Genomic DNA, 57,671 nt, shown 5'->3' with positions numbered 1-57,671 from the left:
CAAATTGCTCAATCCGGACGCGAATCGCATCAAGGATTTGACGTTTGAAGGGAAACCGATCGCCAAAGACAAGAAGTTTCTGATCGTCACCAATAATTACCGCGCGAGCGGCGGGGGCAATTTCCCGGGCATTGACGGGACGAATATTGCAATCGAATCCCCGGACGAAAACCGGCAAATCATCATCGATTATATTCGCGAGAACGGCACGATCAATCCGGCGGCTGACGGAAACTGGTCGCTGGCTCCGATCGAAGGGGACGCGTTGGTTACATTTGAAACATCGCCCAAAGCGAAGGATATTGCCGAGCAATACCATCTGAAGTATGTGAGCGAGGACAAAGAAACGGGATTCGCCAAATTTGCCTTGGATTTTGCCGGCATGGCGGCATCGGGCGGCTTGAACGAAACCGAGGAGAAGCCCGCCGATCCGGCCCAGCCTGCGGAGGAACCGGCGCAGGAGCATGGCGGCGAAGCGGCGGAACCGGAAGTAACGGTCGAACCGGCTAAGCCTGCGGAAGGAAACGGACAGGCGAAAACCGAGCAGATTTATATCGTGAAGAAGGGCGACGTATTATCGAGAATCGCCTTGAAATACGGGTTGGACTGGCGGGAATTGGCGAAATACAACGGATTGAAAAACCCGCATCTCATATTGATCGGACAGCAGATCAAAATTCCGGTTAACTAATTGCAAGTTGAAGTATTACCGTCCGCTTTCCTCTAAGAAGGCGGGCGGTTTCATTTCCACAAACGATTCGATAAGGATGAGCAAAGTTTAACGGACTTTGGAGGCCTTACTTTGTCTAATAACGCTGTCTTGGCGGAATTAGCGGATTTTGAGGTCTCTATTTTTGTCGAAACTCCTAAAACCAAAGATTCTCAGGCCGATTGCGACATGGTAACGGTTCGAAAATCCGTTAATTCCGAAAATTCGGATGAAACGAGAAAAATAAGACCTTGGAAATCCGTTATATTGTCATGGAACCGTATCCCGGCTAGAAGATGTCATGCAGCGCTAGTGGGGTCTAACTGCAAAAATCCGTCTAATGCGCGGCACAACCGCCTTGTGATGCAAAGCAACTGCAAATATCCAACTAAACAAGCTAAATTTTCCTATTTATGTAAATTTGGGCGAGATTAGCTGGAAAAATGCACTTACTAGGGCCGTTTCCGCCCAAATCGGGTAATGTAAATGAAAATTGCAGTTACATAGAGTGAGCTTGACGAAGACCGTCTATGCGGGAAGCGGCGATTTAGCGTATTTCCGTATTGTAAAGTCCATATCTATGCTTCATAATTGGTTATAGTCCCAATATATTGAAACGATCGGGATTTAACAGCGTATTACTTCATATAAGGAAGTAACGGGTGAACAGGAGGGGGAGCGCATGATTACGCTATTTTGGGCTTGTTTGGCGGGAGGCGCTTTGTTCGCCGTCGTATCGGTAGTGCTCGGCGATTTAATGAGCAATGCGCTGGACGGTCTGCTCGACTTTTTGTCTGTCGACTTTTTGCAGCCGATGGTGATCGCGAGCGCCGTTACCGCGTTTGGCGGCGCCGGCATCTTGCTTGACAAGTATACGGATCTCGGATGGATTGCCGTTCTGGCGTTGGCCGTTCTCATTGCCGTATTGCTTGGCGCCGCGGTCTATTTCGGATACGTCAAACCGATGGCGAACAGCGAAGTTTCAACCGGGTTTTCGCTTCAGGATTTAGCCGGCAAAGTCGGCCGCGTCACAGTGGCCATCCCCGCCCACGGATACGGGGAAGTGATGGTGCGGATCGGCGCCGGCAATACGAATCAGATCGCATCGAGCTTCGATGCTGCCGATATCCCGGCCGGAGCCGAAATTGTCGTGATCGATGTGAAGGAAAGCGTCCTCCGCGTATCCCAATTCGAAATAGGAAAAGGAGATGAGCAGCATGCCTGATTTTATGTTGGTTCCCGCCATCGTCGTAGGGGTCATCGTCGTGTTGGGGCTCGCGTTTTGGGCGAGATACAAGACGGTCGGACCGGATGCGGCGATGATCGTAACCGGATCTTTTCTCGGAAGCAAAAATATTGCCACCGACGATTCGGGGCGGAAAATCAAAATCGTCCGCGGAGGCGGCGCCTTTATTTGGCCGATTTTTCAACGGTCGCAATTTCTATCGCTATTATCCCATAAGCTTGATGTTTCGACACCGGAAGTTTATACGGAACAAGGCGTTCCGGTTATCGCCGACGGCGTTGCGATTATTAAAGTGGGCGGTTCCGTAGAAGACGTGGCGACGGCCGCGGAACAGTTCATGGGCAAGCCGATCGAATCTTTGAAGAGCGAAGCCCAAGAAGTGCTCGAAGGCCATCTGCGGGCGATTCTAGGTTCGATGACGGTCGAGGAAGTGTACCGCAACCGCGACAAATTCGCGCAAGAAGTGCAGGGCGTGGCGGCCAGAGATTTGAAAAAAATGGGGCTGCAAATCGTTTCCTTCACCATTAAGGACGTACGCGACAAGCAAGGATATTTGGACGCGCTTGGGAAACCGCGGATTGCCGCCGTTAAGCGCGATGCCGAAATTGCGGAAGCGGAGGCTATGCGCGACGCCCGCATCCAGAAAGCGAAGGCCGAGGAAGAAGGTCAGAAGGCCGAATTATTGCGCGATACGAATATCGCGGAGGCGTCGAAAGAAAAAGAATTGAAAGTCGCCTCGTTTAAGAAGGAACAGGATACGGCCAAGGCGGAAGCGGACCAAGCCTACCACATTCAGGAGGCAAGAGCGAAGCAGACGATGGTCGAGGAGCAGATGAAGGTCGAATTGGTTCGCAAAGAGCGGGAAATCGATCTGCAGGAAAAAGAAATTCTCGTGCGCCAAAAACAATACGACGCGGAAGTGAAGAAAAAAGCGGATGCGGACAAATATGCCGTCGAGCAGGCGGCGGAAGCGGAGAAATCGCGGAAAATGCGCGAAGCGGAGGCGCTGCAATATTCCATCGAAGCGCAAGCGAAGGCGAATGCGGAGCAGAAGCGGCTCGACGGTCTGGCCATTGCCGAAGCGGAACGGGCGAAAGGTACCGCGGATGCGGAAGTGATCCGGCTGCGCGGTTTGGCGGAAGCGGAAGCGAAGGAAAAGCTGGCCGAAGCGTTCCAGAAATTCGGCGAAGCGGCGGTGCTCGATATTATCGTCAAAATGCTGCCTGAACTTGCCGAACGGATCGCCGCTCCTTTGCAATCGATCGATAAGCTGACCGTTGTCGATACGGGGAACGGGGAAGGCGCCGCCAGAGTCAGCAATTATGTGACGCAATTGATGGCAACGGCGCCGGAAATGCTCAAGAGCGTGTCCGGGATCGACCTTGAGCGGCTCATTCAAGGCTTGACGCAAAAAACAAGCGCTCCGGCCGCCAAATCCGCGCTGCCTGCAGGCAAAGCGCCCAACGACGGCAACGTCACGGCCGGCAAGCCTGCGAGCGATAAAGAATAACTTGGTTGAAAGCGGGGGAAAATCGGCATCCTATGGCGAGGAGGTGATGTTCCTTGCCGAACAACAAAGCAGAGAAAAAGAACAACCTGCAAAACAAATCGCGTTTGAAGGAAGAAGCGATAACGCTGCAGGCGGATAAAGCCGCGGACTATCCCCCGAGCTTGAACAATATCAATAAACGCGAACAATAAAAGATAAACAATGCCCCCTGCGAAGGCACGGATTCGATCTGTCGTGCCGGCAGGGGGCATTCTTGTCGCCGTCTGCCGGCGTCTATTTCCTCCGGTTTAGTTCGCGGTACCGGCTGGGGGACACGCCCAACTTGGACCGGAACGTCCGGTGGAAATACGAATAACTGCGAAAACCGCATGCTTCCGCGATATGCTCCAACGTATACGAACTGTATTCGATCCGTTCGCAAGCAATGGACAACCGCACTTCGATCGCGTAATCCATGATCGATTGTCCGAACGTTTCTTTAAATAAATGGCCCGCGCGCGACGGGCTAAGCCCGACATGCCTCGCGACTTGCTCCAGCGTAAACTGCTCCGTGGCGCGCTGCTCCACGAAATACTTCATCTGGTCGCATAAAGCGGCATAACGCGATTTGCGCGGCGAAGCGCCGTATTCATCCATCATTCGGTCGAGCATAAGGAAAAACGTCATCGTCAAATATTTGGAAATCTCTTCGATTTGATCGTGAACCCGCCGTTTCTCCTGCGCAATTTGCCGCCACACCGTCAACAGCCGGTCGTCGAGACCGAGGCTTAATTTTTTCGGCCTGTCCGCATCCTTCCACCATTGATCGATCCAGGTTCCCGTTAAGATGAGATAATAATCCATGCTGTTGAATCTTGGCAGCGTTTCGTTCGTGTACGGATTATGGTACCCGATTTTCAACTCGTAATCGTCGCCCGGCTGAAACAGCAGCAAGTCGCCCGACCGAACGGTGACGTACGATTCGTCGATCCATGTATGGGCATATCCTTCCGTCTGCAGCCTGACGAGGTAATGAGCTATTTTTTCTTTCGAGTAGTACGGTTTCAAATGTCTTGCGTTTCCTACGGATAATACGTTTACATCGACCTGTTCCGGTTCATGCTTCATGTTCGATCATCCTCTTCCAGATAGCTAAGTTAGCAAAATAGTTCATGAATAGGTGATATCATTCATTCCCATTATAACGATGATGAGGGTAGAATAGAATAGAGTATTCGGAATCTATAATGAAGGAGAGGCGGGATGCGTCTATGAAAGTCGGATTGCAATTGTATACGCTGCGCGAGGAAACGGCCGGCGATTTCGTCGGAACGTTACAGCGGGTCGCCGAGATCGGATATGCCGGAGTCGAGTTTGCAGGTTACGGGGGGCTGCAGCCCGAGCGGTTGAAACAGGTTTTGGACGAACTCGGTCTTGCCGCCGTAGGAAGCCATGTCGGCTTGGAACGGCTTCGCGAGCATTTGGACGAAGAAATCGCCATGAACGTGGCAATCGGAAGCCGTTATGTGGTATGTCCGTATTTATCGGAAGAGGACCGTTCGGAAGCAGGGCTGCCGGGAACGATCGCCGTTTTTGCGGAAGCGAGCCGCAGATTGGGCGAACACGGTATCCGTTTCGGATACCATAACCATGATTTTGAGTTTACGGAGAAGATCGGGGACAAGCTGTTGTTCGATCAAATCTTTGCCTCGATGACGCCCGAACAATTGCAAATTGAGCTTGACGTATGCTGGGTGCGGCACGGAGGCTATGATCCCGTCGATTATATCGGCAAATATGCCGGAAGAGTTCCGCTTATTCATTTGAAAGATTTACGGACATTGCAAGACGGCCGCGGGCAAACCGTCATTTTGGGACAAGGGGAACTGGACTTGAAAGCGGTTATCGAAGCGGGCGGCAAGGCGGGCGTCGAATGGTTCGTCGTGGAGCAGGACGAATGCCAGGAACCGCCTCTGGCAAGCGTAACAAGCAGTATGGAATGGTTAAAGCAACATTCGGATCTCATATCGTAGGAGGATGACATCATGTCTAACATATATCGCGTCGGAATGATCGGCTGCGGCGGCATCGCAGTCGGCAAACATATGACCAGTCTGAAGAAATTGCCGAACGTGGAGATGGCGGCTTTTTGCGACGTTAGCTTTGAACGCGCTCAGGAAGCGGCCGAGCGATTCGGAAGCGCCGACGCTAAAGTATATCGCGATTATAAAGAATTGATTGACGATCAATCGATCGATATCGTACATGTTTGTACGCCGAACGATACGCATGCGGAAATCTCGATCGCCGCTATGGAAGCGGGAAAGCATGTCATGTGCGAAAAGCCGATGGCGAAGACGGCCGCGGAAGCGAGAATGATGGTGGAAGCGGCCAAGCGGACAGGCAAAAAATTAACGATCGGTTATAACAACCGGTTCCGGGCGGACAGCCGATATTTGCACCGGCTCTGCTCGGACGGCGAACTGGGCGAAATTTATTTTGCGAAAGCCCATGCGATTCGCCGGCGCGCCGTGCCGACATGGGGCGTTTTTCTGGATGAAGAGAAGCAGGGCGGAGGACCGTTGATCGATATTGGTACGCATGCGCTCGATCTGACGTTGTGGATGATGAACAACTACAAGCCGAAAGTAGTGCTCGGCACTTCCTACCATAAGCTATCGGCGAAGGAAAATGCCGCGAACGCTTGGGGACCTTGGGATCCGCAAAAATTTACGGTTGAGGATTCCGCATTCGGCATGATTACGATGGAAAACGGAGCGACAGTGCTGCTTGAGTCGAGCTGGGCGCTGAACACGCTGCAGGTGGGCGAAGCGAAATGCACGCTGTGCGGCACCGAAGGCGGAGCCGATATGTGGGACGGTTTGACGATTAACGGGGAAAAGCATGCAAGATTATACGAACAGAAAATTCAGCTGGATGCGGGCGGGGTCGATTTCTACGACGGCAGCGGGGACAACCCGGCGGATGTAGAGATGCGGCTATGGATCGAAGCGATCGAGAACGATACGGATCCGGTTGTCACGCCGGAGCAAGCTTGCGTCGTCTCGGAAATATTGGAGGCGATCTACGAATCGGCTCGGACGGGAAAAGCGGTTTATTTCAACAACTAATGACGGAAATGAAGGAGAATAACCAATGTCAGCTACGTTAAACGTTACCGTTTGGAATGAATTTCGCCATGAGAAACAGCATGATCGCGTTAAGGAAGTGTATCCCGACGGGATTCATACGGCCATCGCCGCAGGCTTGTCCGGAACGTACGCGGTACGCACCGCTACGCTGGACGAGAACGATCACGGCCTAACCGACGAGGTGCTGCAATCGACGGACGTGTTGATTTGGTGGGGACATATGGCTCATGACGAGGTAAAGGACGAAATCGTGCAAAAAGTGTATGAGCGCGTGCTGCAAGGGATGGGACTGATCGTGCTGCATTCCGGCCACTTCTCGAAAATATTTAAAAAATTAATGGGCACGAGCTGCGACCTGAAATGGCGGGAAGCGGGAGAAAAGGAAAGACTCTGGGTCGTGTCGCCCGGTCACCCGATCGCGGAAGGGATCGGCGAATATATCGAGCTGCCGCAAGAAGAAATGTACGGCGAGCATTTCGATATTCCGCAGCCGGATGAGCTCGTATTCGTCAGCTGGTTCGCAGGCGGAGAAGTATTCCGCAGCGGCTGCTGTTATTCGCGCGGCCAAGGGAAAATCTTTTATTTTCGTCCCGGCCACGAAACGTATCCGACCTATTATAATGAAGAAATTCGGCGCGTGATCGCGAACGCTGCCGCTTGGGCGGCGCCTTCCGGCCGGATTGCGCCGAAATACGGCAACGCGAAGCCGCTTGAAGCGATCGGCGGGGAATGATACACGATAAAATGGATGGAATTATTTCATATTTTTGCTAAACTATAGATGCAATTGAATGTATGCGGAGGTGTCCTTATTGAAACTGGGAGTATTTAGCGTATTGTTTGCGCAAAAACCGTTGGAGGAAGCGTTGGATTACATTGCGTCTAAAGGATTGGATGCCGTCGAAATCGGAACGGGCGGCTATCCGGGCAACAGCCATTGCAATCCGGAGGAGCTTCTTGCCGACGAGAGCAAGCTGAAACAGTTCAAAGCGGCGTTCGAGTCGCGCGGTTTGACGATCAGCGCATTAAGCTGCCACGGCAATCCGCTGCATCCGCAAAAACCGATCGCCCGGAAGTTCCACGACGAATTCATTCGTACGGTGGAGTTGGCCGAGCGGTTGGAAGTTCCTGTCGTCAACGGATTTTCCGGCTGTCCCGGCGACCACGAAGATGCGAAATATCCGAACTGGCCCGTTGCGCCTTGGCCGAACGATTATCAAGAAATTCTCGATTGGCAATGGTCGAATAAGGTCATTCCCTATTGGACCGAAACGGGGAAATTCGCGTCTGACCGCGGCGTCAAAATCGCGCTCGAACTGCATGGCGGCTTCTCCGTTCATACGCCGGCAACGCTGCTGCGCCTGCGCGAGGCGGCGGGCGAGGTGATCGGAGCCAATCTGGATCCGAGCCATATGTGGTGGCAAGGCATCGACCCGGTGCAAGCCATTCATATTCTCGGCCGCGAGAATGCGATCCACCATTTCCATGCGAAAGATACGACGATCGATCCGGTCAACGTCAACAAGCATGGCGTTACCGATATGCAGTCGTATGCGTTGATGCTTGACCGCGCCTGGCAGTTCCGTACCGTCGGCTTCGGCCATGATTTGAAGACATGGGCGGATATTATGAGCGCCCTTCGTTTGGTCGGCTACGATTATGTCGTCAGCATTGAGCATGAGGACGGCTTAATGTCTGTCGACGAAGGCTTTACCAAAGCGGTGCAATGTTTGCAGCAGGTGCTGCTCAGAGAACCGCTCGGCGAAATGTGGTGGGTGTAAAAGGGCTATCCTTCGAGGAGTCCCAAATATCGAACGGGCTTGCCTGCGATTTCTGCAATCAGTACGGGGCCTTGCTTCGCTGTCGGCTCATAGATGATGGTGCCGATCGGCAGTTTGGTTGACATTTCGTTGATAAAATCCGTTCCTTCGCGATAATTCGTTTGAATCTTGCCGATTTCCGCCAGCTCGCCGATCTGCAATTGCTGTACCCAGTCGAGATTGTCGGCATTGACGTATACGATATCGTCAAACATGAAAATATCGGCATCTTTCGATTGTTGCAATATTTCTTCAGCCGTAGGATTGCCGATTACCGCCGCCGTCCGCTCCGTACCGGAAGGCGGCGTTTGTCCGGAACACGCCGTAAGCAATAGCGAGAGAAAAAGGAGCAGCATGACCGTTTGGTTCACGTTTATCACCTGCCAATTCAACGATTCATACTCTTATAACGAAAACAAAGGATACAATGTTGCAGCATTTGCAATCGATGGAATAAATAAGGAGATGCGATGACCATACAAAGGTATGATCATACGCATCTCCTTATCATTAGCGCTCATTGCACTCATTCTTTGCCTTCTTTCCAGTAATCGTAGGCATGAACCGCGAAGCCGCGGAACGAAGCGTGTTGTTTCAATAGCCCCTCCGCGATTTCCAATTGACGGTTCATTTCCGCTTTCCCTTTGTGGAAGAAGGAGACGGATTCGCCTTCATGGCTTTCTTTCATTTCCACAGAGACGATGATTTGTTTGCCGAGTTCATCGGCAAAGCCTAATTCGTCGCGAACGATATCGGCGATGCCGCCGGGACCTTCGGCATAATTGCGGAACGCCATGACGGTGACATGATCCAATTGGCCGATCATCCATTTGCTAAACGGCAGATCGGGCTCGCCCGGCACGGATGTGCCGTCCAGCCAAAAGGCGAGATCCACGCTCGTTTGCAAATCGCCGCTTTGTTTCGCCGCCTCGGCAAACGCTTGAATGTTGTCCATCCATTGCTTCAATATCGAGTCCCGGTTCGATTGCCACAGCGGCATGACGTAAGGCTCGATATCCAAATGGATTCCGCGCATCTTCTCGCCGTCCCCGGCCTCTTCATTGTATTGCCGCACGTAGCGCACAAGCTTCATGATGCGTTCCTTGCTTTTTGCCAGCGCCCATTGCGGATGGCCGCCCATCGCGTGCACTTCGATTCCCGCCGCCGAGGCATCGGCGACAAGCGGACGATAATCGGCAAACGGCCGTTCGAGATCAAGCCTTACGTAGAGCAAATTCACATTGTTGCTTTTGGCAAAGTCGATGATTTCTTTCCTTTCTCGGACAGCGGTATCGGCTTCCCAAACATACGTTGCTTTGATCGGCCCGGCAATCGGTTTCGATGCGGATTCCAACCGGACGCGCCCGCTCCAGCTTGCATAATCATGGACGGCGATTCCGGCAAACGAAGCGTGTTGTCCAAGCAGGCCGGGCAGCCGTTCAAGCTCGCGTTCCATGCTCTTCGCCCCTTTATTGTAGAAGGAAACATGTTTGCCTTCATCGCTTTTATTGATATTTACCGCGATCAATACAGGCTTCTCCAGCCGGTCCGCTTCCGCCAGTTCGTCGGTTACCAGAGAGACGATGCCGTTGTCGCCTTCGGCAGTGTTCCGGTACGCCATATTCGTGACGGTGTCGAATTGCTTCAACATCCAGGAGACGACCGTCTCGTCCTTGGCATCCGGCAATTTCATGCCGTCGTACCATGCGGGAAGATCGGCGCTCGTCTTAAGAAGAGCCGCCTTGGCTTCTGTCGCCGTATAGTCCGCATTTCCGGTCCATTGCCGCAACAAGTCATCCCTGCTGGTCTCCCACTCCGGAAGAAGATACGGCTGAACGTTGACATGGATGCCGGCGAAACGCTCGGCCGGCTGGGCGGATTCGTTATATTCCCGCACCCAATCGACGAAGGCGGAGATTTGCCCTTTGTATTTGCTTAACGCCCACTCGGGTTCTCCTCCCAAAGCGTATACTTCCACTCCCGACTTGCTTGCTTCCGCGGCGAATGTTTTATAATCCTGCGCGGATACTTTCGGATCGATATTCAAATATAGCACTTGAACCGATTGTTCCTGAAGGAACGACAGGACGGACTGGCGTTCGGACACGATCAAGTCCGCTTGCCACAAGTAGGTTGCCCGTTTTCCATGATCCGGCTTGTCGAAGCCGACTAAGCCGATGACGACAAGGAGCAGCAGCCATATTTGCCAGCGGCGCGGCTTCATAATTCGCCCTCCGGCGGTCTGCCGGCCGAAATGTCGTAGATTTTCCAAGCTGAAATGTTCTTCCGCGGCGAAGATGCGCGCTTTTCCGTCCATTCGATCGAAATTTCCTGTTTTCGCAAAAAACCTCTAACTTCTTCCGGCGTAACGCCGATGCGTTGCGCTGTCCAAATTAAGGTTGTCCATTCTTCATCCAGCAGGTTTCTCATATTTTCTCTTGTTGTTGTCTTCATTCGTTTCCCTCCTGTGGAGCCGCAAGCTAAGCATCAAGAATGGCGATCTCCCAATCGGTTTTACGTTTTTTACCACATTATCATAATATTTTCATTGTGAAAATAATCCATAAGTCGTTATTTCGTTCATTCCGATATTCGCCGTTCGTCTATTTTTGCCTTGGCATCTCCTCTCGTTATGAAATGTGGAATTGTTCCGATAAGTTATTATTACTTATGAAATTCCCGTTTTATGGGGGTAGATCGCCATGTTGTCGAAAAATAATCCGAAAGTAGGAAAAAAGATTAATTTCCTCCTTCCAAAAAAAGATTTCAATTGCTATAATTTTGTGTAATACATTAACAATTTTAAAAGGGAGATGCAAATGGTCGGGGAACGTGTACATAAATTGCGTGTGAAAAAAGGTTTTTCCCTGTCCGAACTTGCCGAAAGTGCGGGGGTCGCCAAATCATACTTAAGCGCGATCGAACGAAACATTCAAAGAAACCCTTCCATCCAATTTTTGGAGAAAATAGCCGCTGTATTGGATGTCACGGTGGAGGAGCTGCTCCATGAAGTCATGGATCCGAGCAAGATGAACCTGGACGAAGAATGGTACGATATCGTCAAGGAAGCGATGGCTTCGGGAGTCAGCAAAGAACAGTTTCGCGAGTTTTTGGAATTTTACAAATGGAAAACCGGTCAATCCCTATCGAATCGATAATATCATCTATCCGTTGCTTGTTTGAATCGCGGGTGCCTTTTTTTTTAAAAGGCTCCGCGTTTTTTTTATTTACGGCAAAAAAAGAGAGAAATCACCTAAAAAAGAGAGGATAATACCGAATATATTAAAAAAATGTCATAATTTTAGCTTTTCAATTTTAAGAGATTGAGATATACTTGCGTTAATCGTTCGTTATAAAGAACGATCCAACGAACAACTCGACAAGCATTGCTGAGCATAGAAGTTCAAATCTATTACCGGAGGTATGATTATGTGCGTATTAGCTGTTCGTACGATGGATATTCCGTTCGTACATAGCGGGAATGTTGCAAATGAAAACGATAGAAACTACACGGCAAGGCGGATGAAACCGACATCGTCATGATAGGCAGCGCAAATCGGAAAAAGAGCAGCCTTTGGAAATGGATCGGAATTTGTTTGCTCGGCATCATCGCATTTGTCGGTTTTCAATGGAAAGTGTTGTTTCCGCTGCATGTGGAAAGTTTTGAGAGCGGGGACGGGACGCAATTGAAGTTTCGCACCAACGGAGATCAATTGGAAGTATTTACGGATCAAAAATGGGAGCGATTCTTCGCGCAAGGCGTCAACTTGGGGGCGACTCTGCCCGGGCACGACCCCGGGGAGCTTCCCATTACGAAACAAAACTATTTGGATTGGTTTGCAAAAATGGCGGAAATGGGCAGCAACGTCGTAAGGATATACACGATTTTGCCGCCGGAATTTTACGAAGCGATCGTAGAGTATAACCAAGGCCATCCGGAGAAGCCTCTCTACTTCATTCAAGGCGTATGGTCGCCGGAGGAAGCGCTCATTGAAAAGCGGGATGCGTATTTGCCGGAAATCCGCGATACGTTCAAACAAGAGATTACGTTGGCCGTCCAGGCGGTCTACGGGAAAGCGGACATTCCGGAAACGCCGGGGAAGGCGAGCGGCGCATACCGGGCGAATGCGGGCCCCTACTTGATGGCTTGGCATATCGGCACGGAATGGGATCCGCAAATGGTGGACAATACGGATACGAAGCATGCCGGCATTCCGCGCTTTAACGGTTCGCATATTCGCGCGAAAGAAGAGGCGACTGCGTTCGAAAATTGGTTGGCGGAAATGTTGGACAATGTCGCCGAGCAAGAGCGGAGGTTCGGATGGCAGCATCCGCTGACGTTCACGAACTGGGTAACGACGGATCCGCTGACGCATCCGGGCGAACCGACTTTCGAAGAGGATCTTGCAAGCGTGGACGCGACTCATCTTGAGCCGGCCCATTGGGAAGCGGGATATTTTGCATCGTACCATGTATATCCTTACTATCCGGACTTTTTCCGCCTGGACGAAACGCTCCGGACGGTGACGAACGAGGAAGGCAAGCCCGATTCCTATAAAACGTACTTGCGGAAATTAAAGAAACATCATGCAGGCATGCCGATTATGGTGACCGAATTCGGCGTTCCGTCCTCGATCGGGATCGGCCATGTGGACCGATTGGGCCGGGATCAAGGCGGACATAACGAGCAAGAGCAAGGCGAGATCAACAGTTCGCTGTTCCGCGAAATCGTCAGCGAAGGGTATGCGGGCGCAATATTGTTCGCATGGCAGGACGAATGGTTCAAGAAGACCTGGAATACGATGCCTTTCGAAATACCGGCAGACCGGCGCAAATTATGGTTGAATGTGCTGACGAACGAGGAGATGTTCGGGGTTCTCGGCATGTATCCGGGCAAAGACGGCAAGATCGTCATGGACGGGAAGGATGACGACTGGAACCAGCTTCCGGAAGAAGAGAAGCAGCGGGTGGACGCCGGACAAGCAGGCATCAAGGAAATGTGGGCGACCCATGACGAAGCGTATTTATACGTTCTCGTACGGCTGAACGAAGCGTTCGATCCGGACAAGCAATCGTTCCACCTCGGGTTCGATACGATAGCAGGAGGGAACCGCCATGCGCCGGAGTTGTCCGGGACCGTTCTCGACGAAGGTCTGGAAACGTTGGTTACGCTTGGGAAGGATGAAGAGAGCGACATTAAAATCGCATCCAACTACGATTTCCATACCCGCCTGTACGGATACGGTTATGGGATGATTCCTCTCAGCGAACGGGAAATGAAGGACGATTCGGGCATCTTCAATCCGTGGAAATTGGCGATCGGCTTGGAAATGACGCCTCCGGACACGAAATTTCACCATCCGTTCGAGGATATCGTCGTCGGCAAATTGAAGCGGGGAGTCACCGATCCGCAGAGCCCGGATTACGATTCGCTTGCATTATGGCAGGCTTCGGGCAATGTCATCGAACTGCGCATCCCTTGGATGCTCCTCGGTTTTACCGATCCGAGCTCCTTGCAAGCGATGAGTTACGGCGCTTTGGACAGGAACGGTTTCCAAAGCGAAACGACGAAAGGCATCCGCATGCAGCCTTGGATGACCGATAAAGCGACCGGAAAGGCGATCGGATTGGAGCATCAAGGCGATAAATATCCGGTGAGCAAGCTCCCGGCATACGTGTGGGAACCGTGGGAAACGGTCGAATATCAGGAAAGACCGAAGAAAAGCTATGAAATGATGAAAAAAGCGTATCTCGATCGGCACAGCGCAAGCGAATCGGGAAGGTAACAGGGTAGAGAGCAGATAGGAGGAGGAATATGTTTCAGGGAAGCTTGGAACTGGCTTATCAATTTATTAAAATCGCTTCGATCGTCATCGTCGTCGTTCTCGCTTTCGCCTTGCTGATGAAAGCCAGATTGATTTACATCAAAAAGAAAAAGGACTCGTTTATGGCGAAGCATGAATCGTATTTTCAATATTTGCAATGCGATTCGGACGATGCGTCCGTGCTGAAAAAGCCGCCCGGCCGCCTAAGCAGGCTCGAATTGGAAGTGATTCAAGGGAAGCTCGGCGAATGGATCGATCGGCTGAAAGGCGGCCATCAGGAAAAGCTGATCGCGCTGAGCGAAGAGCTAGGACTCGTCGATGCAAACATGCGGCGGCTGGGCAGCAAGTTCGGCTGGCGGCGCGTGACCGCCGCTTACCATTTGGGCATGCTGCGGGCCAAGGATGCGGCCCCTGTCTTGCTGGAGCTTGCGCGGAACGAGAAAAACACGGTGAATTTTCTCGTATTCGCCCGCGCGGCGGCGCTTTGCATGGACAAGGCGAGCGACTTGAAGCAATTGATGGAACGATTTGCGCATGGGAATAAACCGGCATATTCGTTGGCCGCGGACGTTTATACGAGATCTCCCGCCGCCGATTCGAATTTGCTCGAAGAAATGCTGCGCAGCAAAGATATTCGAATGGTGAAACTGGCGGTTCATTGCTTGAAGGGCCAAGCCTACGCTCATTTGGCCCCGAATTTGCTCAAGCTCATCGATCATCCGGACCGGGAGCTGCGAATGCTTGCGGCGGAAGCGTATCTTCATTCCAGCCCGGAGCTTGCCCAAGGCGTCGTATCGAAGCTGATAAACCATGAGGACGAAGAGATCCGCGCCTTGACGGCCAGAGCGATCGGAGAACTCGGAAACGCCGCGTACATCGAGACGCTGAAGCATGCGATGGCGGATTCCAGTTGGACGGTTCGACGCAACAGCGCCGTCAGCTTGGCGATGTTCGAAGAGAAAGGCTTCGCCGTCCTATGCGAAGTCGCGATTCACGGCAAAGATCCGTTCAGCAAAGATATGGCTTCCGATGTTATTTGGGAGGAACGCATGAAAGAGCGCGTCATGTCCGGCGATGCGTCCGGCGCGGCGACGTTCCGGAACAAGCAAGGGAATGCCGGAATAAACGGATCGGACCGCCTGGATCAAAAACAAGTCATGTAGCAGTCATTGCAATCGTTGGAAAGGAGTCGCATATGAGAGAAGTTTTACTGAACTACGGGATGTTCGCCATGTTTTACATCGCGGTAGTTTACTGTATTTATTTTGTCATCATGGCGCTTTCGTTTAAAAATATATCCCGGGTGATGAAAGGCTCGTTATATTCTCCGTTCAAATCGCTCGCCGGTTCGGAGCATGTACCGCCCGTTTCCATTTTGGTGCCTTCGTACAATGAAGAATTAACCATTATCGAAAACGTACGTTCGTTATTATCGTTAAATTATCCCGAATACGAAGTGATCGTCGTGAACGACGGATCGCAGGACGACACGCTAAAGGTGCTGATCGACGAATTCGATTTGCAGTTTTCGCCGCATCGCGCGAACAAGCGAGTGCTGGAATCGACGCCGATCAACGGGGTCTATCATAATCCCGAGTACCCGCAATTGTATGTTATCGACAAACGAAACGGCGGCAAAGCCGATTCGCTCAATACCGGCATTAATCTTTCGCATTATCCGCTCATTTGTACGATCGACGCGGACTCGTTGCTCGAGAAGGACGCGCTGATCCGGATCGCCCGGGTTTACATGGAAAACCCGGAAGAAACGGTGGCGATCGGCGGCAACGTCCGTATCGCCAACGGTTGTACGATCGAGAACGGGGTCGTCAAAAAAGTTCGCCTGCCCGACAAAATTTTGCCGATGTTTCAAAATATCGAATATTTAAAAGCGTTTCTGGGCGGGAGAATCGGTTGGAGCTCCGTCAACGCGCTTCTGATCGTTTCCGGCGCTTTCGGCGTGTTCCGCAAAGACTATGTTGTGAAAGTTGGCGGGTATCGCGAAGGTTTTCCGGGAGAAGACATGAACATCATTATCAAATTGCATAAGTATATGCTCGAGAATAAGCTCCCGTACCGGGTCGCGTTCTGCCCGGACGCCGTTTGTTGGACGCAGGCGCCCGACACGGTGCGCATATTGGGAAGCCAGCGCAAACGATGGGGGCGCGGAAATATTAAAAATATGTGGGATTACCGCCATATGATTTTTAACCCGAAATACAAGCAAATCGGTTTGCTGGCGATGCCGTACAACGTCCTGTTCGAAACGTTGAACCCTTATTTCAAAATGACCGGATTTGCCGCCTTATTGGGATATTTTTTCTTGGATATGACGGCATGGCCTATCGTGCTTACTTTTCTGTTCATCAATACGCTGATCAATATGATATTAACTTGCGGGGCGCTGCTGCTGGAAGAAATGGCGTTTCGGCGGTATCCGCGGATTATGGACCTTGCCATGATGGTAGGCTGCTCGTTCTTAATGACGCTCGGCTATGACCAAATCAACGCCATTTGGCGCTTTTTCGGACAGATCGATTTTATGCGCAACAAGAGTACATGGGGCGTCATGGTAAGGAAAAGCTGGAAGGAAGAAACCGCCAAGTCGTAACGCCCATAACATGGAAGCTCTGCTCCGCAAAACTTTTCCACAAAACTTTCAGGAGGTCGACCGATGCTTACGATTACGGAAAAAGATACGATTCAGCGAATTGCCGGCCAATTAATGAGCGATATGATCGCGCAATCCGAAATGCCGTGGGGAGCCGTCGCCTTTCAACGCGCTTTGAAAGGGGGGACAATTACGGAAGCGGATATCGCGGCCATCGATCCGCATCTTGCGATCCGGCAGCTGCATGACATGCAATCGGGAATATCGCTGTTAATTTTAGAGGGACAAACGTTAAGCGATACTCACTTTTTTTCCATTTTGTTGAAGGAGCGGCTGGAACAGCTCGGCGTCGTCCATGGGACGATTCTGGCCGCCGGCTCCGGCGATGCGCCGGAGCGAACGGTAACCGGCATGCTGCAGGAGCTGGAGAAGCTGGCGGGCAAAGGCGATGACATATTGATTTACAACAAGCGCGCCGAGACCGCCAGCGCGGTGCTCGTCGTCGATAACGATAAGACGATCGGCGAATATTTATCGACCCGATTAGGAATGAAAGGGTATGAGGTGCATGTTGCGCAAGACGGCCAGACGGGACTGGAAATGTTCGAGGATATTTTGCCGGAGATGGTCATTACCGAACTTGCGCTTCCGGTCATGGACGGGTATCAGCTGATTAGCAATATACGCCGCAAAAACCAAGGAAAGAGCAAGGTGATGATTTTAACGGAGAAAAAATTGGAGCACGATATCCGCAAATGCTTCGATCTGGGCGTTTCCGATTTTTTGGCCAAGCCGTTCTCGCCGATCGAGTTGGAAGCCCGCATTCGGAGACTGTTGGATCAGGCGTTGTAATATTAGTCAAAACTGGAGGGAAATGATGATGAACAGCAGATATCAAACGTTGAAGGATCTTATCGAAACAAAAAACGCCAAAGTGGGCATTATCGGACTCGGCTATGTCGGGCTGCCGCTTGCGATGCAAATGGTGAAAGCCGGGTACTCCGTATACGGAATAGACATCAACGATCAAAAGCTCGCCTCGTTGCAAAACGGGAAATCCTACATCCACGACGTCAGCGACGAAGAACTGCAGGAGGCGAACGACAGCGGGAGATTTTTCCTGACATCGGATTACCAAGCGCTGAAATGGCTGGACGCGGTAACGATCTGCGTTCCTACTCCGCTCAGCAAAAACCAAGATCCGGACACCTCTTACATTCATCTTGTCGTCGAGCAATTGAAACAATATATGCAGAACGGCCCGCTCATTACGCTCGAAAGCACGACTTACCCGGGTACGACGGAGGAATTGATTCAACGCGAATTAGAGAAAATAGGGCTGCGGACGGGAATCGATTACTTCCTGTGCTTCTCTCCGGAACGCGTCGACCCTTCGAACCGGACGTACAATACGTACAATACGCCGAAAGTGATCGGCGGAACGACTGCTGCATGCCTGGAACTCGGTTCGTTATTGTACCAATCCGTCGTCAAGGAGGTTGTGCCGGTATCTTCGCCCAAAGTTGCCGAGATGAGCAAGCTGCTGGAAAATACATTCCGCAGCGTAAATATCGCATTCATCAATGAAATGGCGATGATGTGCGAGAAAATGGGAATCGACATTTGGGAAGTTATTAAAGCCGCTTCTACGAAGCCGTTCGGCTTCATGCCATTCTATCCCGGTCCCGGCATCGGCGGACATTGCATCCCGCTCGATCCGATGTACTTGTCCTGGAAGGCGAAAGGCTTCCGCTTCTACAGCAAATTTATCGATTTGGCGCAGGCGTTCAACACGAATATGCCCGATCACGTCATCCATAAAACGGCTCAAATCTTAAATCTGTATACGAAGTCTATTAAAAATTCCCGCGTGCTGCTCCTCGGCATGGCCTATAAGCCGGGAGTGGACGATGTGCGCGAATCTCCGGGACTCGCGGCCTACGAATTATTCAAAGCAAACGGGGCGTTTGTCGATTATTGCGATCCGTTCGCTACTTCTTTTGCCGATATGGATGGAAATACGGTAAAATCGATTCCTTGCGAGCTTAGCTTGATTCGCAAATATGATTGCATTGTCGTCATTACGAATCATAAAGAGTTCGATTATGAAGAATTGGCCAAGACTGGCGTCCCGATATTGGATACGCGCAACGCCTTCGACGGAATCGAACAACCCCATATCTATAAACTCGGCGCGCCGCTGGACGTTCAGTTTCCGGCACAATTGCAAATGGCGTAAGCCATCGCCGGGCGGTCAAGCCAAGCATCCGGATGCCGGACGCTTGGCTTTTCCGTTGTTCGGGCCGCTATACTTCCCCGCCCGCTTCTTGGATAAGACGCAGCGCTTCCTTGTGATCGTTCTCTTGGACGACAACGGTGAGTAATATGTCTTTGCCGGTCGGCCCCCCTTGTCCGCCGTCGCTCATCCCGCTTGCGCTCGGGTCCGCGGCTGCCATAATGCCGGCGCTTCTGCTCCGGAAATCGGCATCCAGCGTCAATTTTCCAAGCCCTTCGAAGTCGTTGGAGAGCGGATTCAGCGTCTCTTCGATTCCTTCTCCTTGGTATCGGCCGATTCGATCGATCGACATGTCGATCACGCGTAACGATTTCAGCCGAGCAGCGGCTTCCTCCGCCCGCTCCGGCGTGTTGAAATGAGCCAATATATTTTTTTCGCCCATCGAGTTCCCTCCTTATGATCGATTCGTTTCGAGCCTATTATGCCCAATAGCGCAAAAAACCTTCCTATAGTAGAATGAAGAAGATTGCGAGGAAATCGATGGAAAAGAGAATTGGAGGTCGGAGCATGAATAAGAAGTGGGTTTCTTTCATGATGGGCTGCGTTTTACTGACTATTGCGGGTACGGCAAGCGCGCATCCGGGCAGAACGGATGCGAACGGAGGGCATACTTGCAGAACGAACTGCGAAAAATGGGGCTTGAGTTACGGAGAGTATCATTATCACGGCGGGAAGAGCAAGAGCGGCAGTTCCGGCAGCAAAACCAAACCGGCATCGAATAAAAGTGTAGACCAGTCGAAAACGTCTGCTGTTAAAAAGCAAGCGAAGCAAAAGAAAGAATACGAGCCTGCCAATATTTCGGTTTCATTGGGAGAGCAGACATTGCATTTTTCGCACGAACCGATTAAGAAAAACGAAATCATACTCGTTCCGATGCGTGATATTTTTACGGCGCTGGGAGCCGAAGTAGAATGGAACGGTTCGACCCAAACGATAACGGCCGCAAAGGGAGATATATTGATTCAATTAACGATCGGGCAAAAAAAAGCCTATGTGAACGGCGAGAAGATAGAGCTAGAGGAACCGGCTGTTGCTGTGGAAGGCAAAACAATGGTGCCTTTGCGCTTCGTGACGGAAGCTTTAGGCGCGCAAATTCAGTGGAATCAAGATACGAAATCGATTGAGATTACGTTATAGTGCCACATAAGCGGTCATTCCAATCCTTTTGACATCAGGCTGATAACATTCTATCATTAGAAAGTGAATTTAGGTGACGAAAATGAAAGATTGAAGCTATCATTTTGTAAGATTTTTCGATAGGTCGTCCGTTTGCTCCATAGTATATTGAGAACGTTGACAGTGATGATAGGAGGTTTTATTTCTGGAAGATTTTTGGCTGATTTTGAAATATGTTGTGCTCGGTTTGGTGCAAGGCTTTACGGAGCCGATCCCGGTATCGTCAAGCGGACATTTGGTCATCGTCGAGCACTTATTCGGACTGCATATCGAAGGACTAAGTTTTGAGGTATTGGTAAACACCGCTTCGCTGCTCGCGATTTTGCTGATTTACCGCAAGGATTTAATAAGTCTCGCCGCGAACGGCATCGGTTATCTCGTACGGCGCGATCCTGCGCAGAAATCCGATTTTATGTTTATCGTTTATTTGGTCATTGCAACGATACCTGCCGGAGTCATCGGCGTATTGCTCAACGATTTCATCTCGGGATATTTCAAAGGATTGCTTACGATCGGGATTACGCTCCTCGCGACGGGGGTCGCTCTATGGTTGATCCGCAATTTGCGGGGGCGCAAGAACGATCAAGCGTTAACCTTGAAAGACGCGATCATTATCGGGTTGGCGCAAGCGGTTGCCTTAATTCCGGGCATCAGTCGTTCAGGCGCGACGATCGTTGCCGGCATGGGGCGCGGTTTGAAGCAGGAGACGGCGTTGAAATTTTCTTTCTTCCTATACATACCGGTCAGTCTCGGCGGCATCGTACTGGAAGGGAAAGATATGCTGCACGATCCGCAAATGTCGACGCTCTGGCTGCCCTATGCGTTAGCTTTCGTTGCGTCGCTTGTTACTTCGTATTTTTCGTTGAAATGGTTTATGGGCATTATGGCGCGCGGCAATTTGAAATATTTTTCGTTTTATTGTTTTATCGTCGGTACGCTCGTCGTCTTGTTCTCTTTGCTATAAATATAAAGAGCCTCAGCTCATGCGGAGGCTCTTTATTTATCGAAATCCCTCTCTATCCTGTATAAAATACAACATTAGGTGTGTGAAAACTTCAAAATTACCAATGATGTTGTAAAAAATACAGCATACCGGCGCCTAATATGCAGAAACGGCGACGATGACCAGTTTATGTTGTACATTCTACAACAATTCGGTCCGTGAAGCCCATTTCGCTTACATTATGTTGTACCGAATACAACTTACATGTTGCTAACGGATTGGGAAGCGCTCGAGTCGCTCGAGTCGCTCGCATCGCTTGAACCGCTTGAACTGCTCGATCCGCCGCCGAATCCCTTCGAACCGGCACCGGCAAAGGCGATTTCCGCCTCCAGTTTTGCGGAAAGATACGTTTCCGCTTTCGGTTCAACGATGACTTGGGCGTAATTCATATTCGGATCCGGATAATGAAGTTCATAATAGATGACAGCTTTTCCTTGCTCGGAGAAATCGATGCTGCGGATCGTTATTTTATAGCCGGGATTCGGCTTCTCTCCCCAGGACAGCGTCACTTTATTGACTTCGTCGGAAATTTTCCCGACGGATACGGTTACATCTTCATGTTGCGCGGGGGGGAGCTTTGGAATGACATTCCCGGCCTGTTCCTTCACGAATTTTCTCGCGTCATGCAGCATGGCCGCGGCTTCCGCGCGCGTGATTTCATCCAGCGGACGAAAGCGCTGTTTGTCGTCAAGCGAGGCGACTTTAGCGATCAGCAGCCTTTGGATGTTGGTCATATACCGGTTGTCGATCGAATCCTCGTCATCGATTTGAATCCAAATTTCGATAAAGGCGAAATCCCCTTTCGTCCACATCGCTTCCGCGAGCAGATTGGCGAATTGTTCGCGTGTGATCTTCTTGGCCGGATCGATATCCTTCGGAATCGATAACCCGTTGATTTGCGCGATGACGAACGCTTCCGCATACCAGGCGTTGTTCGGAATATTCGTATAATAGTCGGTCGCTTCCGGCTTTTTGACGAATTTCACAGTATCGAGATTCAAATCCAATCCGTTCACAATCATCTGTACGCTTTGCGCATAGGTCATTTTTTCCTTAGGGGCGAATCGGCTGTCGTCCACGCCTTTCACAATACCTTCATTGAGCAAAGCCATAATTTTATCTTTGGCCGGCTCGTCTTTCAAATCTTGAAACGCTAACGCGCTCCCGCCTAACGTAAATGCGAGGGCTAATACGACCAATACGCTCGACAGCACTCTGCTTCTCTTCTTCATTCGGATCACCTTCTATCATTTTGTTTTCATTGGTTCAGACGGAATAAGTTGGATAAATGTTGCAGCAAGCCCGGAACGGGTGAAAATTGTACAAGTTTTGCGCAATAAAGTGAATAGCGCAGTTCGTTTTTTCAGCGGTATAATACGATTAACTTTGCGAATCAGGATGGTGAGCAGGATGAAAGTCACGGTATCTTCATTGACCCTTGAAGGCGCTTTGCCGGAAGGAGAAAATCCCCTTCCTATGTTTCGGAATAGACGGCGGCATAGGCAAGTGGGGGATAACGGAACGTTAACGCCTGAGCTGAAACGGCATTTAGGGGAGCATGCGGGCGAAACGTATTTGCCTTATCGGATGCAAGACCGGTATACGAGGGAGCGAAAGCCGATCTTGTTAAAGACGATCGTACTGGAGAACGATCGATTGGTTGCCGTCTTCTTGCCGGAATATGGAGGAAGGCTCTACTCGCTTAAGGATAAACGGACAAACCGGGACATGCTGTATACGAATCCGGTGTTTCAGCCTGCCAATCTTGCGATTCGAAACGCCTGGTTCTCCGGAGGGATGGAATGGAATATCGGACAGCTCGGCCACACATTTACGACCGCATCTCCCGTTTACGCCGCCAAGTTGCGGGGCGAAGACGGAAACGAGTTTCTACGCATTTACGAATACGAACGTTGTAAAAATATATTTTGGCATGTCGACTTCCATCTTCCGCCGGGAGCGGATAAGCTCTCTATTTATGTACGCATTGTCAATGACAATGACGTTTCCGTCCCGATGTATTGGTGGACGAATATCGCGGCGCCCGAAACGCCCGCGTCCCGAGTCTTCTCTTCGACAAGCAGCGTCATTTATATCGATCACGAAGCGAAAGGGTTCGGAGCGGGCGAATTGCCCGAATTGCAGTCCGTACCAGGCGCGGATGCCTCCTATCCGATGCAAATTCCGTTTTCGAGCGAATATTTCTATTTGACTCCCGAAGATTGCCAATCTCCTTGGGAAGCAGTCGTTTATGAGGACGGCGCATTGTTGTACGAACGGTCTACTTCCTTATTGAGATACCGGAAAATGTTTTGCTGGGGAAATCATGCGGGCGGAAGACGGTGGCGCGACTTCCTGTCGAAGCCCGGCGAAGGAAACTATATTGAAATTCAGGGCGGGCTTACTCCGACGCAGCTGCACGGAATCGAGATGCCGGCGGCCACGGAATGGGAATTTACGCAGCTCATCGGCATGTCGGAAGCGGATCCCGAGCAAGCCTACGACGAACAATGGGAGAACGCGCGCCGATATATTGAAGATCGCGTCGAGCAGCAATTGAGCGCCGATATGGTATACGATATCCATGAAAAGTTACGGGCGTATGCCCGCATTCAGCCTGCCGAGCAATTGCATGCCGGTTCGGGATGGGGGGCGCTCGAGAGGCTGCGCAGACAAAAGCTTGAGCGCAGAACGGTTCCGGACGGATTTGCGTTTGCCGACGGCAGTTTGGAAACGGCCCAATTGCCGTGGCTTTCCTTGTTGCAGGGCGGGCGCCTGCCGGATTGCGACCCGGATTCGATTCCCGTCTCGTGGATGGTGCAGGAAGAGTGGATGAGCATGCTAGCCGACAGCCTTAAGCGGGAAGAAGGCCAATCCTGGAACGCTTATTTGCATTACGGCGTCATGCTGTACGAACATGGGCAAGAAGAGGAGGCGCTGAAAGCGTGGGAACGTTCGCTTGCGCTTCAGCCGTCGGGATGGGCATATCGCAATATTGCGGTGCTGATGCGGGAGCGAGGAGACAACGCCATGGCGCTGTCCTATATGGAACGGGCGTATGGAATGGAGAACGGCTTTCCGGACAGAGCTTTTGCGGAAGAGTATGTGGATTTGTTAATCCGAAGCGAGCAGTACGAGAAGGCTTGGAGCGTGTACGAAGCGCTTCCGGCCTCCTTCAAGCAAAGCGACCGCTTGCGAATTATCGTCGGCAAGGCGGCGCTTGCGCTGCATATAGAAGACTTCTTGGCCGACTTATTCGAGACGGAATTTGCCGTCATCCGCGAAGGCGAAGCGACGATCGTGGAACTTTGGTATCAATACAACGCCGAGAAGCTGGCCAAGGAGCGAAACGCGGCCGTAACGGACGAGTTGATCCTGGAAGCCGCCGCCCAATTTCCGCCTCCCGCTCATATCGATTTCCGGATTGTGGGGGGATAGAAAGCGCGATATTTAATGAATATGGTATAATATTGGCAGATGCACATGGGATGGAAGGTGTCGTGTCAACATCGATCCAACCGGTCGTGACCCATTGTAATTCCCTCGAGGGTACGGTGGGTTTATTTCTATATTATATGGAATAGCGAAAGGGGGAACAGGCGATAATGGTTTATACTTGCAGAATCGAACTGGGTGAGATTGCCCCGAAGATTTGGCGGGAATTTCAGTTTCATCCGGGTGTGACGTTTCATCAGCTTCACAAAATCATCCAAGTGGTCATGGGATGGGAAAATTGCCATCTGTACGAATTTCATGTGAACGAGAGGGTGATTGGGCTGCCTAACCCGACATTCGAACATATGGAAGATCGCGAGGTGCTGAATGCACGGAAAGAAGTAGTTCAGAACCATGTTAACGAGGAAAATTCCGTGTTTACATACGTCTATGATTTTGGCGATGATTGGCGGCACACGATTATATTGGTCAAAATAGACGAATCTGCAGCTTCCGATCCTGCACCCATGTGTCTAGATGGGGCTCGCAGCTGTCCGCAGGAAGATGTGGGAGGCGTTTGGGGACATCAGCATATGCTGGAAGTACTGCTTACTCCCAATCATCCCGAGCGAGATCAGTTTATTGGCTGGGTTCGAGCAGGTTACGATCCTGAACATTTTTCCTGCGAGGAAGTGAACCATGAGCTTCAGAGGCAAAAAGACAAGCTTATACCTAAATCGCTGATTAAGCGGCCAGTAGGAAAAAAGCCTGCGAAGCTGACGAAATCCGCTTTGAATAAGCACCTGAAACAATTAACCAACGATCAGCTTATCGAGTTGGTGAAGGCTTGTTATGGCGCCAGCAAAGAAATGGAGAAATTTCTTGCCGTAAGAATACTGGGCGATGAAGCGGCAGAGTCTCTCTTTCAAGAGTATCGCAAGAAGATAGAGAAAGAGTTTTTCCCCGAACGGGGTTTCGGCAAGCTGAGGCTTCAGGAAGCGAAAAATGCGATCTCGGAATTCGAGAGATTGACCGGGAACGTCAAGTACAGTCTGGAATTGAAGCTGATCTACGTCGAAAATGGAGTCGATTTCACCCTAAGTTACGGGGATATTGATGAACGCTTCTATTATAGCATGGCTTCCGTGTATGCCGATATTATTGATCAAGTGAATGAAGATGAAATGGCCGAATTGTTCGACGAATTCGAGGATCGTTTGGAAGCGATCGTTTTGAAAACAGTAGATATCGGCTGGGGTTTTCATGACAATTTGGCTGAACTGCACGCTCAATTACGATGGATTTAGGTGGGGAGCTTTATCGCCGGATATACGGACGGCGGCTTTCCCTATGGTATCACATGGGAGGAATATGGGTTTGCGGATATGGTTGATTTTGCAGAAACGATTGAAGATAAAAAGCTGCAATCAACTTTGATGCACATATTAAGCGGCGGCAGGAAAATATTCCGAAGGTTCAAAGATGAGTTATCTTCCGACAAAGAGCAACTAGAGCGGTATTACCTTTTTATTGAAGAGCGGAATCAGCAAACGTGTTGCTGAGTGGTTGGAATCGATAGACGTGAAAGTAACTTTTGAGTGATAAACCGATCACGAAACAAGAGCTAGGGAAGCTTGAACATATTCTGTGAGCTGAGCTTGGAACCAAAGCGGATTATATTCTAACATTTTGGCGTAACTAAAATGAACCTTAATTTTAGTTACGCCTATTTGTAATTAACTTGAAATGAATTGGAAGAAAAAAGCTTGCACTTCCGAGGACTGGATCCGATTGGAGCCGGGCAATGCGATATCAGACGCGTTCGATTCTTGGATCAAGCTTACAGCAAGCTGGAGAGGACATCGGAAGATGAATTGACGGATTTCAACGTGATCGCTCCATTTCCGCATCGAATCATTCGATCACATCATGGACCAACCTATTTGCTCATTCCGGGCATGCTGGACCGGGCCAATCCTCAGAAAGATCCGGACAGAATCGGTCTGTTGAGATTGAGCTTCAATGACCATTTTTTGCTCCCGAAGTCGTTTCTTTCCCACGTACAGGCACAGATAGGCATCTGCCCACATAGAATGAACTGATCGGAAAGAAGTGGTTAAAGTTTGCTCTATTGTGATTCAGCAGGAGGTGTCTTTATTGCCCGGATTATTTGCGGCGGTCGCTTTGTTCATTAAACAACTGTCACTCCTCGTTTCGTATGTCAAGAACAACGCTTTCCCCCAGCCGCTAGCGGAAGAAGACGAAACGAAGCATTTGCAGCTGATGTCCGAAGGCGATCAGCATTCCCGGAACGTTCTGATCGAGCACAATTTACGGTTGGTGGCGCATATTGTCAACACGTTGTGAACACGAACCTATGTCAGGAAACGGCGCGTTTTGTGTGCAGCGGGCGGTTTGTGCGGTGAGGGAGGACAAGCCATCTGGATCGATAAGCTGGTCCGAAAGAGGCCGGCTTATCTCCTTCTGGATTTTGAGTGTGTTATGTTATACTGTTGGTAACACGAAATTAAGCGCTCCAGTATGACAGAAGAAACGATTATGACAGGAGTGAAATGATATCGAAAAACAGCGATCGATTCAAGCTGATGTTGAAGCCAATCCGGAGCTCCAATCCCTGATTGAGCAGAGCAGAATGGAATATAAATCCGGCAAAGCCCAGAATACGTCGGAAATACGGAAATATTTTGCAAATCTTAAATCGGAAGGTTGGTGTTTTAACCATGTCTTTGCCCAAAAAGATGGATCAAAAAACGGCTAATGAACTTCGTTCCATCTTGACGAAGATGAATATTACGCAAAGCAAAGTGAAAATCAATTTGGATAACCAAACGATTGAAGTCGAGGATGACTATTCCATTGATGACATACTTGAGTCGGCCGGGGTTTTAACACCGGAACAAGCTAAACAGTTGGCTGATGAAGTCAAGAAAATGCGCGAGGAAGAGTGGAATTAAATGGATGGTTATTTACTCGATACCAATATCGCCATTGCACTGCTGGCTGGTGAGCATGCCGCGTTGGATTTTGTTCGGCAAGCCAGTGACGATCGGATGTCGATTTATTTCTCCGTCATTACGGAGTGCGAAGTGTTTAGCGGGCTGGAATCCGCTTATCGTTTGCAAGGAATCAAGCTGTTTAATTCACGAAGATGTATTGAGGTAAGTTCCAGTGTTGCCCGACTTGCCGGGGACATACGCAGGGAACAAAAGTCGAAAGGACGGAAGCTTAAAACTCCGGACGCAATTATTATTGCAACTTCTATTGAGCACCAGCTTGGTCTTGTATCAAGGGACCACGATATGAGCTTTGTTCGGGAAGCATTCGGTTTGCCGCTGTTTACCATTTAGCCTACCCATTGTAATTCCAACCGAGATACAGTGGGTTTGTTTATATACTCGGAATACTTAAAAGGAGAACAGACGATCATGCTTTATAGATGCAGAATCGAACTGAATGAGATTGCCCCGAAGATTTGGCGGGAGTTTCAATTTCATCCGGACGTGACGTTTCATCAGCTTCACAAAATCATCCAATCGGTCATGGGTTGGGAAAATTACCATTTATACGAGTTTCATGTGAAAGAAAAGGTGATCGGTCTGCCCGATCCGACATTCGAGCATATAGAAGACCGCGAGGTGCTGAATGCACGGAGGGAAATCGTTCAGAAGCATGTTCACGAAGAAAACACCGTATTTACATACGTGTATGATTTTGGAGATGATTGGCAGCACACGGTTACGTTGATCAAAATCGACGCATCGACATCCGACCCGGCACCCTTGTGTCTAGATGGTGCCCGCGGCTGTCCGCAGGAAGATGTGGGAGGCGTGTGGGGGCATCAGCATATGCTGGAAGTACTGCTTACTCCCAATCATCCGGAGCGGGATCATTTTATAGGCTGGGTTCGAGAAGGATATGATCCCGAACATTTCTCCTGCGAAGAAGTGAATCAGGAGCTTGAGCGGCAGAAGGACAAGCTGATCCCCAAGTCACTGGTTAAGCGGCCGGTAGGGAAAAAGCCTGTGAAGCTGACGAAGTCTGCTCTGAATAAGCATCTGAAGCAGCTAAATAGCGACCAGCTTATCGATTTGGTGAAGGCTTGTTATGGCGCCAGCAAAGATATGGAGAAGTTTCTTGCTGTAAGAATACTGGGCGATGAAGCAGTAGAGTCTCTCTTTCAAGAGTATTGCAAGAAGGTTGAGAAAGAGTTTTTCCCTGAGCGGGGATTTGGCAAGCTGAGACTCCAGGAAGCGAAACATGCGATTTCGGAATTCGAGAGATTGACTGGAAATTCCAGGTACGCCCTGGAATTGAAGCTGGTCTACGTTGAAAATGGAGTTGATTTCACCCTAAGCTACGGGGATATTGATGAACGCTTCTACTACAGCATGGTGTCCATGTATGCCGATATCATTGATCAAGTAAATGAAGATGAAACAGCCGAGTTGTTCGACGAATTCGAGGAACGTCTCGAAGCCGTTGTTTCGAAAACAGAAGGGATCGGCTGGGGTTTTCATGACAATTTGGCTAATCTGCACGCTCAAATAAGATGGATTTAGGTGGGGAACTTAATGCGCGGCAGGAAGAAAAATAAGCGGACCGGTCAGAAATCGGAATTCACGGGGCTGTTGGAGCAAGACGAGAATTTCTATTTTATCGCCGGATATACGGATGGAGGCTTCCCGTATGGAATCACGTGGGAGGAATATGAGGCGGAACAACGCGGCGAGTTGATCAAAGCGACAGTAGCTGAGGGAGAACCTATGAAAGAATTGAAATTGACCAAGCAGCAGTTTCAGGAGATTGTGGATGCATACGACATGTACGTAGAAGGAATAGAGTCCTTCCTGAATATCGAAACTGGAGATGTTGTCATGTTGCGAACGTTTGACCGGGATGAAGAGGACGAAGAATTAAGCGAGATCATTGAAGAAGGCTTTAATGAAATTTACTTTCGGATACCGAAACGGGAGTCGGATGAAGGATATACCGACATGGTTGATTTTGCGGAAACGGTTGAAGATAAAAAGCTGCAATCCACTTTGATGCACATATTAAGCGGCGGCAAGAGAATATTCCGAAGATTCAAGGATGCGTTATCTTCCGACAGCGAGCAGTTAGAGCGGTATTACCAGTTTGTTGAAGAGCAGAATCGCAAACGTGTTTCTGATTGGTTCGAATCCATTGAAGTGAAGTTGATTCTCGAGTAATAAAGAAATGTTTGGGCAGGGGATACCGGTGAAACGTTCTACAAGACAGACGATGATTAAGCTGTATGCTCAAGCGGTCATTTCGGAACTTCAACAATTAGGTTATCCCAATGATCAAGCTAAAGCAGTCTTTTTTCGACACTATCGAGACATGAAACGCTTATTTGGTCTTGAGCAGAATGCATGCGATTTTGCAAAGATGATTGATGAATTTGAACGTGCCATGCAGAAGAAGCATGACCCGAGTGATCCCAATTCAATTGCTGTTGGCCATCTAAACCACTTGGCTAAAACATACATCCTTAAGCATAAAAGCAACAAATGAGCAGGATTATTTTCCAAATGGCAACCGATATACGACCTGTGTCGCTGTCACCATTTCTAAAAGATGAATATGTAGACGCTGCGGCAGACCAACATATTCCCTTCTTTACCACGGTGCGATCTTATCAGGTGTTCATCGACTATTGGAATTCCAAGATGGAAAGAAGCATCCAAAGGGGGTGGTCCTCTTGAATTTATCCGATTTTTCCAGATACATAGATCCTGCAGTTGTACACAGAGGGAAGGAATACGCGTCCGAAGGACGGGTAATTTCCTTGAAGTCCATTGCCGATGAAAAGTACACTGCGGTTGTGCGCGGGTACGAGGATTATGAGGTTTATGTAAGGCTAGACAACGAGAACAACATAATGGAATCGGAATGCGATTGTCCGTACGATTTCGGGCCGGTATGCAAGCATCAAGTCGCCGTATTCCTCGAGCTTAAGAATAGAGAAGCAGACGGGGCATCTTCACCGGAGCCTTCTCTCCGGCAACTGTTGGAAGCAGAGAGCAAGGAGAAATTAATCGAATTGCTGCTCTCGATTGCATCGGATTCATATACCGCGGAAGAGCGCATTAGAATTCATTTGTCGAAAAGGGGCGCGGATCAGGAGTTGGACGCCTGCCGACGGTTGATTCGATCCTACATTGACACATATTCGGATGATCATGGCTTTGTGTCTTGGCGGAACGTAAGCCGCGCGGTGGAAGGTGCGAAGATCGTCGCTGAAAAGGCTCTCGCCGCCTTCGATGAAGGGGGATGGTTGCACGGGCTGGCGATTCTGTTTTGCATCATCGAAGAGATGATTGAATTATTGCAGTCCGCCGACGATTCGGACGGTGGAGTCGGGATCGTGATCGAAAGCTGTCTGGAATCGATCTTCAAGCTGGTTCAGGATCGCCATCATATTCCGGCGGAAGAACGCATGAAGATTTTCCGTCGGTTGTTGGAGGAGATACATCAACCTTATTATGACGGGTGGCCGGATTGGCAGCTCGCGCTCCTCGAGGCGGCGGGCGCGCTGATCGAGTCGGAAGAGATGCAACATCAATGGGATGATGCGGCGGATTCGCTCCTGGGTCATATGTCCGGGAGCAATTGGTCGAAGAGGTACGCAGACGAGCGGGTGGCTGTGCTCCGATATGGTCAAATATTGGAACGTTCAGATGAAGAACAGGCGAAAGCTTATTTGTATAGACATCTGCATTTCCCGGAAATCCGGGAGATTGCGATTCGTGCGGCGCTTGAGCAAGGCGATGCCGAGGAAGCGATCCGATTGGCGGAGGCCGGGGAAGCTCAAGATCAGGAGCTGCTGGGGCTCGTCTATCGCTGGAAGAAATATCGGTATGAGGCATACCATCGCACAGGACAAGTCGAACAGCAGCGGAAACTCGGGATGGAGCTGATCATGAACGGAGAATATGATTATTACCGGTCTGTGAAGGATACATTTTCGGATGAGGGAGAATGGTCCTTGTATCTGCAAGATATGTTAGATCAATTGGAGCAGAGCCCGAGGGGAGAGCATACGTATACCCAAATCCTGGTGGAAGAGGAGATGTTCGCACGGCTTTTGGAACATGTCCGCAAGGCACCTTACCGAATTGAATCGTTCTATGAGCAATTGCTTCCGCATTACCCGGAGGAGGTGAAGGCGCTTTTCGTGGCATATATCGAATTCCGGGCGGATCAATCCAGAGACAGGCGAGATTACGCCGATGTTTGCCGGATCATTCGAATGCTTCAACAGGTTGGCGGACGGAAAGAAGCGTTCACCGTCACACAAAAATTGTTAACCAGGTTTCCGCGAAGACCGGCTTTCCGGGAGGAGTTGGGGAAGATCCGTTTTTGAACTTTATAATGGAATAAGAAGTCACGCGGTTTGTGCACAGCGGATTTTTTTGTGATGAGGGTGGACAAACCGGTATGCGAAACCTGTAATTTTGATCATAATCGAATATGTTATAATAATGTCTAAATGGAGACGGATTCGGTGGTGATCAATGATGGATCGTGTTCAAGATTTGCAAAAACTGATCAAACTTACGGGCGAGCGCGCGAAACTGGATGCAAAAGCGAACGGGACTTACATTGTCTATCAAACGGAAAAAGGCCAGATTGTCAAAGAATATTCAAACGGTGTGATCGAGCCAATCGACAATCCTGGGGTTCATCATGAATGAGTACTCCACAGTGATGGTTGTATTCGCCGGCAATAACGGCAGCGGCAAAAGCACCATTCGCAATTTGATAGTGGACAGGCTTGGTATCAGTGTCAATATAGATCCCGACGCTTTAGCTCGCGGCATTGATTCTGACCATCCGGATCGCCGCAAAGTATCCGCGGGCAAAGAAGCGATTAAGCTTGCGAGAGAATGTATTCAGCATAAACGAGATTTTTCGTTAGAAACGACTTTGGCCGGCGGTAATGCGATAAGACTGATACGGGAAGCCAAGGCGAACGGCTTTGAAGTGACGATGTTTTATGTGGGTCTAAATGATGTTCGGCTCAATATCGAACGTGTTGCCGCCAGAGTTCGAAACGGCGGACATCATATACCGACTGAAGACATCATTCGGAGACAAACCACATCCATGCAAAATCTGCTAACTCATATCCATCTCATTGATCATTTGATTGTGATTGATAATAGCGAAGTTTCCGGTAAAATCGTTATGCAAGCTGAACATAGTATTTTAAAATATCAGGCCGAATCTCTTCCAAAATGGGTGCATAAGATCAAGGATCAGTTACATTGATTATGGAGAATCATATGAAGTTTGAAATTAGCAAATCTATGGAAAACAAAATTAATAATTGGGATAAATGTGAACCCAAAGATGTAACGGGAGCAAAGTTTGCGTACATATTTATACCAACAAGTCTAGGATTGGTTATCAAGGTCCAGTGTGATGTTTGTAAAAGGGAATTACTACTAACCGAAGATGATTAAATCTTGAATTTTACATTTCTCCCAATGTGAATAAGGAATTCTACGCGACCGGATTAGATCTGGTCGTTTTTTTTGTGCAGAACATATATTCGCTGACAAAGTGTTGTCATGACTTAACTATAAAATAAAAATATACTAGGTGATTCTTAATCCATTACCGGTGGTGTTGAAATGCAAATTGATAAGAATGATGTGAGGGATTGTTTGTTAAACTTAATCGCAGGTTTGTCACAGTGGGGAGAAGACTTCAGCGAGCCGCCGGCTCTATTGCGTCAAGGACATATGCAGTTTGTTCGACTCCTGATGTTGGAGGGAAAAAAAGCTCCAATTGATTTGCATTCACTTATTCAATTGTTGCAAAAACCGGCAGAAGAATGGGGAATTGTAGTAGCCGGTATCTATCCGGAGGAAGCGCCGCTCTTGATTCCGGATCTGGGCTTGTCACCAGACGCACGTGAATTTAAAATCATGTACGATTCGCCTGAAGAAGCTCAGACACAAGAAATAGTAGAGATATTGCGCTACTGCCGAGGGACAATGCCGATGCTAGAGGAGAAGTACCGAAAACTTCGAGAGTTCCTTATTACCAATCCGGTTGTATCTGCTTACCGTTTAATGGAGTTTGGGCTGGAGCTTAAGGATACAGAACTGATGAAAAAGCTTAGTCGCTGTTATGAAGAAATTTCGGACGATGTAGAACGATATCGCAAATGTCCACGATGCGGATGGACGCTGGAATTTCGTAACGATCACTGGCAATGCGGGGCAGAAGATCTTTGTGGGAAACTGGCCAGTCGCGGAGAGCTTAAGAAATGGGAAATCCATGAGCCCATGCATCGATTGCGTTATGGAATTTATCGGTACACGATGTTGCCAGGGTTGGCTGAACTTACAGCTAAAGATTGGCTAACGAAGAAAGGTTACAAAGTTGAACTCTTTCCGCAAGTAGACCGGTTTGATTTAGCCGTCGAATTGGATACGCATATCGTCTATCTGGATATGAAGGATTTTAAGCACCCCCTACACCTGGCTAACTTCTTCAATAAAATGCAACCCCACCAACTAGAGAAATATCGAGACCCACATGTATATATTGTCATTCCGCAATACCGAACGAAAATATACCCCGGTTACTCGAAGCTTGTTAAACAAGCACTTATGGCTCATGCGAGTCATCTGAAAGTCATAAATGAGCGGGATGTGCAGAAGCATCTGGCTGGGGAGGCAACGGAGAGATGAGAGTATCGTATTGGACCTATTTTGAGCAGTTCCTTCCGCGTCTCTTGCCATCTGGATTGCCGCGGCAAAACATTGAAACCATTTATACTGTGGAATTGTTCGTTACAGGATGTTTGATGGTTGATTCTTCTATGCATATCAGCGAAGGTTATACGATTTTATCAGGTTACGACTCACCTATTCTTCCCAAGCCTGCTCGGAAGGAGATTGCACACCGTTTAAGAGTTTTATATAGTGCTTTGCGCTCAAGGATGACATGGGACAACTTATTCGAACGATATGAAGAAGTTTCGGTTGAATATAGATTATATGAAAACGACGGTAGGCATTGGAGACTCCGGACTCCTGCCTTGTTCGCCGATCGCAGGAAATGGTACGAGCAATTATTTGAACAAGCTGTTGCCCATCAGTCTAAAGATATACACTTTGCTACATCGGGCAAGTTCCACTATTACAAATATAATCAGGAACAAGAGTCCATTCGTTATGTCGGAGAAATCCCACCGCCGTTGGTTAATACGTCAACATTTCCGAGATATAGACCGAAGGGGAGATTTACACTTCATCTTGGAGACGAGCATACCTATCAGACAGAGGGGATGCGAGAAGCTTCGGCAGCCTTGGAATGGAAGGAACGGGCCGGAATTGGACTTAAACTAAAATCATTGACAAACCCCAGTATCCGACAGTTTGAGTATAAGGGCTTACAGCATATCGTAGGGGGACTGGGGTCGGGAAAATCCACATTTATGGTGTTGGAAACGGATCGATTAGTCCGAGCAGGAGCTCGTGTCGGATTCATTGAGAGCAGTGTCCCTCAAGTATTAAATCGAGTTAAGGAACTTCGTTTATTGGGAATTAACGCTGTTCCTGTAATTGGAAGAACGGGTCGCCGTAAACATCAGAAAGATTATATATCCGCCCGTCGCCATCAGATTCGGGATGTAACGGATTGGGGGCAGGATTCTTATCTGGAACTCCGACATGTATCCGATTTTTGCATCATCCATGCCCTTGCCAATGACCATGAAAATACGACAGATTATCCATGTCGTCAGTTAATACAGCAGGAGAAAAAGTGCGTATGCCCCTATGCAGCCAGTTGCGGAATCTATCGCGATTTCGCAGCCCTGATCCATGCGGAAGTATGGGTTACAACCTCAGCAAGCATATTGAAAACAAAACTACCTGTTATGCTGGACCCTTATGAGAGAACAGTCTATGAAGCGATGTATGACTTGTTAGACATCATTTTCGTTGATGAAGCCGATGCGGTTCAGAAGCAATTCGACGATTCCTTCGTCTCCGAGATTGCATTGTTTGGTAACTCTCAGCATCTCTTTGAGAAGACCCTGTTAGAATCATTTCGAAAAACGATAGGTTATTATGGTAAGTATGCACATGACGAGGTTGTACAAGACTGGATGGATGTTCTGAATCGCCTTGAAAGCACCATCCGCCGCGGTGTATATCGTACATTGAATTTATCGCCTGAATTCGCTCAGTTTTTGTACCGGAAGCTATTACGGCTCTCTACCGAAGCTTATCGCATCAGTGGCGCTTTCGCCAAGGACGAACAGAATCGGGAGAGAATTGAACAGGAATTACGCAACTATGCGGATCATCCGCTGGACCACCCTATCTATGCAGATGTAACGAAAATGCTGCAAGCTCGAACGAAGAAGGAGCGGGAACAAGCTCTAACTACCATTCTCCATAAGTTGGGCGGTGAGACAAACCCTGTTGGAAGATTGAAATTCCCGGTTCATTCGTTGGAATTATATTTATGTCTGGCACTTATCGATCATGATATACAAGTGTTCATGGATCTTTATCCGCTAGTTCAAGCCAAATTAGGAAAATTATCTGAATTCGAGGGACTCTACACGATTCAACGTGAGTTTTCAGCAATTATGAAAGATGCGATGACAGGACGTATGACGGGGTATCTGTATGAAGTAAAACCTGGGAATGACACAGGTACATTCAAAGCCGTTCAGTATTCAGGTGTCGGTCGACTTCTCCTTGAAGACTGGCAATCGATCTACGCTGGAATAGATGGATATGAAGGTCCTGCGGTTGTTCTGCTTTCAGGTACAAGTCTGGCTCCAGGATCAGCCCATTATCATATTGCATCGTTGCCTGGATGGCTGTTGGAATCCAATCTGGGTGTTCCAGTCATTCACCAGGAATATTATCCGATCTATGAGCACGGGAAGGAAACCCCTATCCAAATATCCGGTGAGATTGAGGATAGGAGAGAACGAAATCTACGTGCGCTAACCGCCAAGTTAATGTCCAAGATTGAACAAGAATTGCTGGAGTGGCGTTACTCGGGTGCAAATCGTAAAGTGCTGTTGATTGTCAACTCTTATGAAGACGTTGCTGATGTCGGAGCCGTATTTGCATCACATTCTTCTTGGAAAAATAGATACCGCCAGTTAACGAGGGACCCGGATCATTTTCATGAAGCCGAGTTTTCAAGAGCAGAATTAGAGCGGTTTGCTAACGAAAACGCTGATGTGCTGATCGCCCCGTTACTTGCGATAAGTCGCGGTTATAACATTCTGGATGATACGAAAGGTTCATTATTCGGATCTGTGTTTTTTATGATACGGCCATATCCGATACCGCAGGACATGACCTATCTCATCCAACTTTTGCATGCCAAACTGCCTGACTTCATTGAACGTGCCGATTTTGAAGGCAAGCTTTATAGGCAGGCACTGGACCTCATTCGCAGCGAAAGTAATAGCTTGCTCCACCGGATGTACCGTAAACCAGACTATTGGTCCGTATTAAATCCTGCGGAGAGAAAGACCATAGCCTGGTATACGTTTATCCCAGTCTGGCAAACGATTGGAAGGCTTCTTCGCAAAGGCACACCGGCGAGAGTGTTCTACTGTGATGGTAAATTTCTAGCTCAGCCCATGCGCACGGATGTTGGGGAATCGATGTTGGATTACTGGCTGAAGATCATGGTGGATCATGAATCAAATCCAGCATTTCGCAGTTTATATGGACCATTTATAGACAGTATGAAAGTCATGATGGAAAGGAATGAGGCCCATGAGTCGGACTGGTAAATTGCTGCAGCTGTATGCTTTCGAGAGCGACCAAAATGCTTGGAATAATAAGCAGATCTATCTACTGGATATACCAACGGTTTGGAGAGAATTTATTCGTCAATTTTATAATGGCGTTAAGCTGCCCTTTGCGATTAAGCCATTAGGTAAAAAACTGCAAAGTATATTTCCACAGATCGTCTCGGTCAATAACCAATTTTATCTGGATGAAAACCGTCCGTGGCTCATTGCAACGCAGCCAGTCCCGGTTGGAATGATCCTATTACTGGCTAAGGGATGGATGAACCAAATAGCAACGAGGCAAGGCGTAGCTGCACCGGATGATTTGGATACGAGTACAATGGACTGGCGAAGCGAGGCGGTAGATTCCATTTTGCATCGTGATTCAAGGTTAAAATATGAATTGCTTCCTGCTCTAGTTGCACATCAATTTTGCTTGAGTCCGAAACAACTACTGCTTGATAACCGGGATGAGCCTGTTGAGCTTATGTTCTCGCAGGTATATGCCACGCAAAAGGCAGAGTGCATGTCTGAGCCCATAACCACTAGATCTGGTACTTTTTCTTATGTCGTCCGATTTCGGTTACAATATAGGGCCGGTGAGCCGGAACGACTATTATTGATGGTTTCGGCTGGAATAAGACGGTTTATTACGAAACCACAGGAGACCAAATATCTGAAAGGCGGCATTAATAGCACGTTATTGGTTTCCATGGACAATCCTCTGATCAAAGATCAGGGAATGGGATTACGTTCGTACGCGAGTTTATCTTTTCGCAGAGAAGGTGGAACTGAGCCTTATACACGTTGGTCTGAAGGGCTCGACGAATTGTTTTGTGATGTCTTATGGGGCAATCCGTTATCGACTGAGGATATCTTAACAAATCCAGTCAAGTATCACTCAGATCGTTCCCCTAAGATATGGGTCGTTCATAATAACAGAGTCTTTAACCCCCTATATGTTGAAGCGGGAATCAGCATTCAGGAGAAAATGAGATTTTACGAGATGGTACGGGAGAATGTATCCGACTGGAGATCGCTTACGCCGTTGCCACTTGTGCCGAAGCCTAAGCTAGAAGGGACAAGGAGGCGAGTGAGAGAACCGATCCCACCCGTATACTGCGGTCATGATAAAGATTTTGTTCTTGAAGTGTGGGGACCGGACTCTCTTTATCAATGTGTCGTCGAAGCATTGAAGGCTAAAAAATATAAAGGAAAGTTGCTGGCTGAACATGTTGACGGAGAAGTTTTTAGGTTGAACTCTTCCTCTCGAAACCGCATCATTGTGGTCAAGTGTGACAGGAAGGACTATGTAGATGGCTTGGATCGCGGAGCACTTAAGGACCTGGCGGATGAACATCGAACCAACAAAATCCTCCGAAGCATCGAACATGTTAAAGGGAATCAAGCCATAACTTGCTCATTGATTGAAATATTGCCTAAAGACGACTGGAAGAAGCTTGGCGAAGGAATAGATCCCAAGCAAGCCGTACGCAAAGGGTTTCAATTAACGGGGAGGATCACTCAATTCGTCTATCCCGAAAACGGGGCAAAGAAGTCTAAACGTAAGAAAGATAAACCGGAGTCAAGCTATATTCACAAAGTCTTCAACTGTATTTTGGATTTATTGGGGGATGCGGGAGTTATCGATTACAAGGCACATATGGATGTAAATGAACAACGCCCAATCATAGCCTATGATCTGGTTTCAGGTGATAAAGGAACTTATGCGATTCTTACGAAATTGGAAGACGGTGTATTAATGGTAAAAAGCCGGGGCAGTGAGGAATGGTTGAGTTTATCAGAAGCTGTGTTGAAAACAGATCAATTTGATCCGCTTCCCAAAGCCCCGGATGCGCTAAAGAAAGAGGTCGCTCGCTGGTTCGGTGAGCAGTTAAGAATGGAACGAATGAGTGGCAAGGAGCCGATCGTATTAGTTGAAGCGGAGCTTCGATATAAAGGGTTGGACGGCATTCAAAACAACAAAATTGGCCGTGGTAAGATTCCTGACTTACCTGGATGGATACAGAACGATCAGGGGATGACCGTTATTCGTGTTAATTCCAATGATGACGTTCCAGCCTATGGTTTTCGCCCCATGTCATTCTCTATAGGTGTCTATTCTGATAACGAGTCCGGACTGTATTACGGTGTAGGAACCAAACCCAAGACCCAGAGGAACATTGCCAAATCTATGACCAAGTACGATAACCCTGAAACGGCATTTCAGCAACCCCGAGTTGTGGAATATATGCCATTAGGTCCGATGGATAGGCAAGACCGAGAGCGCTTAGCTTGGATGGTGCATCGCTTACGTGAAGTGTGCGTCACCTTTGAATCGACTACGGCACAACCTTATCCCTTGAAAATGACGGGTACGTTAAAGAAATACTTACAATTCAAGGAATATGAGATTACCGAGGCAGAGGCAGAGTTTTTGGAGTTGTAATTGGGGGTGAACAGAATGACATTGATTAAAGATCTGAGTACGAATGATGAATTCGTCGGCTTCTATTTGCTGAAAGAGCTGGAGCTGAAGCAGACCAACACATCCCCGGCAAAGGATTACTTCGATTTGGTGCTGTGTGATGCCAGCGGCCAGCTTCCTGCCAAGTATTGGGATGTGAAGGAAACGGAAAAAGACGACTTTACTCCGATGACGCTTGTCAAGGTTCAGGGAATCGTTCAATTGTATCGGGAAAAGCCGCAGGTTAAGATCACCCGGATTCGCAATGTAAGCAATGAAGACGGTGTGTCTCTAACCGATTTTATTCGGGCGGCTCCAATTGAATCTGCGGAATTATTAGAGGTCATATACAGAGTAATCGAGAGTATTTCGGACCCGGTCATTCGTGATATTATAAGCTTTTGCGTCGATAAGGTGAGTGAGAAACTGGCTCATTATCCGGCAGCCAAAATGCACCATCATGCATACTTTGCCGGACTGGCTTATCATATCGTTCGTATGCTGGAAATTGGTGAGTTCCTATGCAAGCAGCGGCCATTTCTGAATGCAGACATGATCAAAGCCGGGATTATCCTGCACGATATTGCAAAGCCAGAGGAGATGATCGCTCAGCTTGGGGTCGTGACAGATTATAGCACTCAGGGAAAGTTGATCGGTCATATTGCAATGGCAGCTGGTTGGATCACAGAAGCTGCATTGCGGCTGGAACTTCCGCTTGATTCGGAACAAGTAATCGGATTGCAGCACCTTATTCTCTCTCACCATAACCTCGGAGAATGGGGGAGCCCGGTACAGCCGCAAACGGCAGAAGCGGTAGCATTGCACTATATTGACGCACTGGATGCCAAACTCCAGATGGCGGAGGACGCACTAAGCGCCACTTCGGACAAGGAGTTGTGGACACAGCCGGTCCGAGGGCTGGAGAATAAAGCGTTGTACAGGATGTCATTGTAGAAATTAAAATATACGAAGAAAATGCAATGAAACAAAAATACTTTGCGGCAAAATAGCGGCAATGGTACAATGTTATTGAGGAAGGTGATGTTATGTTTACACCCAAATATTCAATAACGGACACCATAGCCCGCAGACTAATGGATATACAACGAGCCAGTGTTGTGGTGGATTTGCTTCCATTGCCCGCATCTATTCTGGATATGCTTAAGAAAGAATCGATGGAAAAGACGGTCATTCTTTCAACGAAAATTGAAGGAAACACGCTTGACGAGGCGACGAAGCGAAAAGTCTTGTACCAAACCAGCAATGACAATGAAGAGCAGGAAGTTTATAACTTAATGAAAGCTTTGGAATACCTGGATGAAGCCGAAAAAAGACAGCTCCCGGTCACAGAGGAATTTATTAAAAAGCTGCATGCCATTATCCGAATATCGCACGGACGAAGACCGCGTGTTAGCGAGTATCGCGAAGAACAGAATCAAGTAGGCAGCCGCAATGCCTCCGGTTTTTATTTGCCGCCGGAATGGAAAGATGTCCCGATATTAATGGAGGATTTGGTTGCCTGGGTGAACTCGCCGGAAACCTATTCGGTTCCGGTTCCTATCAAGGCTGGCATATTCATGTGGCAGTTCCTAACGATTCATCCGTATTTGGACGGGAATGGCCGAACGGCTCGGATGATCACGACATATCTTTTACGACGCGGCGGATATGGCTTAAAGGGGTTATTTGTACTCGAGAATTTCTATGACCGCAACTTGGCTGAATATTATCGCCGACTCCAGTTGGGTCTCCATCACAATTATTATTTTGGGCGGAATGAAGCTGATTTGACGCCTTGGCTGGAATTCTTTATCGATGGTTTGGCGGAGGTTTTTCAAGAAGCCGCTGCCATCGTAACGGAGAAATCTGCTCAAATGACGAAAATCGAACCGGATCTAATTCGCAAGTTAGATCCCCAGCAAAGAATGGTGTTTGCTCAATTAACCTTTAAACAAGATACCCTAACGACAAGCGAAATGAGGGACCTGCTGCGTTTGTCGGACCGTTCAATAAGGGAAAAGGTAAGTCATTGGAGAGAAGAAGGATTCATTGAGCCGCGCGATCAAGACGCCAAAAGAGTTCGTTCGGTCAAATTATCCGCGGAATACGAGAAGTTGGCACAAGACATTCGGAATGCGCCGGATCAGTTTGCCCATTTTCTAAAATGAATGCAGCACTGCGATCTCAAGTTGAGATGCCGCAGTGCTTTTTTTGTGCGCAGAACATATATTCGCTGACAATCTATGGTCGTTGCGATCCGTCATAATGAAGGAAAGACATGCGGGAGTGAGTACAGTGGATCAACCGATCTATATCGCCGTCACAGGCACGCAGCATTACTACGGAGCAGCATTTCTAAAGCCGGGTCAGGTCGTTCACTTGATCAAAGACCCGGATAATCCGCATGACCATGAAGCGATAAAGGTGGATATGATCCCATTGGGCAAAATCGGTTATGTCGCCAACAGTCCGCATACCGTACCGAAAGGATGCCGCAGCGCCGGCCGGATTTATGATATGTTTGAGCATCATGTTTGCGGCATGGTGCGATTTGTCGTTAAGGATACGGCAATTGTTGAACTTACGCCGGGTCTAGAGGAAGTGTACATCATCAAAACGACAGAGAACGTTTCGTTTTCTCCTTATAGGCAGGAAGAACCAGGTAAAGCGTAGAATCCCAATGATGATAAGGATTTACATTCTATATGCCACGATAGGAGATATAGCATGACGGATAAAGTGATTCGGCTCTTTAAAATACTTCTCGCCATTCAATCCAATCCGGGGATTTCGGCCAAGGAGCTGGCGGACAAATGCGAGACAACGGATCGTACGATTTATAGGGACATGCGGATTTTGGACTTGATCGCACCGATTACAAACGAGGGTTACGGAAAAGGGTACCGTTTTGTCGGTAATTTCGCCATGTACCCGCTGAATTTCACGGAGCAGGAAGCGTTGGTGTTCTCTGTCCTGCCCTCCGTGTTGGACACCAGCAAATTGCCTCCAGGCTTTGAATCCGCCTACGACAAGGTGATGGCTACCCATGTGAAAGAAACCCGGAAGCGGTACGATACACTGGAAAATGTCGCAGACATGATCCAAATGGGCACCCCGGCTTATCGGGAGAACAGTGCCAACTTCTTGCTGTCCATCATGGAAGCGATTATCGCCAGTAAGACGATCAGGGCTGTTTACCATACCCAGAGCCGGAATGAATTGACGGAGCGCCAAATTGATCCGTACTATTTGGTCCCGCGGGATCAACGGTTTTACTTGATCGGCTATTGTCATTCCAAGCAGGACATTCGCACGTTTCGTATAAGCCGTTTCCGCCATGTAGAGTTGACAAGTAATCGATTCGACAAGGGTGATTTTAACATTGCTCAGTATATGAAGCATACCTGGTCGATTGAACGCGGGGATTCTTTAATCACTTTTAAGATTAAATTCCATCCGGATGTCGCCCGCTATGTGAAGGAAGAAGAATTGTTCGTGAGATCGAAGATGACCGATCTGCCGGACGGCAGCTTATTATTCGAGGTCACCGTCAACCACGAGCGGGAGTTTATGAATTGGGTGGTTCAGTACGGACCTTCAGCGGAGATTTTAGAGCCTGCATCTGTCCGGGAAAAGTTTAAGGAACAGCTACAGCGTTGGGGACAGTTGTATGGGCAGTAAGTTGCTGTTGTTGAAAGATAGACGAAAGGAAGGTATCCCTTTTGAAAATAGTAGGCACGTTTCTAGAACGTTTATATGATGCAATCCGTAGAGAGCCATTTCGCCGCAAAATTGTTATTGCTCCTTCCTACATCGAAGGACAGTCCTGGTTGATGCGAATATGCCGGGAATTAGGGCCGGTTATGAATGTGGAGGTCCAAACGGTTCAATCCTTTGTAAGAAGTCAGGTTCAGTTCTCCCTGTATCAACAAGGGCTGACTTTAATCGGGGAACAGCGGTCCTTTTGGATTATCCATCATGTCATGGAACAAATGGCTTCCAAGCCGGATTCCTACATCGCGGTGGATCAAGTAAAGCCTGGTATTGCCATGCATGTTCACCAAGCCATTATGGATCTGCGCCGTGCCGGAGTGAGTGCGGGGGAGCTTCGAGACGACCACTTTATGAGCCAGCAAAAAGGCAGCTATGTCAGAAAGGTGTTGTCAGCGTATGAGCGCTTTCTGAATCAGCGGAGCTGGATCGATTTCCCCGGCCTTTTGTCGCATATACCAACCCAATTGCCGGAAAACGTGGAGCTTATTCTGCCAGACCCTATGCCGCTTTCACCGGTTTCCGCTCGAATGCTGGAGCGGTTGTCAAACGGACGGATGACGAGGATTATAGCGGTTTCTTCCTTCACTGACGTCCAATCCACAATGCCGTTCGGAAAGGTTCAGTTCTATCATGCGACCGGAAGGCTGGCGGAGGTTCGCGAAGCATTGAGACGCATTATTCAGGGCCGGATGCCATTGGATGAAGTGGAGATGATCGTACCGGATGAAGAATATGCGTTGGTTATTTCGACCATGTGTGCTTCTTTCGGTATTCCCTGTTCCTATGCAGACGGGCTGCCTGTGATTACATCCGGAATGGGAAGAGCCGCACATTTTCTGCTGAACTGGTTGGAGTCCGGTTATCAGGTGCGGCAGCTCGTATTGATGCTGCAGCAGCAATTGATCACGTTCTCCGATCGTGACCAAGGAATAACGAATGCGGATTGTATTCGAGCCCTGGAGAAAAGCGGAATCGGCTGGGGGAAAGAACGGTATATCAAGTTGCTGGGGTCGGGGCATGTTCGGTTCCAAGGGGATGCAGATGAAAGACCCGAAGAACGGGAGCGGACGGAACAACAACAGCGGGATGACGACATCAAGAAGCATCTGACAAACCTCCTGGGAGAATTGTTTCCAGACGAAGCGGCGCTCTCCTCTCCTAAGGGAATCTGGGGATGGCTCGTTAACATCTTGGATAGATTTGGTGTATGCGGAACGGAAGAGGATGCGATCGTCCTGCAAGAAATGAAAGGTATCGCTAAAGAACTGCAGGAATGTCCTGTTCCGGACTCGATGCCGTTTCAGCAAATGTTCTTGTATGCCCGAGACATGCTGCAGGAACTTCGAGTCGGGGTGCAACGGTTACCCAAGCCCGGATTCCTGTACATATCGAGTTTGTCGAACGGGGGGATCAGCGGGAGAAAACATACGTTTCTTCTCGGGATGGATGAACAGTCGTGGTCCGGGAATATCAGGCAAAATCCCATGCTTCTCGATGAAGAGTGCAGACGGATCGGTGCCGGGCTTCATACAGCCGTGCAGAGACAAAGAGATCGGCAACGCCTTCGTGATGGTCGGCTTGGGATGATAAGCGGCAATATCACATTTAGCTTCTCGTCGTATGACTTGGCAGAAGGAGCGACAGCAAGCCCGGCTTTTCAACTTCTACAGGTATTCCGAAAAGTATCCGGAGAAACGAATGCGGACTATGAGATGTTGCACCGAAGCTTAGGCGAACCTGTCGGGTATTTGGATGTAGAGCAGCCATCCTCTACTGAGCTAAATGGACTGCCATTGGACGGCTCTCATTATGTCTTCCGACAAATCCATGCGAATGTAAACCTTATGAGGGACCGGCAATCCTTCATCGAATCGGTCTATCCGTCGCTTCGTCAAGGCAGACTTGCACTCGAGGCGCGTGGCAGCTCGCAAGTGACGGAGCATGACGGATATATAGCGGGGGATGAATGGACTGATTATTGGAAAGACCGGGACGAACGGACGCTTAGCGCAAGTCAATTGGAGAAGTACGCGGAATGTCCGATGCGGTACTTTTTCCAATATGTGCTCAGGATTCGCGTGAAAGATCAGGTGACTTTTGACCGTACCTCCTGGCTGAAGCCGAATGAAAGAGGCTCGCTGCTGCACGAGGTTTATCGTCGTTATATGACGGAAGTCAACGCAAGTAAAGTCATGCCTATTACACACGATCATGCCCGTTTGCTTCGTATTGCGGAGGAGACGATTCTCTTGTATGCCGAGCGGATTCCGGCACCGAGCCCTCATGTGTTTGAGAGGGAACGGCAAGCGATGCTCCGGGATGTGGACGTGTTCTATCGCATGGAATTGCAGGCTAAGACGGCTCCCCGGTTTTTCGAACAAGAGCTCATCGTGGACGGCCAGCCGTTGCACCTTGAGCTTGGCGAGGACATGGCGATTACGCTGCGCGGGATCGTCGACCGGATCGATCAAGTTGCGCCGCATCAATATCGGATTATCGACTATAAGACCGGCAGTCCTCGGCCTTACAAGGAAAATGGCATGTTCGCAGGCGGTACGCAGCTGCAACACGCGCTTTACGCAATGGGGACGGAGCTATGGATGCGGCAAACGGGTGTGGATTCTGATGCAAAAGTGCTTGAAGCGTCTTACGTCTTTCCAAGCGAACGGGGGCACGGGCAAGTGATTGCACGCCCGCAAACCGAACGGAATCGAGTCACCGCGGTGATCCGGGGAATCCTTTTGTCGATGGAACAGGGATTGTTTATTCCCGCTTCAAATCCTGCGGTCTGCCGATATTGCGACTATGCGGCTGTATGCGGAGAGCACGCAGAGATGATGGCCCATAAGCGAAAGGATGAAGCAAATTCGGAACTGTTGCACACGCTGCTGGAGGTGGAGAACATTGAATGAACCATCCGATCAACAAGCTAGAAAGAGGATATTGGAGGAGATGAACACGACCTTTCTGGTAGAAGCCGGTGCAGGCTCGGGAAAGACAACCAGCTTGGTCGGCAGATTGCTGGCACTCATCGAGTCCGGAACGGCGAAGATGGAGCATATTGCGGCGATCACCTTTACGAATAAAGCGGCGGATGAGATGAAGGAGCGTTTCCGCATTGCTTTAGAGCGGAAAACGGCTGATATTGAAGGCGAAACTAGAGAACGAATGGAAGAAGCTTTGGCCAATCTAGACCAAATCTTTATTGGAACGATCCATGCGTTCTGTTCCTCCATGCTTCGCGAGCGACCGATTGAGGCCGGATTGGACCCTTCTTTCGAAGAAATGGATGATGAAATGAATCGTGCGTTCCACGATCAATGCTGGGATGAATATCTGATTCAGCTGCAGGAGGAAGATAGTGAAGCACTTGCCTCCTTTACCGAGGTGGGAATCGACGTCAGCATCCTGAAGAATGTCTATGATCGGGTATCTATTTTTACGGATCTCCAAATCCCTTGCGAACCGGTTCATCGTCCTGATTTCAACCTCATCCGACTCTCCTTGCTTCCCATGATTGAAGAAGCCAACAGGTTTCTACCGACAGCTGAACCGGAAAAAGGGTGGGATAATCTTCAGGCAAAACTGCGTACTGCTAATCGTATGCTGCGGTTGTCGGATGAGCAGGACGATATGTTGATGCTAACGCTTGCGAAGATGTTTGACTTCAAACTGGATGTGAAGCAGTACAAATGGACGGATAAGAAGCAAGCCAAAGCCATCTCCGAACGATTTCACGATTGGCAGATCACGGTCCTGTACCCCTTTCTTCAATCGTGGCGGGAATATCTGTATCCCAATGTCATTCAATTTGTCCTGCCTGCATTGGAGTATTGCAGAGAACGGCGATTGCAGGCAGGGAAGCTGAACTTTCAGGATCTGCTGATGTATGCCTGCCGTCTTCTGCGTGATTACCCGGAGGTTCGAGCGTTTTTCGCCGGCCGATATCAACGGCTTTTGGTCGACGAGTTTCAGGACACCGATCCGGTCCAAGCGGAAATGATGTTTCTCTTAACCGGAGCTGACGATGACCTGAATGAACGGAATTGGCGGAAGCTTACGCCAAAGCCCGGCTCCTTGTTCGTCGTGGGAGACCCGAAACAGTCCATCTATCGTTTCCGCCGCGCGGATATTTCCATCTATAACGAGGTGAAATCGCGGATTCAAGCATGTGGAGATGTGCTTCACTTGACCAGCAATTTCCGGTCCGTCGATGCGATCGGCGCTTTTGTGAACGGGCAATTTGTCGGCAAGCTTCCCGTCCGGGAAACCGATGTTCAAGCGGCGTATGTCCGGATGGAAACGAATATACCGAATCCAAAGGGGAATAAGCGCGCGGGTCACGGGGTTTATGCACTCACTTACCCGAAAATTCCCGGAGGCAAGGATGAAGTAGCGGCGGTTGACGCACAGCGTATTGCCGCATACATCGCGTGGGCTTGCCGCGACGGAAATTTGCTTATTCAGGAGCGGGATGGCGCATCCTGGGTGTTCAGAGAGGCACGGCCCAATGATTTTCTTATATTGACAAGGACAAGGCATTATTTGCATCTCTACGCAGAAGAATTGGAGAAGCGGGGCGTTGCTGCGGAAACTGTAGGAAGCTCCGCTCTATACCCCGAGCTTCATACGCTGGGACAATTGGCCCTCTACCTGGCCGATCCGTCCGATCAAGTGGCGATGCTGAGCGTATTGCGCGGACCTCTATTCGGCATTAGCGACAAGGAGCTGATGGAGTATCGTGCTCAAGGGAATGCATGGTCCATCTATCGGCTGCCAGAGGAGTCAAAAGAACAGGAAAGTCGAGTTGTTGCTGTATGCCGTAAATTGCGGGAATATGCCAGCTGGGTGAAAGAATTGCCTGCATGGACAGCTTTGTACCGTATTATGGAGGATACCGGTCTCTTGCTTTATTCCACGGTGCTAGAAGCAGGGGCAAATCGGTCGGGAACACTGCTTAAGATGTTGGAGCGATTGCAGCGTGACGCCATGCTCGCATCGGATTGGCATGAACTGGCGCATGCGATTTCGGCCATTCGGGAGAGCCAAGGTATGGAAACCGCCAGTCTCTACACAGGCAAAGGGCAAGCGGTACGGATCATGAACGTGCATAAGGCAAAAGGGCTTGAAGCGCCTATCGTGTTTCTCGCTTGTCCTTGCGGGGAGAAGGATCATGACGCTGACCAGTTTGTTGATCGCTCGGAGTCCGAGGCTCAGGGCTATTTCTTGATCCAGCAATCGAAAGGGTTTCAGAAAGAAACGATTGCCCAGCCGGTCGGCTGGGAAGCGATGAGCGTGCGGGAACGAGCATTCATGCATGCGGAGCGGGATCGGCTTCTTTACGTCGCGGCGACGCGGGCCAAGCAAATGCTAGTTGTCAGTCTCTACCCCGAGCAGCCGGCGAAGTGCCCGTGGAGTTCACTCATGGATGGGATGGAGCTAATCCGGGAGTTGGATGTTCCGGAATCGGATGTTCAAACAGATGAGTATGATCGGGAACTTGACGGAGATATTGTAATTGGGACAACTTCATCTGGTTTATCCGGGTCCGAAGCCTCATCCATTGATCTAGGTGCTTACTTGGATCTGAGAGATCAAGTATTTCAGCAGCTTCGCCGACCGACTTATGCCGAAGCAACTGTTACTGGGCTGACGAAGAGCGTTGGCGACACACCGGAATGGTCAGCCACGGGAAGAGGCCAATCCTTCGGCAGTGTGATCCACAAGGGACTTGAAGCAGTTGGAAAAGGTCTTCCGATGAGCGAATTGCCTGTATACGTTCAATACCTCTGCCAGACCGAAGGAGTATCAGAGAAGGACGCGGGGGATGCTCTGTCAACACTCCGGGAAGTACTCGAAAGCGAACTCTGGCAGCGCAGTATTCAAGCGAAGCAGCGATTGTTTGAAATCCCGATTATGATGGTTCAGAGCAATGGGGAGACAATGTCTTATCCCGCAACCGAGCAAACGATGTCGGAAACAGCTGCCGCGGCATTGAAATATCAGACTGATAACGGTGGCCATATCTTGGTGAAGGGTGTAATAGATTTCGCTTTCGAAGAGGAAGATGGCTGGGTGATCGTTGACTTCAAAACGGATCAATTGGATGAGAGCAAATTGGAGCAGTTTGTTCGGTTTTATGCGCCGCAAGTGCAGGCTTATGCTAAGGCCTGGTCTGAGACGTTCGGTTATCGGATGAATGAAGCTGGATTGTATTTTGTTAGTTTGCGGAAACATGTCATATTAGGACAGTCCGTAGTATAATTAGACAAGAATCTACATGCAGAGGGGATCGTTATGATTACAGGTGAGTTAAGGCAAAAAGTAGACCGGATTTGGGAGACATTTTGGACCGGCGGAATCACCAATCCATTAAGTGTGATCGAACAATTTACATATTTATTGTTCATTAAAGGGCTGGACGAAGCGGAAACGCGCAAAGAGAATGAATCCTTGCTGCTGTCGTTGCCTTTTACCGGATTATTTCCAAGTGACAAGCAGCACTTGCGCTGGAGTCAATTTAAATCGTTTGATCCTCAGCGGATGTATGATGTTGTCTCGAACGAAGTATTTCCTTTCATCAAGACACTTCATGGAGATAAGGATTCAGCCTATGCCAAATACATGGGTGATGCCATCTTTATGATCCCGACTCCGAATATGCTTGTACGCATTGTCGAAGGCATCGATACGATTGACATGAAGGATAGGGATACCAACGGGGATTTGTATGAATATCTGCTATCCAAAGTAGCTACGGCTGGAACGAACGGGCAGTTCCGTACTCCGAGACACATTATCGAAATGATGGTCGCTTTGATGAAACCGACGCCTGAAGATATCATATGTGACCCGGCTGCAGGTTCGGCGGGTTTTCTAGTTGCCGCAGGTGAATATTTGCGGAAACATCATGCAGATCTATTCCTGGTTCAGGGCTTGAAGGAGCACTTCAACAATCATATGTTCTACGGTTTCGATATGGACCGTACGATGTTACGCATCGGGGCCATGAATATGCTGCTTCATGGAGTGGATAACCCGAATATCGAATATCGCGATTCCTTGAATGAAATCAATACAGACAAAGACAAATATACGTTAATCCTAGCCAATCCGCCGTTTAAAGGATCGCTTGATGCAGATTCAGTAGCAGCAGATCTGCTGCGTGTGACTCGCACGAAGAAAACGGAGCTATTGTTCCTTGCCCTGTTCCTGCGGATGCTCAAGGTGGGCGGGCGCTGCGCCTCCATCGTACCAGATGGTGTTCTATTCGGTAACAGCAAAGCCCATAAAGACATTCGTAAGGAAATCGTTGAGAATCACAAGCTGGAAGCGATTATTTCGATGCCAAGCGGAGTATTCAAGCCGTATGCTGGGGTATCGACAGCCATTATAATCTTCACCAAGACAGGTGCAGGCGGAACGGATCACGTTTGGTTCTATGACATGAAGGCGGATGGTTACTCGCTAGATGATAAGCGGAATCCGATTGAGGCGAATGATATCCCCGATATTGTTGGTCGTTTTGGTAATTGGGATGCAGAGAAAGAGCGTAAACGCACTGAGAAGTCTTTTCTGGTTCCGGTTGATGAGATTCGGAACAATGCCTATGACCTCAGCATTAATCGCTATAAGGAAACAGAGTATGAGGAAATTCAGTACGAGGACCCGAAGGTCATACTCGCTTCGATCAAGCAACTCGAGAAGGAAATAGTTGAAGGTCTTGAGGAACTGGAGGAGTTGTTGGGGTGAAGGAATATCTGATAATCGATCTTCTGGAAAGTGTAATAAGTGGTGAATGGGGTAATGAACCTAATGGTGAGCAAGATGTCTTTGTTCTGCGGACAACAAATTTCTCAAATAATGGAAAGATAGATTTTAGCAAGGAAGTTGTTAAACGAAATATCGATGAAAAAAAAGTAGACGCTAAAAAGTTAAATTATGGTGATATTATTATTGAGAAATCAGGCGGAAGTATTGATCAACCTGTTGGCAGAGTTGTTTTTTACGATCTTCGTGACGATACTACTGCTTATCTTTGTAACAACTTCACATCGGTGTTGCGTCCAAATACCAAACTTGTAAATCCAAAATTTCTTTTCTATTTTTTATTTTATCTTTATAAATGTAAAGCAGTTTTGAAATTTCAGAATCAGACTACAGGTATTATTAATCTGAAGTTAGATAATTACTTAAGAAACAGCACTATTTCTATTCCTATGCTCGGGGAACAAGAACATATTGTAAAAATATTAGATAAAGCCCAATATCTGATTGAACAGCGCAAACAAGCAATAGCTAAACTTGATGAATTAGTCCAAGCTGTGTTTTTAGATATGTTTGGTCAATTTTCAGATACAAATTGTAAGATAAAAGATGTAATTATTAGTTTGCAAGCAGGACTTAGTACTGGAGGAGAAACTAGACAGAAACAAGGGAGCGAACTAGGGGTACTAACCACATCGGCTGTTACTTCAGGAGAGTTTATTGATACGGCTTATAAAGTACCCTCAGAAAAAGATATAAAATTAAACAAATTGGTATTTCCAACAAAGAACAGCATTTTGGTAAGCAGAATGAATACGAGAGAACTGGTAGGGGCTTCTGCAATAATTGAAAAAGACTATAACGACTTATTTATACCTGATCGACTTTGGAAGCTTACTTTAGACCAACGAATTGTTAACCCATATTATTTTTTGTTTGTGATTCAGGCAAAAAAGATTAGGGATGAAGTTTCACGGTTGTCATCTGGCACAAGTGGCTCAATGTTAAATATATCCCAAGAAAAATATTTAGGAATTGATTTTTACCTTCCAGCAAAACAGTTGCAAGATCAATTTGCCTCAATGAATATTCAGATTAGAAATACGAAGAACAAAATGAAACTTCAACTCCAACAACTAGAATCCAACTTCCAAGCCCTGCTTCAAAAAGCTTTTAAAGGCGAATTGACAGTGAAGGACGGTGTAGCGGTTTAGATGAGCGATATCCATCTATCGAATTTTGGATTTCTCAGTGCAAATAAAACTTATGCCAGCTTTGCCGGCGCATGTATGGAGGCGGAAAAGGCGTTGGTCGTCAGTCCTGCGACCAGCGCTATTCTCAGCCGTAGGGCTCTGGAGCTTGCTGTCAAATGGCTGTTTACCTACGATAGCGACTTGAAGGTCCCTTATCAAGACAATCTGTCAAGCTTGATTCACGATGTAACTTTTCTCCGCGTAATCGATCAGTCCATGCTACCACAGTTGAAATATATTACGAAGCTAGGAAATGTCGCCGTGCATTCCAATGCAACGATCAGCCGTGGCGAGGCGATTCTGTCTCTTCGCAACCTGTTTAACTTCATCAGCTGGATCGATTATTGTTATTCGGTCGAGTATACGGCCAGAAGTTTTGACGAACAACTCTTATTGGAAGAGAACAAACAACAAGAAAAAGTTAGGCCTCAGGAGCTGCAGGATTTATACGACCGTTTAGGTTCAAAAGACCGTAAGCTGGAAGATCTGATCAAAGAAAATGAAGAGCTTCGGAAGCTGCTGACCGAGCGCAAGGCGCAGAACACGCAGGAGTACAACTTTGTTCCGGATAAAATCAGCGAGTTCGAGACTCGCAAACGTTACATCGATCTCGAGCTTAAGCTGGCCGGATGGACATTCCAGAAAAATGTACTGGAAGAGTTTGAAGTACAAGGCATGCCAAACGGCCAAGGGATCGGTTATGTCGATTACGTGTTATTGGGTGAGAACGGGAAGCCGCTTGCCGTCGTGGAAGCGAAACGGACCAGCGCAGATCCCAATGTGGGCAAGCAGCAAGCGAAGCTCTATGCGGATTGTTTGGAGCAGCGGTATGGACAGCGTCCGTTGATTTATTATACCAATGGATTTGTAATAAATTTCTGGGATGATCTTCACTATGCCAGTCGGCAAGTATCTGGTTTCGCCAGTCAGGATGAGCTGCAGTTGCTCGTCAACCGGCGCTCGATCCGTAAACCGTTGCAGGAAGTACAAATCAACAACTCCATTGTAAATCGCCCTTATCAGCATGAAGCAGTCCTTTCGGTTTGTGATGCATTAAATAAAGGACAGCGGACCGCTTTGCTTGTCATGGCGACCGGAAGCGGTAAAACACGCACTGCGAGCGCCATTGTTGATGTGCTGAGCCGATATAATTGGGTTAAGAATGTGCTGTTTCTTGCGGATCGTACAACGCTTGTTCGCCAAGCCAAAAACAGCTTCAGCCAGTATTTGCCCGACATGACACTGTGCAACCTGCTTGACAGCAAGGACAATCCGGAGACGGCAAGAATTGTTTTTTCCACTTACCCGACGATGATGAATGCCATCGACGAGGTCAAGCGGAAGGACGGCAAAAAGCTGTTTACGGTTGGTCATTTTGACTTGATCATCCTTGATGAATCGCATCGAAGCGTCTATAAGAAATATAAGGCCATATTCGATTATTTTGATGCTATCCTGCTGGGCTTGACGGCAACTCCCAAAGATGAAGTCGACAAAAACACATATGACGTGTTCCGTCTGGAAAATGGTGTTCCAACCTTTGCCTATGAACTAGAGCAAGCAGTCAAGGAAGGATATTTGGTGGATTACCGTACCGTGGAAACAACAACCAAGATCATGGACGACGGCATCCGCTACGATGATCTGTCCGAAGAGGAAAAAGAGCAATACGAAGAAGTGTTGCTGGAGGATGAAGAAGAGGAGCCGCGGGATATTGATAGTGCAGCGATTAACGAATGGTTGTTTAACCAGGATACGATAGACCGTGTGCTGCAGTTTGTTATGGAGCGGGGCTTGAAGGTAGAAGGCGGAGACAAGCTGGGCAAGACCATCATATTTGCCAAAAACCATCGGCATGCAGTTGCAATTGTAGAGCGGTTCGATAGCCTGTATCCTGAATTAAAGGGGCATTTTGCACGGGTCATTGATATCAAAACGAATTATTATCAATCTCTGATTGATGATTTTTCCATTTGGAACAAGCTTCCTCAAATTGCTGTTTCCGTTGATATGCTCGATACAGGCGTAGACATCCCTGAGGTTGTCAATCTGGTATTCTTCAAGAAAGTTCGCTCGAAGTCGAAGTTTTGGCAGATGGTGGGCCGAGGGACACGGTTGTGTAAAGATCTACATGGTATTGGTGAGGACAAGCAGGAATTCCTGATCTTTGATTTCTGCCGTAACTTTGAGTATTTCCGGGCCAATCCGAAAGGGAAGGATACCGATATTGCCGAGACCTTATCGGAAAAATTGTTCAATGTTCGTACTCAGATTGTACGTGAACTTCAACAACTGCGTTATCAGGAACCCGAATATATAGAACATCGCACGGAATTGGTGAAATTGTTGAAGGATAGCGTGAGTGCGCTAAATGAGGAGCATTTTCGCATCAGACAGCATATCCAGTATGTCCATAAGTATAAAAATGACGCTGCATGGCGCTCCTTAACCGATACTGATATGGGGGATTTGAAGGAGTATATTGCTCCTCTTGTCGTTTCTTTAGACCATGACGAATTAGCAAAGCGGTTTGACTATATGATGCTGATCATCGAATTGGCTAAGCTTCAGGGAACACAATCGGTGAAGCCGCTTCGCAAAGTCATGGAGACGGCAGAAAAACTCTCCAAGTTGGGTACGATTCCTCAAGTCGTCGCACAGCGACATGTCATAGAGAAGGTCTTGACGACAGAGTTCTGGGAAGAAGCGGACATCTTCGAAATGGAGAAAGTTCGTGTTGCTTTACGGGATCTCATTAAATTCCTGGAACGGGAAACACAACAAATCTATTATACGAACTTCAAAGATGAATGGCTTGCTGTAGAGGAAAGTAGAGGCTTCTATAACACCAATGACCTGCAAAATTACCGTAAAAAGGTCAACCAGTATTTACAAACGAACAAGGATCAAATCGCTATCTATAAATTGCGCAACAACAAACCGATCACGAAACAAGATCTGGAGACGCTTGAACATATTCTATGGGCAGAACTCGGAACCAAAGAAGATTATGAGCGGGAATATAAAGACTTACCGGTAACGAAGCTTGTACGGACGGTCGTAGGGCTCGACCAGGAAGCCGCGAATGAAGCATTCACGGTATTCCTGCAGGAAAACCGTCTGAATGTCCATCAACTACGGTTTGTGAAGCTGATTATCGATTATGTAGTGAAAAACGGTATTCTTGAAAAATCCGTACTCCAAGAGGAGCCATTCCGCTCGGTCGGCAGTATCACGGAACTGTTTAGTAATAATCTGGACGATGCACGAGCAATTATCGGTATTATTGATACGATTAATAAGAACGCTGAGGTTGTTGGGGCTTAGTATTTTCGGATTGTAGATACTACTACTAATTTAATTACTTGCATCTGGGCGTAACTAAAATGGACATCTATTTTAGTTACGTCTTTTTTAAATTAACATTTTCGGGGTGAAGAAGTAATGATTAAAGAAATTTCCATTAAGAAGATAGCAACTTATGATAGTACAGGTGTTGTCTTTAGTGGATTAAAGAAAATTAATTTTTTCTACGGTTCCAATGGAAGTGGGAAAACATCATTATCAAATGCTATGAAAAATATTGAGAACTTCCCGGATTGTAATATTGATTGGGCATCACAACCATTAAAAACATTGGTATATAACCAGAAATTCGTTGAGGAAAACTTCCATCAGGATTCGCACATTAAGGGTATATTCACATTAGGTAAGGAGTCAACTGAAATAAAAAATGAAATTGCTGAAAAGAAGAGGCTTGTTGATAAATTAGACGAAGAGATTCGTAGATTGCGCACTAACTTGTCCAATAAAGAAGAGGAATATAACGCGAATGAAAATGAATTTATAGAAGATTGCTGGGAATTGAAAAGAAAATATGATAACGAGTTTTTGCAAGCTTTTTCAGGTGTTCGAAATAATAAAATGAACTTTATGAATAAATGTAAACAGTCGCATTCACTTGAAAATAAGTTATGTGATTTAGAGGATTTACGTGCTCGTTCAAATAAATTATTTAATGGAAGTTTAGTGAAAATTCAAACGTTGCAATCAATAAAGAATGACGAACTAAACGTTGCTTGTTCAAGTCGAATATTCCAAAAACAAATTGTTGGTAAGCAGGAGGTCGATATCGCCGCTCTCATTTCTAGACTGGCTATAAGCGATTGGGTAAAAAGAGGATATGATCATATACATAAGTCGGAAGGTAAATGCCCTTTTTGTCAACAGTCATTGCCGGATGGTTTTTTGAATAAATTGGAAGAGTACTTTAATGAAACCTATGAAAATGAAATGAAGGAATTGGCAAATTGTGTTAAACTATACATGGAATCATATGATAATCTTGAGACTTCGATCCAGGATCTAATGGAAAAAGAAGTACCATATATCGATAAAGAGAGAATAAATCAACAGTTAGAAATAATAAGATCGAAAAACGAAATCAATCTCGAATTAATTGAACAAAAACAAAAAGAACCAAGTAAGAAAATTGCATTAGTTCCTGTTGACGAATTTGTAAAAATTATCAATTTAGAAATTGAGAGGGTTAATCAGGAAATCCTTGGACATAACAGGTTGGTTGATAACCGAGCCCATGAAGAACAGCTTCTTAAGGATCAAATATGGAGATTCATTGCAAATGAAAATCTGCATAATCACGAAAAATATGTACGCAAAGAATTTAACCTAAATTTCGAAAGTACCGTTCATTGAAAACATAAAAAAGTGCCCAAATCTTTGGTAGAATGGTGTTTGTCGAGAACACTACACCCAAAGAGAGGAGCACCTTTTAGGTGAAGTCTACCACACC

Annotated in this window: 47 protein-coding genes and 1 pseudogene (1 of these 48 running past the window's edge); 42 read left to right on the top strand and 6 right to left on the bottom strand. The window is 48.1% G+C overall.

The window, feature by feature from the left end:
* From LQ229_RS07495 to LQ229_RS07475, 5 genes are all read left to right on the top strand, one after another.
* Positions 1 to 691, top strand: the end of a protein-coding gene (locus LQ229_RS07495; protein ID WP_230191333.1) for a bifunctional 2',3'-cyclic-nucleotide 2'-phosphodiesterase/3'-nucleotidase. It extends 1,610 nt beyond the left edge of the window; the window shows 691 of its 2,301 coding nt (coding positions 1,611-2,301); the start codon falls outside the window, past its left edge; the stop codon is at positions 689 to 691.
* A 111-nt stretch (positions 692 to 802) separates the two neighbouring features.
* Positions 803 to 1,144: a hypothetical protein gene (locus tag LQ229_RS07490; RefSeq protein ID WP_230191332.1), complete on the top strand. Its 342-nt coding sequence runs from the start codon at positions 803 to 805 to the stop codon at positions 1,142 to 1,144.
* Between the two features lie 247 nt (positions 1,145 to 1,391).
* Positions 1,392 to 1,934: a protease gene (locus LQ229_RS07485; RefSeq protein WP_230191331.1), complete on the top strand. Its 543-nt coding sequence runs from the start codon at positions 1,392 to 1,394 to the stop codon at positions 1,932 to 1,934.
* Positions 1,927 to 3,465, top strand: a complete 1,539-nt coding sequence (locus LQ229_RS07480) for a flotillin family protein (protein ID WP_230191330.1) — start codon at positions 1,927 to 1,929, stop codon at positions 3,463 to 3,465. Before LQ229_RS07485 ends, LQ229_RS07480 begins: the two co-directional genes overlap by 8 nt.
* Before the next feature lie 53 nt (positions 3,466 to 3,518).
* Positions 3,519 to 3,656: a hypothetical protein gene (locus LQ229_RS07475; protein ID WP_216538315.1), complete on the top strand. Its 138-nt coding sequence runs from the start codon at positions 3,519 to 3,521 to the stop codon at positions 3,654 to 3,656.
* Positions 3,657 to 3,738: 82 nt separating this feature from the next.
* Here LQ229_RS07475 and LQ229_RS07470 read toward each other — a convergent pair whose 3' ends face one another.
* Positions 3,739 to 4,572: an AraC family transcriptional regulator gene (locus tag LQ229_RS07470; RefSeq protein WP_216538314.1), complete on the bottom strand. Its 834-nt coding sequence runs from the start codon at positions 4,570 to 4,572 to the stop codon at positions 3,739 to 3,741.
* Positions 4,573 to 4,715: 143 nt separating this feature from the next.
* On the opposite strand from LQ229_RS07470, the gene LQ229_RS07465 reads away from it, so the two are divergent.
* The 4 genes from LQ229_RS07465 to LQ229_RS07450 all read left to right on the top strand — a co-directional run bounded on the left by LQ229_RS07465 (position 4,716) and on the right by LQ229_RS07450 (position 8,377).
* Positions 4,716 to 5,477, top strand: a complete 762-nt coding sequence (locus tag LQ229_RS07465; RefSeq protein ID WP_216538313.1) for a sugar phosphate isomerase/epimerase — start codon at positions 4,716 to 4,718, stop codon at positions 5,475 to 5,477.
* 12 nt (positions 5,478 to 5,489) lie between these two features.
* A complete protein-coding gene (locus tag LQ229_RS07460) occupies positions 5,490 to 6,575 on the top strand; it encodes a Gfo/Idh/MocA family oxidoreductase (RefSeq protein ID WP_216538312.1) in 1,086 nt (361 codons plus the stop codon).
* A gap of 25 nt (positions 6,576 to 6,600) precedes the next feature.
* The gene (locus tag LQ229_RS07455; RefSeq protein WP_216538311.1) at positions 6,601 to 7,329 is read left to right on the top strand and encodes a ThuA domain-containing protein; all 729 of its coding nucleotides are present in this window, start codon (positions 6,601 to 6,603) and stop codon (positions 7,327 to 7,329) included.
* 79 nt (positions 7,330 to 7,408) lie between these two features.
* Positions 7,409 to 8,377, top strand: a complete 969-nt coding sequence (locus tag LQ229_RS07450; protein ID WP_216540833.1) for a sugar phosphate isomerase/epimerase — start codon at positions 7,409 to 7,411, stop codon at positions 8,375 to 8,377.
* Positions 8,378 to 8,382: 5 nt separating this feature from the next.
* Here LQ229_RS07450 and LQ229_RS07445 read toward each other — a convergent pair whose 3' ends face one another.
* The 3 genes from LQ229_RS07445 to LQ229_RS07435 all read right to left on the bottom strand — a co-directional run bounded on the left by LQ229_RS07445 (position 8,383) and on the right by LQ229_RS07435 (position 10,870).
* Positions 8,383 to 8,808 (bottom strand): hypothetical protein, encoded by a 426-nt coding sequence (locus LQ229_RS07445; RefSeq protein WP_216540832.1) that lies wholly within the window; start codon positions 8,806 to 8,808, stop codon positions 8,383 to 8,385.
* A gap of 134 nt (positions 8,809 to 8,942) precedes the next feature.
* Positions 8,943 to 10,688: a hypothetical protein gene (locus LQ229_RS07440; protein WP_230191329.1), complete on the bottom strand. Its 1,746-nt coding sequence runs from the start codon at positions 10,686 to 10,688 to the stop codon at positions 8,943 to 8,945.
* Complete coding sequence (locus LQ229_RS07435; RefSeq protein WP_230191328.1) at positions 10,637 to 10,870, bottom strand: anti-repressor SinI family protein; 234 nt, start codon at positions 10,868 to 10,870, stop codon at positions 10,637 to 10,639. The genes LQ229_RS07440 and LQ229_RS07435 overlap by 52 nt, the downstream gene beginning before the upstream one ends.
* A gap of 365 nt (positions 10,871 to 11,235) precedes the next feature.
* Between LQ229_RS07435 and LQ229_RS07430 the strand changes: the two genes are divergently transcribed.
* The 6 genes from LQ229_RS07430 (at position 11,236) to LQ229_RS07405 (ending at position 19,091) form a co-directional block, all read left to right on the top strand.
* Entirely contained in the window at positions 11,236 to 11,574 is a 339-nt protein-coding gene (locus LQ229_RS07430) for a helix-turn-helix domain-containing protein (RefSeq protein ID WP_216540830.1), read from the top strand.
* Positions 11,575 to 11,955: 381 nt separating this feature from the next.
* The gene (locus tag LQ229_RS07425; protein WP_230191327.1) at positions 11,956 to 14,202 is read left to right on the top strand and encodes a hypothetical protein; all 2,247 of its coding nucleotides are present in this window, start codon (positions 11,956 to 11,958) and stop codon (positions 14,200 to 14,202) included.
* Positions 14,203 to 14,231: 29 nt separating this feature from the next.
* Complete coding sequence (locus LQ229_RS07420; protein ID WP_230191326.1) at positions 14,232 to 15,404, top strand: HEAT repeat domain-containing protein; 1,173 nt, start codon at positions 14,232 to 14,234, stop codon at positions 15,402 to 15,404.
* Positions 15,405 to 15,436: 32 nt separating this feature from the next.
* Positions 15,437 to 16,852, top strand: coding sequence for a glycosyltransferase (locus tag LQ229_RS07415; protein WP_216540827.1), 1,416 nt, complete (start codon positions 15,437 to 15,439; stop codon positions 16,850 to 16,852).
* Between the two features lie 63 nt (positions 16,853 to 16,915).
* Positions 16,916 to 17,704, top strand: coding sequence for a response regulator transcription factor (locus tag LQ229_RS07410; RefSeq protein ID WP_216540826.1), 789 nt, complete (start codon positions 16,916 to 16,918; stop codon positions 17,702 to 17,704).
* A gap of 28 nt (positions 17,705 to 17,732) precedes the next feature.
* Positions 17,733 to 19,091: a nucleotide sugar dehydrogenase gene (locus tag LQ229_RS07405; RefSeq protein WP_216540825.1), complete on the top strand. Its 1,359-nt coding sequence runs from the start codon at positions 17,733 to 17,735 to the stop codon at positions 19,089 to 19,091.
* Between the two features lie 67 nt (positions 19,092 to 19,158).
* On the opposite strand, the gene LQ229_RS07400 is transcribed toward LQ229_RS07405, so the two are convergent.
* On the bottom strand, positions 19,159 to 19,530 hold the full coding sequence (locus LQ229_RS07400; protein WP_216540824.1) for a hypothetical protein: 372 nt from the start codon (positions 19,528 to 19,530) through the stop codon (positions 19,159 to 19,161).
* A gap of 125 nt (positions 19,531 to 19,655) precedes the next feature.
* On the opposite strand from LQ229_RS07400, the gene LQ229_RS07395 reads away from it, so the two are divergent.
* Together LQ229_RS07395 and LQ229_RS07390 are read left to right on the top strand one after the other, a co-directional pair.
* Positions 19,656 to 20,285 carry a copper amine oxidase N-terminal domain-containing protein gene (locus tag LQ229_RS07395; protein WP_216540823.1) on the top strand — a complete coding sequence of 210 codons (630 nt, stop codon included), beginning with the start codon at positions 19,656 to 19,658 and terminating at the stop codon, positions 20,283 to 20,285.
* Between the two features lie 184 nt (positions 20,286 to 20,469).
* A complete protein-coding gene (locus LQ229_RS07390) occupies positions 20,470 to 21,288 on the top strand; it encodes an undecaprenyl-diphosphate phosphatase (RefSeq protein WP_216540834.1) in 819 nt (272 codons plus the stop codon).
* A 239-nt stretch (positions 21,289 to 21,527) separates the two neighbouring features.
* Here LQ229_RS07390 and LQ229_RS07385 read toward each other — a convergent pair whose 3' ends face one another.
* The gene (locus LQ229_RS07385; RefSeq protein ID WP_216540822.1) at positions 21,528 to 22,559 is read right to left on the bottom strand and encodes an S-layer homology domain-containing protein; all 1,032 of its coding nucleotides are present in this window, start codon (positions 22,557 to 22,559) and stop codon (positions 21,528 to 21,530) included.
* A gap of 244 nt (positions 22,560 to 22,803) precedes the next feature.
* Here LQ229_RS07385 and LQ229_RS07380 point away from each other — a divergent pair, with 244 nt between their 5' ends.
* The 25 genes and pseudogenes from LQ229_RS07380 to LQ229_RS07260 all read left to right on the top strand — a co-directional run bounded on the left by LQ229_RS07380 (position 22,804) and on the right by LQ229_RS07260 (position 57,574).
* Positions 22,804 to 24,765, top strand: a complete 1,962-nt coding sequence (locus LQ229_RS07380) for a DUF5107 domain-containing protein (RefSeq protein ID WP_230191325.1) — start codon at positions 22,804 to 22,806, stop codon at positions 24,763 to 24,765.
* A 167-nt stretch (positions 24,766 to 24,932) separates the two neighbouring features.
* Complete coding sequence (locus tag LQ229_RS07375; RefSeq protein ID WP_216540820.1) at positions 24,933 to 26,069, top strand: DUF6155 family protein; 1,137 nt, start codon at positions 24,933 to 24,935, stop codon at positions 26,067 to 26,069.
* The gene (locus LQ229_RS07370; protein WP_230191324.1) at positions 26,070 to 26,324 is read left to right on the top strand and encodes a hypothetical protein; all 255 of its coding nucleotides are present in this window, start codon (positions 26,070 to 26,072) and stop codon (positions 26,322 to 26,324) included.
* 595 nt (positions 26,325 to 26,919) lie between these two features.
* Positions 26,920 to 27,117 (top strand): annotated as a pseudogene (locus tag LQ229_RS07365) (RNA polymerase subunit sigma-70); the annotation flags it as partial.
* Between the two features lie 284 nt (positions 27,118 to 27,401).
* A complete protein-coding gene (locus tag LQ229_RS07360; RefSeq protein WP_230191323.1) occupies positions 27,402 to 27,737 on the top strand; it encodes a hypothetical protein in 336 nt (111 codons plus the stop codon).
* A complete protein-coding gene (locus tag LQ229_RS07355; RefSeq protein ID WP_036712124.1) occupies positions 27,738 to 28,130 on the top strand; it encodes a PIN domain-containing protein in 393 nt (130 codons plus the stop codon). It begins immediately after the preceding gene.
* Positions 28,131 to 28,160: 30 nt separating this feature from the next.
* Entirely contained in the window at positions 28,161 to 29,342 is a 1,182-nt protein-coding gene (locus tag LQ229_RS07350; protein ID WP_230191322.1) for a DUF6155 family protein, read from the top strand.
* Positions 29,343 to 29,354: 12 nt separating this feature from the next.
* Positions 29,355 to 29,993: a UPF0158 family protein gene (locus LQ229_RS07345; RefSeq protein ID WP_230191321.1), complete on the top strand. Its 639-nt coding sequence runs from the start codon at positions 29,355 to 29,357 to the stop codon at positions 29,991 to 29,993.
* A gap of 52 nt (positions 29,994 to 30,045) precedes the next feature.
* On the top strand, positions 30,046 to 30,318 hold the full coding sequence (locus LQ229_RS07340) for a hypothetical protein (protein ID WP_036712127.1): 273 nt from the start codon (positions 30,046 to 30,048) through the stop codon (positions 30,316 to 30,318).
* A 274-nt stretch (positions 30,319 to 30,592) separates the two neighbouring features.
* The gene (locus tag LQ229_RS07335; RefSeq protein ID WP_230191320.1) at positions 30,593 to 32,170 is read left to right on the top strand and encodes an SWIM zinc finger family protein; all 1,578 of its coding nucleotides are present in this window, start codon (positions 30,593 to 30,595) and stop codon (positions 32,168 to 32,170) included.
* Positions 32,171 to 32,321: 151 nt separating this feature from the next.
* On the top strand, positions 32,322 to 32,501 hold the full coding sequence (locus LQ229_RS07330) for a hypothetical protein (protein ID WP_036712133.1): 180 nt from the start codon (positions 32,322 to 32,324) through the stop codon (positions 32,499 to 32,501).
* A gap of 13 nt (positions 32,502 to 32,514) precedes the next feature.
* Entirely contained in the window at positions 32,515 to 33,078 is a 564-nt protein-coding gene (locus LQ229_RS07325) for a zeta toxin family protein (protein ID WP_216541197.1), read from the top strand.
* A 365-nt stretch (positions 33,079 to 33,443) separates the two neighbouring features.
* Positions 33,444 to 34,511, top strand: coding sequence for a hypothetical protein (locus LQ229_RS07320; protein WP_197186982.1), 1,068 nt, complete (start codon positions 33,444 to 33,446; stop codon positions 34,509 to 34,511).
* Positions 34,508 to 37,597 (top strand): hypothetical protein, encoded by a 3,090-nt coding sequence (locus LQ229_RS07315; RefSeq protein ID WP_216541196.1) that lies wholly within the window; start codon positions 34,508 to 34,510, stop codon positions 37,595 to 37,597. The genes LQ229_RS07320 and LQ229_RS07315 overlap by 4 nt, the downstream gene beginning before the upstream one ends.
* The gene (locus tag LQ229_RS07310) at positions 37,581 to 40,046 is read left to right on the top strand and encodes a DUF3962 domain-containing protein (RefSeq protein ID WP_216541195.1); all 2,466 of its coding nucleotides are present in this window, start codon (positions 37,581 to 37,583) and stop codon (positions 40,044 to 40,046) included. The genes LQ229_RS07315 and LQ229_RS07310 overlap by 17 nt, the downstream gene beginning before the upstream one ends.
* Before the next feature lie 15 nt (positions 40,047 to 40,061).
* Entirely contained in the window at positions 40,062 to 41,018 is a 957-nt protein-coding gene (locus LQ229_RS07305) for an HD domain-containing protein (RefSeq protein ID WP_216541194.1), read from the top strand.
* Between the two features lie 140 nt (positions 41,019 to 41,158).
* Complete coding sequence (locus tag LQ229_RS07300; protein WP_230191319.1) at positions 41,159 to 42,232, top strand: Fic family protein; 1,074 nt, start codon at positions 41,159 to 41,161, stop codon at positions 42,230 to 42,232.
* Between the two features lie 127 nt (positions 42,233 to 42,359).
* Positions 42,360 to 42,737: an HIRAN domain-containing protein gene (locus tag LQ229_RS07295; RefSeq protein WP_197186978.1), complete on the top strand. Its 378-nt coding sequence runs from the start codon at positions 42,360 to 42,362 to the stop codon at positions 42,735 to 42,737.
* A 54-nt stretch (positions 42,738 to 42,791) separates the two neighbouring features.
* Entirely contained in the window at positions 42,792 to 43,745 is a 954-nt protein-coding gene (locus LQ229_RS07290) for a transcriptional regulator (protein WP_216541192.1), read from the top strand.
* A 182-nt stretch (positions 43,746 to 43,927) separates the two neighbouring features.
* A complete protein-coding gene (locus tag LQ229_RS07285) occupies positions 43,928 to 46,750 on the top strand; it encodes a PD-(D/E)XK nuclease family protein (protein WP_216541191.1) in 2,823 nt (940 codons plus the stop codon).
* Positions 46,743 to 50,102, top strand: a complete 3,360-nt coding sequence (locus LQ229_RS07280; RefSeq protein WP_216541190.1) for a UvrD-helicase domain-containing protein — start codon at positions 46,743 to 46,745, stop codon at positions 50,100 to 50,102. Before LQ229_RS07285 ends, LQ229_RS07280 begins: the two co-directional genes overlap by 8 nt.
* Before the next feature lie 33 nt (positions 50,103 to 50,135).
* Complete coding sequence (locus LQ229_RS07275) at positions 50,136 to 51,590, top strand: class I SAM-dependent DNA methyltransferase (RefSeq protein ID WP_216541189.1); 1,455 nt, start codon at positions 50,136 to 50,138, stop codon at positions 51,588 to 51,590.
* The gene (locus LQ229_RS07270) at positions 51,587 to 52,819 is read left to right on the top strand and encodes a restriction endonuclease subunit S (RefSeq protein WP_230191318.1); all 1,233 of its coding nucleotides are present in this window, start codon (positions 51,587 to 51,589) and stop codon (positions 52,817 to 52,819) included. Before LQ229_RS07275 ends, LQ229_RS07270 begins: the two co-directional genes overlap by 4 nt.
* A 75-nt stretch (positions 52,820 to 52,894) precedes the next feature.
* On the top strand, positions 52,895 to 56,185 hold the full coding sequence (locus tag LQ229_RS07265) for a DEAD/DEAH box helicase family protein (protein WP_230191392.1): 3,291 nt from the start codon (positions 52,895 to 52,897) through the stop codon (positions 56,183 to 56,185).
* Positions 56,186 to 56,302: 117 nt separating this feature from the next.
* The gene (locus tag LQ229_RS07260) at positions 56,303 to 57,574 is read left to right on the top strand and encodes an AAA family ATPase (protein ID WP_230191317.1); all 1,272 of its coding nucleotides are present in this window, start codon (positions 56,303 to 56,305) and stop codon (positions 57,572 to 57,574) included.
* The last annotated feature ends 97 nt before the right edge of the window (positions 57,575 to 57,671 follow it).

The sequence above is a fragment of the Paenibacillus sp. CECT 9249 genome, from assembly GCF_918697855.1.
In the GTDB taxonomy this organism is placed as follows: Bacteria; Bacillota; Bacilli; order Paenibacillales; family Paenibacillaceae; genus MSJ-34.
Note: the sequence above shows the minus strand (reverse complement) of the source record. Positions and strands in the feature narration are given on the sequence as shown.

Coding starts and splice junctions, on each gene's coding strand:
- LQ229_RS07455 (WP_216538311.1), top strand. CDS start 6,601: ATGTCAGCTACGTTAAACGTTACCGTTTGGAATGAATTTCGCCATGAG.
- LQ229_RS07345 (WP_230191321.1), top strand. CDS start 29,355: ATGCGCGGCAGGAAGAAAAATAAGCGGACCGGTCAGAAATCGGAATTC.
- LQ229_RS07310 (WP_216541195.1), top strand. CDS start 37,581: ATGAGTCGGACTGGTAAATTGCTGCAGCTGTATGCTTTCGAGAGCGAC.
- LQ229_RS07265 (WP_230191392.1), top strand. CDS start 52,895: ATGGAGGCGGAAAAGGCGTTGGTCGTCAGTCCTGCGACCAGCGCTATT.
- LQ229_RS07325 (WP_216541197.1), top strand. CDS start 32,515: ATGGTTGTATTCGCCGGCAATAACGGCAGCGGCAAAAGCACCATTCGC.
- LQ229_RS07480 (WP_230191330.1), top strand. CDS start 1,927: ATGCCTGATTTTATGTTGGTTCCCGCCATCGTCGTAGGGGTCATCGTC.
- LQ229_RS07320 (WP_197186982.1), top strand. CDS start 33,444: ATGCAAATTGATAAGAATGATGTGAGGGATTGTTTGTTAAACTTAATC.
- LQ229_RS07275 (WP_216541189.1), top strand. CDS start 50,136: ATGATTACAGGTGAGTTAAGGCAAAAAGTAGACCGGATTTGGGAGACA.
- LQ229_RS07285 (WP_216541191.1), top strand. CDS start 43,928: ATGAATGTGGAGGTCCAAACGGTTCAATCCTTTGTAAGAAGTCAGGTT.
- LQ229_RS07415 (WP_216540827.1), top strand. CDS start 15,437: ATGAGAGAAGTTTTACTGAACTACGGGATGTTCGCCATGTTTTACATC.
- LQ229_RS07425 (WP_230191327.1), top strand. CDS start 11,956: ATGATAGGCAGCGCAAATCGGAAAAAGAGCAGCCTTTGGAAATGGATC.
- LQ229_RS07300 (WP_230191319.1), top strand. CDS start 41,159: ATGGATATACAACGAGCCAGTGTTGTGGTGGATTTGCTTCCATTGCCC.
- LQ229_RS07260 (WP_230191317.1), top strand. CDS start 56,303: ATGATTAAAGAAATTTCCATTAAGAAGATAGCAACTTATGATAGTACA.
- LQ229_RS07395 (WP_216540823.1), top strand. CDS start 19,656: ATGAATAAGAAGTGGGTTTCTTTCATGATGGGCTGCGTTTTACTGACT.
- LQ229_RS07470 (WP_216538314.1), bottom strand. CDS start 4,572: ATGAAGCATGAACCGGAACAGGTCGATGTAAACGTATTATCCGTAGGA.
- LQ229_RS07315 (WP_216541196.1), top strand. CDS start 34,508: ATGAGAGTATCGTATTGGACCTATTTTGAGCAGTTCCTTCCGCGTCTC.
- LQ229_RS07290 (WP_216541192.1), top strand. CDS start 42,792: ATGACGGATAAAGTGATTCGGCTCTTTAAAATACTTCTCGCCATTCAA.
- LQ229_RS07375 (WP_216540820.1), top strand. CDS start 24,933: ATGGTTTATACTTGCAGAATCGAACTGGGTGAGATTGCCCCGAAGATT.
- LQ229_RS07410 (WP_216540826.1), top strand. CDS start 16,916: ATGCTTACGATTACGGAAAAAGATACGATTCAGCGAATTGCCGGCCAA.
- LQ229_RS07465 (WP_216538313.1), top strand. CDS start 4,716: ATGAAAGTCGGATTGCAATTGTATACGCTGCGCGAGGAAACGGCCGGC.
- LQ229_RS07355 (WP_036712124.1), top strand. CDS start 27,738: ATGGATGGTTATTTACTCGATACCAATATCGCCATTGCACTGCTGGCT.
- LQ229_RS07330 (WP_036712133.1), top strand. CDS start 32,322: ATGATGGATCGTGTTCAAGATTTGCAAAAACTGATCAAACTTACGGGC.
- LQ229_RS07405 (WP_216540825.1), top strand. CDS start 17,733: ATGAACAGCAGATATCAAACGTTGAAGGATCTTATCGAAACAAAAAAC.
- LQ229_RS07400 (WP_216540824.1), bottom strand. CDS start 19,530: ATGGGCGAAAAAAATATATTGGCTCATTTCAACACGCCGGAGCGGGCG.
- LQ229_RS07430 (WP_216540830.1), top strand. CDS start 11,236: ATGGTCGGGGAACGTGTACATAAATTGCGTGTGAAAAAAGGTTTTTCC.
- LQ229_RS07485 (WP_230191331.1), top strand. CDS start 1,392: ATGATTACGCTATTTTGGGCTTGTTTGGCGGGAGGCGCTTTGTTCGCC.
- LQ229_RS07460 (WP_216538312.1), top strand. CDS start 5,490: ATGTCTAACATATATCGCGTCGGAATGATCGGCTGCGGCGGCATCGCA.
- LQ229_RS07420 (WP_230191326.1), top strand. CDS start 14,232: ATGTTTCAGGGAAGCTTGGAACTGGCTTATCAATTTATTAAAATCGCT.
- LQ229_RS07380 (WP_230191325.1), top strand. CDS start 22,804: ATGTTTCGGAATAGACGGCGGCATAGGCAAGTGGGGGATAACGGAACG.
- LQ229_RS07340 (WP_036712127.1), top strand. CDS start 30,046: ATGATTAAGCTGTATGCTCAAGCGGTCATTTCGGAACTTCAACAATTA.
- LQ229_RS07385 (WP_216540822.1), bottom strand. CDS start 22,559: ATGAAGAAGAGAAGCAGAGTGCTGTCGAGCGTATTGGTCGTATTAGCC.
- LQ229_RS07305 (WP_216541194.1), top strand. CDS start 40,062: ATGACATTGATTAAAGATCTGAGTACGAATGATGAATTCGTCGGCTTC.
- LQ229_RS07435 (WP_230191328.1), bottom strand. CDS start 10,870: ATGAAGACAACAACAAGAGAAAATATGAGAAACCTGCTGGATGAAGAA.